Source organism: Flavobacterium sp. LS1P28, from assembly GCF_003970335.1.
Taxonomy (GTDB): domain Bacteria; phylum Bacteroidota; class Bacteroidia; order Flavobacteriales; family Flavobacteriaceae; genus Flavobacterium.
Genome location: NZ_RYDI01000007.1, coordinates 57672 through 115342, shown reverse-complemented (window position 1 = coordinate 115342; position 57671 = coordinate 57672). Strand labels below are relative to the sequence as shown.

Sequence of the window (57671 nt, the reverse complement as noted above, 5' to 3'; positions counted from 1 at the left end):
CATCGAGCAATCGGTGCCAGGGTTCGAGTCCCTGTCCCTCCGCTTTATTTTTTTTCGGGGTGTAGCGTAGCTCGGTTATCGCGCCTGCTTTGGGAGCAGGAGGCCGCAGGTTCGAATCCTGCCACCCCGACTAGTTTTTTACATGAGCAATGGAGGCATAGCTCAGCTGGATAGAGCACCTGCCTTCTAAGCAGGCGGTCGAAGGTTCGAATCCTTCTGCCTTCACAAAAACCCTTATAAACGTTTGATTTATAAGGGTTTTTTATTTCTAGTTGCCAGTTTAGTTGCCTTTTGTACATGTTGATAACTTTTTACTAGACAAAAAGCCCCGATAACATTTTAGTTTATCGGGGCTTTTTTGATTAATCTGTAAAATCAATTATTATTGCGTCGGGCGGTGTATCTTCTCGGCTGTTGTTTCTTATTACGCTCATTCCGCTATAATGTTTTTTTGATTTGGTAACCAAAAGATATGAAAAAAAGGGCTTACTGTTAAAAGTGGCCCTTTGTCTTGAATTTATTTAGTCGGTTAGTAGTGAAAAAAAATGGAAACTCAAAAAACGTACAACTGCCCAATGCATCCAGAAGTTACGTTGGATAAACCCGGAAAATGTCCCAAATGCGGAATGAATTTAGTGGAGAAAAAAGAGTAAAAATTCTATTAGCAACTAACGGTTCAAAATAAAGTAGTACCCACAAAAGTAGTTACAGGTTCACCAAAAAACACAATACTTTATGGAACTTAAGAATCCAAAAATGATGTGATGTTGCTCCTGGTGTTCCATCATTTCGCTTGAGTTTTTAATACCACATTAAACAGTATCTGTTGATTGGTTGACAGAAAAGATCACAATCTAAAAATCCGTAAAATTGATGCGCCATCATCAAAATTGGCTTAGAAGTTTTGGGGAGTTAAGATTTACTTAATATTTTTTTTAAAATTATTGGTAATCAATAAAATTTATTACTTTTACAATCTTGAAGAAAATAATTACCATATCATTCCTTTTTGTTTTTTTGTGTGCTAACACAGAGATGGGGCAATTATTGAAATTACCGAACTTACTACAACACTTTTCAAATCATCAAAAGGATTACAGTAACCAGAATATTTCATTACTTGATTTCATAGCAATTCATTACAATGATACTCAGCATCATTCTGATCAGGAAAAAGACAACCATCAAAGTTTACCTTTTAAGACTATTAACCAATCTGTTAATACAGCCCTTGCATTTGAAAACCAAACAGAGTTTTCCTTTCGCAAACCAAATACTATTTCTGTAAATAGTACTGTCCCGTTTCCTCCAGAATTTTACAATTCCGATGTTTTTGCATGCATCTGGCTTCCACCCAAATTGAGTTAAATTAATTTTTCAATGCTTAATTAATAATATTGTGAATATTTCTAATTAGGTATTAAAAAGTACTTTGCTATATACTTATAGCGAATGTTTCTTTGTATCAATTTCACTACTATTTTGTATTAAAAAATAAGTTTTTTAGTGAGTTAATGCATCTGAATAACTAGAATCCTTTTTTAGTCGCATACGCTATGAATTGACTTTTTAGTAATGTCGAAGACATGCTCAATTATTCTTAACACTACAACATCTATAATGAAAACAATTAAATCCATTGCAGTTGCGATACTGATAACTATTGCAGGCACAACAATTTCTAATGCACAAGTAAACGAAAATCAATCCAAAACGCCGCACGGTGGAATAATACAAGATTCAGGCGACTACAAAATTGAAAGGGTCGAAAGAGAAAACAATATTAGTTTTTACGTACTGAATGCGAAAGGAAAAACGGTTTCAAATAAAAAAATTACTGGCTTGGCTGTTTTTGAATTTTTTAATAAAACAAAAGCAACGAATCCAGTTTCTTTGGACACCAACAATGCTTTATTTGTACAAGTTCCTAAAGCAAGCATATATGCTTATTGTACCATCACATTACTTGTCAATGGAAAAACAATCTCTTCCAAATTTAAAAATAGCCAAGTTTCTGAACAAGATATTAATCATGGACACCAACATTAATTTTATTATTCTTTATAAACCCAATTAAAATTACAATTATGAAAAATTTTTTAATCGTAGCGACTATCGCAATCGGAATGTTAACTTCTTGCAACAACAAAGCAAATAACGAAACTGAAAACACTGAAAGTCAATCTACTGAAACAGTAGAACAAGTTCAAGTGGTCACAGATTCTACGGATCAAGTAGGTACGGACAGTATTAATCAAGTGGAGCAAGATAAAGTTGACGCGGCTCATGGTCACACGCATTAGTATAATTTAACAGGCTGCTTCTCTTGCGAAAATTTCAGGAGAGAAGTAGTTTTTAAAAGAAAAATAAAATTATGAATTCAAAAAAAATAATATTTCTTGTTATACTTTTTTTTGTCGGCATCACAGGCGTTTTTGCTCATGGTGTAGATGAGAATACGCAAACTTTTTTGTCAGGAAATGATGGCGTTGCTTTTGGCCCATTTCTCTATATTGGTGCAAAACACATGCTTACGGGTTACGATCATCTGCTTTTTTTAGTTGGCGTTATCTTTTTCCTTTATCGTCCGAAAGAAGTGCTACTTTATGTAAGTTTCTTTACAATTGGTCATAGCGCAACATTATTGTTTGGCGTTATGAGTACTATATCAATTAATTCGTATTTAATTGATGCCATTATTGCACTGTCAATAGTGTATAAAGGTTTTGATAATTTAGGTGGTTTCAAGAAATTTTTCGGAAGACAACCCAATACAAAAGCTGCTGTTTTGATTTTCGGATTATTTCATGGTTTCGGGCTTGCCAGCAAATTGCAAGATTTCAAATTTGAAAAAGAAGGATTGTTTACCAATCTGCTTGGATTCAATATTGGTGTCGAAATAGGTCAGTTCATAGCATTAACTTTTGTGCTAATCTTGATTACTTTATGGCGCAGACATTCCAGCTTTATGAAATTTTCAACAATAACAAATACGCTGCTTATGGCTGCTGGATTTGTATTAATAGGATATCAGTTAACGGGTTATTTTACATCTTAAAAATTAAAAAATGTCAGAAATAAATCATCAAATAGTAAATAAAAAACAAATTATCAAAGCAGTTATCTTCGCGTTACTACTTTCTGTACTAATTTTAGTAAGCGCAGTTTTACCTGCCGAATATGGAATGGATCCAATAGGAACAGGCAAACTGTTCGGGTTTAGTAAGCTTTATGTACCAGCGGATGCTGATGATGGATTAGCTACAATAACAAGAAAAACATTCCCATTAATTAAAATGGAAAAAGCAGGTTCTGGACCTGAAGTAGAAAGACCAATCGAAGCAAATAATCCTGCACCTGAAAAACAATATGCAGAAAGAGAAGACACGGTTGAAGTAATCGTACCGGCAGGAAAAGGAATTGAATATAAAATTTATATGCTGAAATATGGCAAAATGAAATACGAATGGACGACTAATAAAGGAATTGTTTATTTTGATTTTCACGGGGAAGTAAAACAAGCTAAAGAAACGAATGACGTTTATTTTGAAAGTTACACGCTTGCCTATTCCAATAATATGGTTGGAACTTTTTATGCTCCGTATGAAGGAAAACACGGTTGGTTTTTCAGAAATAATGAAAAGACAGCCATTACAGTTACAATAAAATTAAAAGGTCAGTATTCAATATAAGTAGTGAACATTCCTTAATATAACAAATTATGCTAAATAAAATTATTGAGTTTTCAATCAAAAACAAACTCATTATTGGACTGTTTATTTTAGCTCTCATCGGATATGGGAGTTATCAATTTACTAAATTACCAATTGATGCCGTTCCTGATATTACAGATAATCAAGTCCAGGTAATTACTTCAGCGCCATCACTGGGTGCGACCGATATTGAAAGACTGATTACTTTTCCAATAGAACAAGCCAATAGTAATATTCCTGGACTGAAAGAAATTCGTAGTTTTTCTCGTTTTGGTTTATCAGTGGTTACCATTGTTTTTAATGATGCAACCGATGTGTACTGGGCAAGACAGCAAGTAACAGAACGATTAAGTGCTGTTAAAGACCAAATTCCCACCGGTATTGGAGATCCAGTTCTTGCACCGGTGACAACAGGACTAGGCGAAATTTATCAATATGCGGTACGAACCAAACCCGGTTATGAAAAAAAATACGATATCACGGAGTTAAGAACCATTCAAGATTGGATTGTTCGCCGGCAGTTATTGAGCGTTGAAGGTGTGGCGGAAGTGAGCAGTTTTGGTGGAAAATTGAAACAATTTGAAATAGCCGTTGACCCAAATAAATTGCAATCCTATAATATCACTATTACAGATGTTTTCACTGCTTTAGAAAAAAACAATCAAAATACGGGTGGTGCTTACATTGAAAAAGGGCCTAAAGTTTTATACATCCGCAGTGAGGGATTAATTAATACTATCGAAAACATAAAAGATATTGCTATTAAAAACACTAATAGCGGTAGTCCTTTGTTTATTCGTGATGTAGCTGAAGTTCGCATTGGTAGTGCTATCCGTTACGGAGCAATGACATTTCACAAAAAAGAGGTTCAATCTGGTGAAGTTTCGGGTGCAGTAGTAATGATGTTAAAAGGAGCCAACAGTAATGTGGTTATTAAAAACATTAAGGATCGTATTGCACAAATTGAAAAAACATTACCCGAAGGTGTTATACTGGAACCTTTTCTAGACCGCACCAAAATGGTAAATAATTCTATTTCGACGGTCGAAAAAAATTTATTAGAAGGTGCATTAATAGTTCTCTTTGTTCTTATTTTCTTTTTAGGAAACATACGAGCAGGATTAATTGTGGCGTCAGTTATCCCTTTGGCAATGTTGATAGCGGTCATATTGATGAACATATTTGGGGTGAGCGGTAATTTAATGAGTTTAGGGGCATTAGATTTTGGATTGATTGTAGATGGTGCTGTTATTATTGTTGAAGCGTGTTTGTTTAGTTTGCACAGCAGGAAAACTGCTCAAATTTCACAACAAGAAATGGATAACACCGTACTAAAAACGTCAATAAAAATGCGTAATGTTTCCGTTTTTGGGGAATTGATTATATTGATCGTATACATTCCCATTTTTACGTTGCGCGGTATCGAAGGGAAAATGTTTTTACCAATGGCACAAACCATTGCATTTGCTCTGTTTGGCGCTTTTATATTGTCATTGACTTATGTTCCGATGATGACCGCTCTATTTTTAAATAAAAAAATATCCCACAAAAAAACTTTTTCAGATAGAATGATGGAAAAATTAGAAAATTTTTATCAACCCATTTTGAACAAAGCATTGGGAATTCCAAAAACAATTATTGCTGTAACATTAGGATTGTTTGTTTTAGCGCTGATTACACTTTCGTTTATGGGTGGTGAATTTATGCCCTCGTTAGAAGAAGGAGATTTTGCAGTAGAAACTAGGGTTTTGCCGGGAAGTAATTTGCAAACTTCAATGACAGCTATTTCACAAGGTGCAAAAATATTAATAGAAAAATTTCCCGAAGTGGAGAAAATTGTAGGCAAAACAGGAAGTAGCGAAGTGCCTACCGATCCAATGCCAATTGATGCAAGCGATATGATGATCATTTTAAAGAACAAAAGTGAATGGACTTCTGCCACAACTTTTGACGAATTATCAGCAAAAATGGCCAAGGAATTGGAAGCTGTTCCTGGAGTTTCCTTTGGTTTTCAATATCCGGTTCAAATGCGTTTTAATGAATTGATGACTGGTGCTAGGCAAGATGTGGTCTGTAAAATATTTGGAGAAAACTTAGATACGTTGGCGTTATACGCCAATAAATTAGGTAAAATTGTAAATACAGTTGAAGGAACTTCAGATCTTTATGTAGAAACCGTTACCGGAATGCCACAAGTAGTAATTGACTACAACAGAGCTTCCATTGCACAATACGGATTAAACATTCAGGATATTAATCGAGTTGTAAATACCGCATTTGCAGGACAAAGCACAGGGGTTGTTTATGAAGGTGAAAAACGATTTGATTTAGTAGTTCGCTTAGAAGGCGAAAAACGTCAGGATTTGGCAGATGTTCAAAATTTATTAATTCCAACGGCAACTGGTTTGCAAATTCCTTTATCTCAATTAGCTAAAGTTGAAATTATCGAAGGACCGAATCAAATACAAAGGGAAGATGCCAAACGTAGAATTGTAGTTGGATTTAATGTACGAGGCCGTGATGTACAAAGTATTGTAAAAGAACTGCAAGGTAAAGTCGAAGCTCAAATAAAATTTCCTGCGGGTTACTATCCTACGTATGGCGGTGCTTTTGAAAACTTAAACGAAGCCAAAAATCGTTTGATGATTGCGGTTCCAGTTTCATTACTATTAATATTTATTTTGCTCTATTTTGCGTTCAATTCCGTAAGACAAGGACTGTTGATTTATTCGGCAATTCCACTATCGGCAATTGGAGGTATTTTCTTTTTAGCATTGCGAGGAATGCCGTTTAGTATCAGTGCCGGAGTTGGTTTTATAGCCTTATTTGGTGTAGCGGTTCTGAATGGATTGGTGTTAATTGCAGAATTCAACAGCATTCGAAAATCGGGGGAAACCGATTTAAAAGCGATTGTTTTGCAAGGAACTAGAATACGATTACGCCCCGTTTTAATGACTGCATTTGTAGCATCATTAGGTTTTTTACCCATGGCATTGAGCAATGGTTCTGGTGCAGAAGTACAAAAACCATTGGCAACTGTTGTCATCGGAGGTCTGTTGGTTGCAACATTTTTAACTCTATTTGTTTTACCAATTTTATATATCATGTTTGAAAAAGGAATTAAATTACAACCCAAAAAGATAAAATCAATTACGACTATCCTGGTATTGGGATTGTTCTTTTCTTTTCAAAGTACCAATGCTCAGGAAAAAATTTCAATAGAGCGCGCGATTGAAACAGCTCTTTTAAACAATATCAAAATTAAAAATGAAAAACTGAATTCAGAGTACTTGCAAATAATGGAAAACACAGGTTATGATATTTCCAACACGGGAATTATAAGCGAATATGGTCAGTTTAACAGCACTGTAAATGATGTGAAAATTGGTGTTTCGCAAAGCATAAAATTCCCAACCGTTTATAAAAGACAGAAACAACTTTTAATAGAAGAAGCCAAAAAAGGACAATGGAACGAAGCTTTGCAAAGAAAGCAATTGACCAGACAGGTAACAATCGTGTTTTACGAAATGATGTATCTAAAAGAAAAGGAAAAGCTGTTGCTAAAAAGCGATAGTATATATTCTGATTTTTTAAGGATCTCAACGCTTCGGTTTGATAAAGGCGAAAGCAATATATTAGAAAAAGCAACCGCTGAAAACCAATCTGGACAAATAAAAATTCAACTTTTGGAATTACAAAGTGATTACAAAATAATTCAATCACAATTCAAGTATTTACTTAATACGGATAAAGACTTTGTCCCAGTTTCAAATAAATTTAAAATGGATTTCATCAAAAATTCAGATACAAATGCTATTAGCAATCAACCCAGTGTGAAATTATTTGAGCAAGAAGTGAATAGCAGTAAAGCAGAAGTTTCACTTGAAAAATCTAAAAAATTACCGGAATTAATTGGTGGTGTTTATTACCAGACTTTCAAAACAAATACTGTATTTCAAGACAGTAATAATGGTGTTTACGGACAATTAGGAGTGGCGCTTCCATTATTTAATACAGCAATAAATAACAGGAAAAAGGCTTTAGAGATAAATACGCAAATAGCCGAAAATAATTTAAATAATGAAAAACTAAAACTGGAAAGCAAGAATCAGGAATTAGTCCAGGAATATAAAAAACACAAAGAAACTATCGCCTATTACGAGAGTCAAGCTTTAAAAAATGTTGATTTAGTAACTAAAGCTGCTAATGATAAATTTATCAATGGTGACATTAATTATATGGAATGGGTAATGCTTATTAATCAAGGTACCGAAATTCAAAGCAGATACATCGAAGCAGTTAAAAAATTAAACACCGCTGTTATTGAAATCAATGCTTTAACTAATTAAAATAGTTTAATTATGAAAGGAGCATGATCGTAATTGGAGTCGCAAGCGCCAATGATGATATGCGAATTACATATGACTGGACTTGCTAACTTTACCCGCATAAAAAGTTAAGAATAAAAACCTTAATTTTAAATTATGAAAAAGAATCGAAAATTCACAAATACCAAAATAAAAATACTATCATGATTAAAAATACAATTATTACAATATTGGCAATAGTATTCCTTTCTTCTTGTGGAAACAAGAAAACGGAAAGCGAAACCGAAGCTAATCCAACTATCGAAAACACGACAACTCTTACCGATGCACAAATAAAAAATGCAGGTATTGAAACTGGAAAAATCACACAAAAACAAATTTCATCTACCTTAAAATTAAATGGTAAAATAGATGTGCCGCCTCAAAGCTTAGTTTCCATTAGTGTTCCAATGGGCGGTTATTTAAAATACACCAAATTGTTAGAAGGAATGCATGTTACCAAAGGGCAGGTTTTGTGCGTTGTAGAAGACCAACAATACATTCAACTGCAGGAAGATTACCTTTTGGCGAAAGCAAAAATTGGGTATGCAAAAGCCGAATTTGAAAGACAAAAAGAACTCAACCAAAGCAAAGCCAGCAGCGATAAAGTGTATCAACAAGCACAATCAGAATACAACTCACTATTTGTAATGGTGCAATCGTATGGCGAGAAATTAAAATTTGCGGGGATAAATCCGAATAATGTTTCAACAAAAAACATTTCAAAAAGCATCAATGTATACTCGCCAATAAGTGGTTATGTAGCTAAGGTCAATGTAAATATTGGCAAGTATGTAAACCCGAGCGATGTTTTATTCGAGATTGTAAATCCATCGGATATTCATTTGGCCTTAACCGTATTTGAAAAAGACATCAATAAATTGGCTATTGGTCAATCGGTATTGGCTTATACTAATACCAATCCCGAGAAAAAATATCCTTGCCAAATTATTTTGATAGGTAAAGATTTTTCAGAAAACCACAGCACTGAAATACACTGCCATTTTATAAATTATGATAAAACACTTTTACCGGGCATGTATATGAATGCCGAAATAGAATTAAAAAGTCAGCAATCAAATGTACTGCCATCTGATGCTATTGTAAATTATGAAAACAAGAATTATATTTTTGTTGCCAAACAAAACAAACAACTTGAAATGAAAGAAGTCACAATAGGAGCTACAGAAAATGAATTCACTGAAATTCTTTCAGACGATTTAAAAGACGAAAGAATTGTTATCAAAGGAGCTTATGCACTTTTAATGAAAATGAAAAATGTAGAAGAATAAAAAACATAAATTTACAGTAATGACAGAAAATAATTTTTAAAATCAATCACGCTGTCTGATGTAGCTGCATTAGTTGTCAGAATTTTATAAGTGAATAACTCAGTTAAATTTAGAAAAAACAATTTAATACCTAAATTCAAATTTCATTCAAAATTGAATTGTTAATTTGCAATATGAAAATTCTAATCATCGAAGACGAAATCGATATTGCGAACAGCATAAAAAGTTATCTAAAAACAAATGATATTCATTGCGAAACCGCAAGCACGTATCAAACGGCTTTAGACAAAATTATTATGTATGATTATGATTGTATTTTAGTAGATCTAATGCTTCCGGGTGGTGATGGATTTAGCATTTTGAAGAAATTGAAAATACTAAACAAATCAGAGGGGATTATTATAATTTCGGCTAAAGAAACGTTAGAGACCAAAATCGAGGGATTCAATCTTGGAGCAGATGATTATTTGACGAAACCCTTTCATCTTTCAGAGTTGTTGGTCAGAATTCAGGCCTTGGTTAGAAGAAAAAAATACGACGGAAACAATAAAATTGAATTCAATGAAATAGAAATTGATACTTTAGCAAAATCGGTAAAAATTGGAGAGAAGAAAATAGAATGCACCAAGAAAGAAATTGATTTATTATTGTTTTTAATTGGAAATAAAAACAAGGTTTTGTCTAAAAGTGCCATAGCTGAACACCTTTCAGGTGATATGGCGGACATGCTGGACAATCATGATTTTGTTTATGCCCACATCAAGAATTTGAAAAAAAAGCTAAACGATGCCGGAAGCAATGATTACATAAAATCAGTTTACGGAATTGGTTACAAATGGAACAATGAATAAAAAATTATTACATACTACTCTAAAATATTATGTTTTATTTTCTTTAATAGTGATGCTTTCAGCAGCGCCATTATTCTTTTATATAACTCAATTACTGTATCTACATGAAACAGATGAAGCCTTGCTACTTCAAAAAGAGGAATTCGAGTTATTGTATGCGCCGCAATTACAAGACAAGGATGTTGCAGTTTGGAATAAATGGAATAGGGATATAAAAATAGAGAAAGTTCAGAAAATAATTTCTAGAGACACACTATTCAGCAATAGTTATTATAATAATTTGGATAAAGAAAACGAACCCTATCGGGTGCTCAATGCTCCAGTTACAATTAATAATAAACACTACCTTTTTTCTGCCAGAATAAACCTAGTTGACAATAAGGATTTTATTGTCAGTATTTTAATGGTGTTTACCATCATTATTTTAATTCTTTTATTTGGATTATTTATCATTACTAAAAGGCTATCTCTTAGGCTTTGGAAACCATTTTATGACACTCTTGAGCAAATTGAGAAATTTGAAATCGATAAAAGTTCTCATCCAAAATTAGTTGTAAATACTATTGAGGAATTCAATCGACTCAATCAGGCAATAAATAAATTGATTGAAAAAAACACACGCATTTATAAAAGCCAAAAAGAATTTATTGAGAACGCGGCACACGAATTGCAAACACCAATTGCTATTTTTAAAGGAAAATTGGAAACATTATTGCAAAGAGACGATGTATCGGAAGAACAATTTGAAATACTGGATAAATTAAATGATACAACAACAAGGCTCAACCGATTAAATAAAAACCTGTTGCTTTTATCAAAAATAGAAAGCAAACAATATAACATTCCTGAAGAGGTTCTTTTGAATGAGGTTATCACAAATCAATTAGATTTTTTTAACGAACAGGCATTAGCAAAAAATATAAGCATCAACACAGATTTAGAAGCGGATACATTCGTTCAAACGAACATGTTTTTATCTGAAGTTTTGATCAGTAATTTGTTTCTGAATGCAATTAATCATAATGTGGCTAATGGAAGCATAAATGTTGTATTGCATAAGAATGCTTTAGTTTTTTCCAATACGGGTATATTAAAATCGCTCGAAACAGATAAATTATTTGAACGTTTTTCTAAAGTAAATCCATCCTCGAAAGGGAACGGTTTGGGTTTATCAATAATTAATAAAATTGTAGAGAACAACAATTGGGAAGTTATTTATAGTTACAAAGATAAGTTACACATTTTCGAAATTCAATTCTAAAATTCAATATTTCTTCAAACTCCAATCGCAATTTTGTCGTTTAAATAAAGAATAAAAATTAAGATATGCCAATAAAAACAATATTATTAGTATCATTTCTAATACTATCAATTTCAGATTTATTAGGACAAAACAAAGCGGTCACACTATCCGGAATTACAAAAGATAAAACATCAAAAGAGACTTTGCTTTATGTAAATGTACTCTTGAAAAACACAAAGGATAACGTTTTGATTACGGGAACTGTTACCAATGAAGAGGGTAGGTTTTCATTTTCGAATGTAGTTCCTGGAAATTACTTTCTAGAGTTTACACTTGATGGATACAAAACAAAAAACCAACCTATTTATGTAGGTTCACTTTCTGAATTTCTAGATGAGGGAAGCATTGAATTGGAAGATAATGCTACTATTTTAAATGAAGTTGTGGTCGTTTCAAAGGAAGAACTTATTAATCAGAAAATGGACAAAAAAACCTTCTCTGTGGCAGATAATATCAGTCAGAGTGGTGGTTCTGTTTTACAAACAATGCAAAATTTGCCTGGTGTTTCCGTGCAAGACGGGAAAGTACAAATTAGAGGCAATGATAAAGTCACCGTTTTAATTGACGGAAAACAAACCGCATTAACAGGGTTTGGAAACCAATCGGGCTTAGATAATATACCCGCATCTGCGATAGAAAAAATAGAAATCATTAACAATCCTTCTGCAAAATACGATGCCAACGGAAACGCTGGAATTATCAATATTATTTACAAGAAAAACAAAAAAGAGGGATTCAACGGAAAAGTGGGTTTTACCTCTGGATTGGGTGCGCTGTGGGAAAGAAAAGAAAATTTACCAACTATTCGTCCGCAATACTCATTAACACCAAAAATTAATCCGACGTTATCACTTAATTATCGTAAAAACAAAATCAATGCTTTTTTTCAGGGTGATTATCTTTATACAGAAACACTCAATAAAAATGAGTTTGTAATGCGAACCTACACTGATGGAACTATTATTAATCAACAAACCAAAAGAAATCGGAATACGCACTTTACTACTTTAAAAACTGGAATTGACTGGAATATTAATGACCGAAATTCATTAACCGTTTCTGGTCTGTTTGGAACCGAAAAAATCATTGACAATGGAGATCAGCCCTTTTTCAATGAAAATTATTCGGAACGATTGCGACTGTGGCAATTTTTGGAAGATGAATTAAAAACCACCGCTATAGCTACTGCGGCATACCAGCACAAGTTTAAAGAAGCAGGACGGTTATTAAATATTGGTTTAAATTATACTTTTCACAGAGAGGATGAAAAATATTTTTTTGACAATATTTTGCCAACCTACACCGGAAAAGATGCTTTCAAATTGTTATCAGAGGAGAAAGTAGCCGACTTTAATATTGATTATATCAAACCCTTAAAATACGGTAGATTTGAAACCGGTTTTAAATTCAGAAAAAGGGATATTCCAACTAATATGCAGTTCTTTCCCGGCGCAAATTCTCCCATAGATAGCGGTGCTGGCGGTCAAGCAACTTACAAAGAAATTATTCCGGCCGTGTACGGAAATTATATTTTTGAAAACAATAAAATTGAGGTAGAACTGGGTTTGCGAGTAGAATATGTCGATTTGCAATACAATATCAATCCGGATCATAATACCTATAAAAGTGACGGGTACAACTACACCCAACCTTTTCCAAATGTGCGATTGGCATACAAAATTGATGACAGCAATAAAATATCATTATTTTACAATCGTAGAGTAGACAGGCCAAATGAAGTCGATATTAGAATATTTCCAAAATACGATGATGCAGAAATAATAAAGGTTGGGAATCCTGCACTTCGTCCGCAGTTCACCAATTTGTTAGAACTGGGTTATAAAACGAACTTAAAAAAAGGATATTTCTATTCGGCAGTGTACCACCGTTTTGCAAATGCTACCATTACTCGAATAGCATCGACAGTTCCAGACAGCAATTTAATCTATGCTATTTTCCAAAATGCAAATAAAAGTTTCAATACAGGGATTGAAATGATCTTTTCACAAGAGATTGCAAAATGGTACTCGTTTAACTTCAACTTAATTGCGTATCACAATCAAATTAATGCTTTTGCTGTTGAAAATAAATATCCAATTCCCAATACTTTTTCGGCAGAGAAGCAAGACATTTTTTCTGGAAATATTAAATGGAACAATATCTTGCACTTATCCAAAAAAGTGGATGCTCAAGTAACCGCTATATATTTGGCGCCAGATATTATTCCGCAAGGAAAAATTGCTTCTCGATTTTCAATTGATTTAGGGATTAAAAAATCAGTCCAAAATGGCAAAGGAGAATTCTTTCTAAATGCAACCGACATTTTAAATACATTAGTAATCAGGAAACAAATTCAAGGTCTGAATTTTAATTATAACAGCACTGACTATAATGAAACACAGGTAGTTCGATTAGGTTATAATTATAAATTTTAACTCAAATAAGAAAATTACCGGAAATCCCGATTGTATTTTAGATAATGAGAATTTGTGCAACTACTTTAGAGAAACAGCTGAAAACTTACTTTTAATGGCATTAAATATTGGTTATGCGTTGGCTAACTAATTTTTGCTGTTAAGCCGTTAAAATGGTAAGTCAATAGATTCTGGATTAATAAAATCTTTGGTATACGGATTTTCAAGAAAGCTAAGTGGCGGCATTTGAAATTTAAGAATATCCTCTTTTTCAATACCGTAAACCTGCCAATAATTGGATAGCAATTGGGCATATATATCCTCATCCCAAAATCCGAAATGAGGTTGCTTACCAGCCGTTTCAACTTCTATAGCAATCCCATTGTCTTGGTTTTCAATTTTGTATTCAGGTTTGTACTGTAATATATAATCTGAATAATGAAACCTAGCGTACAACTCTTCAAACTGGATGGGATGTAAAACATGACCTTCCATTTTATCGAGAATCTCTTTTTGCTTCTCCCCAATTACGCCGTTATCTTGTAAACATGCAATAAAACCAAATTCATTGACTCCAAATGAGAACATTAAATTAACTGCATCGTTGCGATAGCTAAAAATATCGGCAGAATATTTAAGTGGAAATACGGCGATGCTCCATGGTTTTTTTCCAACGAAGGAAATCGGTTCTATTAAGGATTGTAGCATTAAATGGAAGTAACCAAAGCGTTTCCTGAGAGTGACGGAAATCTCAAAATCTTCACCTTGCCTTAGCAGCCTGTCTCTTTCATAAAGCATTTCGTAGTATAGCATACCATAGACCATTCTGCCTGTCCATTGAAAAAGCAACTCTTGATCGAGTGACGCCATGCCTTCAAAACCTTTTTTATACGCAGCCTCAACTTTTACATCCAGCTCCTCAAAAGCTGTTTTCACTTCGGAAGAACACGGTAATTTAAGATCTGAATAATTATAAGATTTGGTTTTATCCATCATCTCAATTCTTTCATTACCTAATTTAAAATGATCCATCAGCCATACTGGAAAAACGGTCATGTTTTCATTTGTCAAAGCTCCTGAAAGAAAGCAAAAATGTTCGTCAAAATTCAAATCCTTAAAAGGATTAAAAAGCGTATGTGTCATCAATATTCAGAAATATTAAGTTTTAATTTTTTTCCAAATGTAGCCATAAATTATTATTTTCTTTGCCTAATTTATATAGAATGAAAAATCTCAAATTTTGGACAGTACCGTAAAACCTTCGTTTAAATGCAGATTTTAACAATGTTGATTATTACGACCCAGAGTTTTCAGCCCAGCTTTTCCTAAAATAGGTAAGGCTGCAATATATCCATTTTGAAATCCAAATCCCACTCCTCTATATATATAGTTTATACCAAAAAATGGATGAATATTCAAATAAAGTAGCTATTCTTATGTTGCCTAAAAAACCAAATAAACTCATATTTATAGTCACGTAATATTATTATACTTTTTAGTATAAATTAATTTATACTTTTTAGTACATAATAAATAACTTCGTTTATCTTTGCAGAGAAGATTTAAATTTAATAGCTAAAATCATGAGCAAAGAAGCGTCCACAGAAACTCTTGAAGATTACACCAAGAGTGATTACAAATATGGATTTACCAGTAATATTGATACTGAACTTATTCCAAAAGGTTTAAATGAAGATACTATTCGATTAATATCTTTTAAAAAAGAGGAGCCGAAATGGCTACTTGACTGGCGTTTAGAAGCATTTAGGCATTGGGAGACCCTAACAGAACCCAAATGGCCGAATGTGAAATATCCACCAGTAAATTATCAGGACATCATTTATTATGCTGCTCCAAAACAAAAAAAAATACTCAACAGCTTGGATGAAGCAGATCCTGAATTATTGAAAACGTTTGAGAAATTAGGTATTTCAATAGGAGAACAAAAACGATTAACAGGTGTTGCCGTTGATATCGTAATTGACAGTGTATCTGTGATAACTACCTTCAAAGAAGAATTATCCAAATTAGGAATTATCTTTTGCTCGTTTGGTGATGCCGTAAAAGAACATCCTGAGCTAATAAAAAAATATTTAGGAATGGTTGTTCCTTCTACTGATAATTTTTATGCTGCACTTAATTCCGCCGTGTTCACAGATGGTTCGTTTTGTTACATTCCAAAAGGGGTTAGGTGTCCGATGGAACTTTCAACTTACTTCCGTATCAATGCCGAGGGATCAGGCCAATTTGAAAGAACATTAATTGTGGCCGAAGCAGGCAGTTATGTTAGCTATTTGGAAGGATGCACTGCTCCTACAAGAGATGAAAATCAATTGCATGCTGCAGTGGTTGAACTCATAGCGTTTGACGATGCTCAAATCAAATATTCCACTATCCAAAACTGGTATCCGGGAGATAAAGACGGAAAAGGAGGCATTTATAACTTCGTAACTAAAAGAGGATTGTGCGCAGGTGTAAGATCAAAAATCAGTTGGACACAAGTAGAAGCAGGTTCTTCCATTACTTGGAAATATCCAAGTTGCATTTTAAAAGGTGACTATTCAACGGGTGAGTTTTATTCTGTTGCAGTTACAAATAATTTACAACAAGCGGATACAGGAACTAAGATGTGGCATATTGGTAAAAACACCAGCAGTACTATTATTTCCAAAGGTATCTCAGCAGGTCAAAGCAATAACTCGTACAGAGGTTTGGTTAAAGTAGGAAAAAATGCGGAAAATGCTAAGAATTTTTCACAATGTGATTCCTTATTAATGGGAGATAAATGTGGTGCGCATACTTTCCCTTATCTCGAAATTGACAATGATACAGCTCAAATTGAACACGAAGCCACAACTTCTAAAGTAGGTGAAGATCAACTTTATTACTGTATGCAAAGAGGATTAAAAATGGAGGATGCCATTAATCTTATTGTTAATGGGTATTGCAAGGATGTGTTTAAAGAATTACCAATGGAATTTGCAGTGGAAGCACAAAAATTGCTTGCTGTAAGTTTAGAAGGTAGTGTTGGATAAAATAATTAAATAAAAAAAACAGAACTCATGTTAATAATAAAAAATTTACACGCAGAAATTGAAGGAAAAAAAATATTGAATGGTATTAACCTTCAAATAAATGCTGGCGAAGTACACGCTATAATGGGACCAAACGGTGGTGGTAAAAGTACGCTGGCACACGTTTTAGCAGGTCGAGAAGGGTATGAAATTACTGAGGGCAGTGTTACCTATATGGGAAAAGACCTCCTCGAATTATCAGTTGATGAACGTGCCAAGGAAGGTATATTTCAGGCATTTCAATATCCGATAGAAATACCAGGCGTAAGTACTGCAAACTTTCTTAAACATACTATTAATGCAGTTAGAAAACATCAGGAAAAGCCGGATTTGAGTGCAACGGAAATGCTAAAATATATTAAAGAGAAGGCGAAAATGGTGGAGATGGAAGATGGTTTTTTAAGCCGTTCTCTAAATCAAGGCTTTTCGGGCGGAGAAAAAAAACGCAATGAAATTTTACAAATGGCTGTATTAAAACCAAGACTTGCCGTGTTGGATGAAACTGATTCAGGGCTTGATATTGATGCGCTTAAAATAGTTGCCAATGGTGTTAATCAACTAAAAACAAAGGACAATGCTTTTATAGTAATTACACACTACCAACGTTTACTCGATTACATTATCCCTGATTTTGTGCATGTGTTATACAATGGACAAATCGTTAAATCGGGCGACAAAAATTTAGCATTACAGCTGGAAGAAAAGGGATACGACTGGATTAAAGAAGAAGTAGCAACATTAACAATATCTTAAAAAGATAAGCATGAAAATTCAAAATACACCAGATAAAAATGATAACAGGGGAAAGTTTATTGAACTATTCCGTCTTTATGAAAATTCATTAAATGGACAGAAAAATAATGTAATGCATAGTCTCCAGAAAGTTGCTATTCAACGATTTGGCAATAACGTAGATTTTCCAACCAGAAGAAATGAGGATTGGAAATATACCAATGTTGCCGAGTTACTTCAGCTAACATACCAGCAGCCAAAACTGGTTGACATTACAACAGAAGATATTAAGCCTTTTCTTTTTGAAGGGTTGGATGCATACCTGCTAGTTTTTGTGAACGGTAAATACAATAAATTACTTTCATCAAAAGATGAATTATCGCAAAAAATCATAGTGCAGGATATTCCTTCTAGTTTGAGAGAAGATAGGCTTACAAAAGAAACGGTTTCTGAATACCTGTCGAAATGGGCAATTAAAGAAATGAATTCCTTCGTTGTATTAAATACTGCCTTCGCTCACAATGGAATTTATATTTATGTGCCTGATGGATTAGTGCTGGATCGCCCTGTTCATATACTAAATATAGCACATACAGAAGAAGAGCCAACAGTTATCAGTCCGCAAAAAATAATCGTAGCCGGAGAAAATAGTAAATTAACGGTTATTGAAACGTATCATCATCTCACTAATTCCCAACAAACGTATTTCACGAATACGGTTACACAGTTGGTTCTAAAAAGAAATGCGATTGTTGATCATTATAGAATTCAAGATGAAGGTGAGAATGCATTTTTTATCAATAATACAGAAGTTGAGCAGCTGCGTGATAGTACCTACAGCTCTTATGTAGTTGATTTGGGCGGAAAATTAGTAAGGAACAACCTAAGCTCCATTTTAAAGGATAGTGGAACAATGACTAATTTTTATGGACTTTATGTTGGTATAAATAAGCAGCATATAGACAACCAAACTTTTATAGACCATGCGTATCCGAATTGTAACAGCAACGAATTGTACAAAGGAATTCTTGCAGATAAAGCTAAAGGAGTATTTAATGGTAAAATAATAGTACGACCCGATGCTCAAAAAACAAATGCTTTTCAGAAAAACCATAGCCTTGTATTATCAAAAACCGCCTCGATGAATAGCAAACCCCAGTTGGAAATTTTTGCGGATGATGTTAAATGCAGTCACGGGGCAACCATTGGACAATTAAATAAAGAGGCATTATATTATATGCGTTCCAGAGGCTTATCTGAAAAAGAAGCTATATCAGTTTTAAAACAAGCTTTTTTAACAGAAATAACGGAGTTAATTAAAATTGAACCTGTAAGGGAAAAAGTAGAACAGCTGCTTGTTGATAAATTTAAGCAATTTACGGAAACAAACAATTAACTATTAAATTGATAAATGACATGCCTGAAATAACTAAAGAGGATATTCTAAAAATACTGACTAACGTCGTTGAGCCTGACCTCAAGAGAAGTATTGTTGAATTAGGATTAGTGAATGATATTCATGTTGAAGGGAACATCATCAGCTTTATCGTTAAGATTAGCAGCCCTACTATGAATAGTAAAAAGATAGTAAAAGAGGCTTGTATGGATAGCCTTTTGCAAGCATTAGGTACGGATATTAAGGTGGATATAGATATGCAAGCCCTACCTGGTTTTAAGGATAGAGCTCCTGAACTTAGAACAATATTGCCTGGTGTTAAACATATTATTGCTATTGCCTCCGGGAAAGGTGGTGTAGGTAAATCTACCGTTTCCGCCAATCTTGCAGTGGGATTAAGCCAATTAGGTGCAAAAGTGGGCTTATTAGATGCCGATATTTATGGGCCATCAATGCCACTTATGTTTGACTTAGTGAATAGAAAGCCTGAAGTTTCAAATGATTCTGGTCGAAATCTAATAGAACCAATTGTATCTCATGGAGTAGGAGTTTTATCTATTGGTTTTTTTACGGAAGCATCGCAGGCACTTCCATGGCGTGGACCTATGGTTTCCAAAGCCCTTATTCAATTATTTCAGGATGCCGATTGGGGTAATTTAGATTATCTGCTTGTGGATCTTCCGCCAGGCACAGGTGATATTCATCTTACGCTGGTAGATAAAATTCCGCTTACAGGTACTATTGTAGTTAGTACACCACAAGAAGTAGCTTTGGCTGATGCCAGAAAAGGTATCGATATGTTCAGGATGCCAATGGTTAATGTTCCGGTGCTTGGATTGGTTGAAAATATGGCATACTATATACCGGAAGGTAATCCTGATAAAAAAGATTACATATTTGGAAAGGATGGTGCAAAAAAATTATCAGAAGAAATGAATGTTCCACTATTGGGTCAAATCCCTTTAATAACAAGAATACGGGAGGCAGGAGACATTGGAGTGCCTGCAGCATTAAATGAAAATACGATTGAAAGTAAAATATTTAAAGACTTAGCCCTAAAAGTAATGGAATGCGTAAAAGACATTAAAGCTGAAAGACTAACAACTAACAATTAAAAAATGGAAATAGCAGCTAAAATAGCATTGGAAATAAAAGTCATAGAGGTTCTAACAACCTGTTTTGACCCAGAAATACCTACCAATATTTATGATTTAGGATTGGTATATGGAATCAACATTGATGATGAAGCCAATGTGCATACCATAATGACACTAACCTCCCCTTCATGTCCGGTAGCGGGAACACTTCCTCCAGAAGTGGAAGAAAAGATTAGGAATATTCCTGGAGTTAGCAGCTCTAATGTAGAAGTAACTTGGGATCCCGCTTGGTCAAAAGACATGATGAGCGAGACGGCTAAATTTGAAACTGGAATGATGTAAATTAAACAATAACAAAATTAATCATTAAAAAAATGGAACAATCTAATTTAACCAAAATCACGCAACAACCCAGCTATGATGCCGTTTATGTTCAGCCCATGAGAGAGGAACTAACAACTGTAGGTTGCAAAGAATTATTAACCCCTGAAGATGTAGATAAGGCATTAGACAGAAATGATGACAAAACGATACTTGTTGTAATCAACTCTGTATGCGGTTGTTCGGCAGGTAGTGGACGACCAGGAGTAATGATGGCGTTGCAAAACAGTATTATCCCTGATGAGCTTTACACGCTGTTTGGTGGAATGGAAAAAGATGCAATTGACTGGTACAGGAATAAATATCTTGCAAATCATCACACCTCTTCACCCCACATTGCCCTTTTTAGAAATGGTGAGCCAGTTGCAATTTTTAAACGTTCCGATATTGACGGACATACAGCAGAAAGTATTGCCAGCCAATTGGTAGTTATTTTTAACAACGAATGCAGTAATACAGGGCCGTCAATTTCTGCAAAAGATTTTGAAAATATTACTCAAGGCAAATACGGTTGTTATACTGATTTAGGTAAGGATAAAAACTAAATAGTTTGTGTCTATTTAGTTTGTGTTTATGGTTTATAATAAATTTGCAATAGTAAGCTACTTTTTTATTTGCGAACTTTGTCTGTAATAGTAAATTAAATACACAAACTAATTAAATAATACAATTATGAAAATAACAGCTCAGGTAGAATATGGATTAAGAATAATGGTAAGGATAACCCGATGCACAGATGAGAAAGGACTAAGCATTCGTCAGCTAAGTGAAGCAGAAGGATTATCTATTAACTATGTTGCTAAATTAACCCGACTACTTCGCATAAAGGGATTAATTAACAGTACAAGAGGCCACATGGGCGGATATGTACTCGCAAAACCTGCTGCTTCCATAACAATAAATGATACATTGAAAGCTTTGGGTGGAAGGTTTTTCGATAAAAAATTCTGTGATAGTCATGCAGGAATACTTGCGTTATGCACTAATTCTGTAGATTGTTCCATCCGTTCGCTTTGGTCAATGATGCAGGCTACACTGGATAAATTACTAGATAAGGTAACTATGGCAGACATGATGAAAAATGAAAAAGATGTTTCTGGAGTGTTACAAAATATTATAGAAGGAAGCGCTAAATAAATTATTAAATTAAATCTTGATTACTAAAATTCATTACTATGGCAATAATGATAACAGAGGAGTGTATAAATTGTGGAGCATGCGAGCCTGAATGCCCCAATAATGCAATTTATGAAGGTGGTGATGAATGGAGATATGCAGACGGCACCGCACTCAAAGGCTTTTACACAGGACAAAATTCAGGTAATACCGTTGATGTTGATACTCCCAATACGCCTGTTTCTATGGATTTTTATTATATCGTAACTGATAAATGTACCGAGTGTGTCGGTTTTCATGATGAACCACAATGTGCCGCAGTTTGTCCGGTAGATTGCTGCGTAGATGATCCGGATTACAGAGAAACAATAGAAGAATTACTACACAAAAAAGAATTTATGCATCTTATATGATAACTGCACTTACAAAAATACAAATAGAAAAAACAGGTCAATTTAATGGACACGGAGGTGCTATTTACACATTAGAATTTGCTCATGAAGCTCATCTTTTTTACTCTGGCAGCAGTGATAACCTTGTGGTAGAATGGAATATGAAAGACCAGGAACAAAACAAAGTTGTTGCGAAATTACCTGCCAAAGCCATGGCATTGAAATATGTTCCCGATAGAAATATATTACTTATTGGTCAGTCATTAGGAGGTATTCATGTTATTGACTTAAAAGAAAATAAGGAAATAAAACTATTACAGCTTCATAAGGAATACATTTTTGATATCCAATATTTACCAGAAACAGAATGCTTTTGGGTTTTAGCTGGTGACGGTACACTTTCAGTTTGGTCAATCAATGATTTCTCATTGATAACAGCTCTAAAACTTTGTGATAAAAATATCCGTAGCATCGATTTTAATATTATTTTGAAAGAAGCAGCTATTGGATGCGGTGATGGGTCTATTCGAATTTTTGATTTTGAAACCTATGAAGAAAAGAAAATCCTTAAGGGGCATCTTGATGATTTTTCGGTAAATACAGTACGCTATCATCCAAACGGGAAATACCTTTTGTCTGGTTCTAGAGATGCCTATTTGAATGTATGGGATATTGAAAACGATTATGCGTTGATCCATCATATTCCCGCCCATAATTACGCTATTTACAGCATCGTTTTCAGTCCTGATAAAAAGTTTTTTGCTACGGGTAGCAGAGATAAAACAATTAAAATATGGGATGCAGAAAACTTTGAACTACCCTATCGAATAGATAAGTCTCAACACGGAGGCCATACCCATTCGGTAAATAAACTTTTATGGAGTGATTTTAATAATTATTTGATTTCAACCGGTGATGATAAAACTATCATGCTATGGGGAATTATAATACCAATGTAATAAAATAAAAAATTAATATTGGTTAAAATTTAGATTATGTCAGAAATAATTGAAGAAGAAAGTAAATATACTAAAAAGCCAGATTGGCTTCGTGTAAAACTACCCACAGGAAAAGAATATGCCGAAGTAAGACAAATAGTATCCGAACATAAACTACATACGATATGTGAAAGCGGCAGTTGTCCTAACATGGGCGAATGTTGGGGAAATGGAACGGCTACCTTTATGATATTGGGGAATACCTGTACAAGATCCTGCGGATTTTGTAATGTACATACTGGTAAACCTCTGCCTGCTGATCCGGAGGAACCTAAAATGGTAGCCGAATCTATTCGCCTAATGAAGTTGAAACATGCCGTAATAACTTCGGTTGATAGAGATGACTTGAAAGATGGTGGTTCTATGATATGGGAAGAAACCGTAAATGAAGTAAGAAAAGCATGCCCGGGAATTACCATGGAAACGCTTATTGGGGATTTTCAGGGTAAATGGGAAAATCTCCAACGAATTATTAATGCGCATCCCGAAATAGTTTCACATAATCTTGAAACCGTACGCAGATTAACGAAAGAAGTTAGGGTACAGGCAAAGTATGACAGAAGCCTAGAGGTTCTCAAAAGATTAAAGGAAGCAGGGATGAAAACTAAATCAGGTATCATGTTGGGTTTAGGTGAAACAGAAGAAGAAATATATGAAACTATGGACGACTTGAGAAGCGTTGGTGTTGATATATTAACTATTGGCCAGTATATGCAGCCTACTAAAAACCATTTACTCGTTATAGAATTTATTAAGCCAGAAATATTTGCAAAGTATAAAGAAATAGGCATGAACAAGGGTTTTCGTTTTGTTGAAAGCGGACCATTAATAAGATCATCTTATCATGCAGAAAGACACTTGTTTTAATAAATAAAATAGATTTAATATTTACGCTCACAAAAATAATTATGGCTAAAACAAAAATTACAGTAAACAATAATGGTTCCCTGAGAATAGAAAATGACTTTGAGATTGTAGATAAAAATGGGAATGTATATGATTTAGCAGGACGAGAGATGCTTTCACTTTGCCGTTGTGGTCTTTCTAAAAATAAACCTTTTTGTGATGGTACTCATAACGGACACTTTGAACATGAGGCTGTTGCATTTGGATTGCCTCCAAAAAAATAATATATTAAACAAACATCATGTTCGACGTTGCTATTAATTTGATAATTCTTTCCAAAAACTTCCTGCATTTTTGCATGAACATGTTGCGCTTACCCCATTAAAAGATCCTACTCTTATTCATGTAACGGTGTTAAAAAAAGAACTTGGTCTTGATTCACTTAGTGATTCCATTTTACAAAAATGGTTAAATGGCTAAATCAAGATTAGTAATGAGCAGAGAATTGCTACCCGTTATACCGGTCATCAATTTGGGAGCTATGCCGGACAGTTAGGCGATGGCAGGGCAATTTCCTAGTGCGAAATTTTAACTTCTGATGGAAAGCGATGGGAAATACAAACTAAAGGATCAGGCAAAACTTCTTTTTCCAGAATGGGAGATGGCAAAGCCGTAATTCGTTCATCAGTCAGAGAATATCTTTGCTTAGAAACCATGTACGGTTTAGGAATTCCTACCTCAAGAGTGATACTATGGCTTTCACTTTATGACCAAAGATTGAAAAGAGAATTATCTGACGAAATGAAACGCGTAAATCCAAAGTATGTATTAAGAAATTATATTGCTCAGGAAATAATTGAGGAGGTAGAAAAAGGAGGGAATGAAAAATTAAAAAAATGGTTAGAAATTTTGTATTCGCCATTTGCCGAACATCCAGAATATGAATCGTATTCAAAACCAACGCCTACAGAAAAGAAAATTATAGTGTTTCCTGTTCATCTTAAGTTCTTGCAAAAAAATAAAATAGTGTAAAATAATTTAAAACATAAAAACATGTCAGAACATAAAGTTTATTTAAACTGGAAAAACAAAGGAGATAATATACCCGATAAAACAATAATTAATGCAATGCACCACCGTGCTCACCGGGAATGTTTTATAGCCAATTCGGTTTTAACAGAGATAATTGTTGAACCGGTTTATTAAAGTAATTGAGCAAAGGTGAATTAATTTTAGATAAAAAATTAAAGTTTAATATGCTCAGCAAAAGGAACAAAACAGTATATATTGACAAACATGAAAAAGGAATTTATACAATAGCTATGGATACTACTACAAAACACAAAAATGATGTACCATCCCTAATCAGTGGTTATAGTCAATTAAATATATATGATTGGCTTGCCGATATACCATTGCCACCCAATCAACAAACATTCAACATTGTTGAAGTAAAATTTAAAGGAGGACGTAAAGATTTTTATTTGAAGCATGAAAATATATCTCTTAAACAAACAGATATAGTAGTTGTTGAAACCATTGGAGGACACGATACAGGTCATGTTTCATTAACAGGAGAACTGGTTAGGTTGCAATTAAAAAAACACAATATCCAGACGGAAGAAGTCATTAAAAAAATCTATAGAAAGGCAACATCAGCTGATATTGAAAAATGGAAAACAGCGAAGGGTTTGGAATCTGAAACGATGTATAAAGCCCGAATTTTAGCTAAAGATTTGGACTTGAAGATGAAAATATGTGATGTTGATTATCAAGGGGATAAGTCAAGTGCCACCTTCTATTATACCGCTGAAGGACGGGTAGATTTCCGGGAACTAATTCTGGTAATGGCTACAGCGTTTCATATCAAAATAGTAATGCGTCAGATTAGCCTGTTCGAGGAAGCCGCCCGTTTAGGTGGTATCGGTACTTGTGGAAGAGAGTTTTGTCATACTGCCTGGTTAACAGATTTTAATACTAGGGCTACATTATACGGCAGGAATAAAGATAAACAATGGACTGAATTCAAATGTTGCTTAATAGAAGATCGAGAAAACAACAAATCTTCTTTGAAGGACAATGATCTCAATAGAATTAAAACGCTTAAAGGTATCGCCAGCCGTCAAAAAACAGATATTGAAAAAAATATAATGTGGTTTAGTTACCCGAATGAAGATGATTTAATACCTATAAAAATCTCAAGGGTTAAAGAAATTCAAACACTAATTAAAGAAGGCATGATTCTGAAAGATTTAAAGGAAGAGATAGAAATCATAATTGAGGAACCGGCTATTGATAACTTCTTAGGTTATGTAAATGTTGTAGGTCAAGATAGTCTAACAAGATTCGAAAAAAAAAGAACAAATAAACATATAAAAAGGAATAAATGAAACTGCCAAAAAACTTAGAAAAAGTAATTCTTTTGGATGTTCATAAAATCCGAAAAGATTTCCCTATCCTTTCAAGGATGGTGAATAATAAGCCATTGATTTATTTTGATAACGGTGCTACTACACAGAAACCGCAACAAGTGATTGATTCCCTCATAAAATATTACACGGTGCAGAACGCTAACATTCACCGTGGAGTTCATCGAATGAGTCAGGATGTAACTGATGAATATGAGAATGCCCGAATTACTGTTCAAAAACATATAGGTGCTAAACAGGAACACGAAATAATTTTTACAAGCGGAACTACTGATAGCATCAACTTTATAGCCACTGCGTTTGGGAAAAAGTATGTGAATGCTGGCGACGAGATTGTTGTTAGTGAGATGGAGCATCACAGTAATATTCTCCCATGGCAACAGCTATGCGAAGAAAAAAATGCAGTACTTAAAGTTGTCCCAATCACTGATAGCGGAGAATTGTGTATGGACGAATATAAAAAACTACTTTCTGCAAAAACAAAACTGATCGCCATTACACACGTATCAAACACACTTGGTACGGTAAATCCCGTAAAAGAGATGATTGCTATCGCTCACTCGAAAAATATTCCTGTGCTTGTGGATGGAGCCCAATCAATCCCTCATATAAAAGTGGATGTGCAAGATTTAGATGCTGATTTTTATTGTTTTAGCGGGCACAAAGTTTATGCTCCCACAGGAGTAGGAATACTTTACGGAAAAGAAGAATGGCTTAATAAACTCCCGAATTATCAAGTAGGTGGCGGAACCATTAAAACAGTTTCATTCGATAAATCAGAATACGCAGAATCCCCTCTTCGATTTGAGGCAGGAACTCCGAATATCGAAGGAGGAATTGGTCTTGCAGTGGCACTGGACTACATCAACGTACTCGGTCTTGAAAATATTGCTACTTATGAACACGAACTGCTTGGGTATGCTACAGAAAAACTTTCAGCGATTGATAATTTGCGAATTATCGGCACGGCAAAAGAAAAAGCAAGTGTAATTTCGTTTGTTGTGGATGGGATCCATCCGCTTGACTTAGGCATGCTCCTGGATGCGCAGGGAATAGCAGTACGAACAGGGCACCACTGTACGCAACCACTAATGGCACATTATCAAATTCCGGGGACTGTGCGTGCAAGTTTTTCATTTTATAATACAAAGGAGGAAATAGATGTTTTTGCAAACGCAATTGTGAAATCAATTAAACGAATAAACCAAAAATGATAGAGATGAAAACAATAGAAAATATAGAGCAGGAACTCGTGGAAGAATTCTCGGAGTTTGAGGACCTGTTTGATAAATTCGGATACCTGATTGATTTAGGTAAAAATCTAAAACCATTAGACGTTTCATTGAAAACGGATAACTGTATGATAAAAGGATGCCAGGCACATGTGTGGTTATATAGTGAATTAAAAGATGGTAAAATTATTTTTTATGCAGATGCAAATGCCGATTATGCTAAAGGGCTTGTTGCCATGTTGATTCATGTACTTTCGGGGCATACACCTGATGAAATTATTAAAGCCCCGCTTAATTTTATTGAAAGGATAGGATTTAAAAGCATGCTTTCGATGAAACGTGCCGGAGGATTGGAGAGCATGATAAAGCAAATGAAACTTGATGCGGTGGTTTACAAAGCCAAGGATTGAGCTACTTTCTTAACCTAATAAAGAATTGAATTAAATCCTGAAATTATTGGAAACAAAAAGTTTTGTAGGAAGTATTGGTGTAGTATAATATTTTTCATCTTAGGGAAAAGGATAACCTTTTGTTGGAGTAGCTTTAGATACTTGGAATATGTGGACGGAATGACAAGATGGGGTAGGAGCTTCAAACCCAACATCAGGAACAACATACAATTTAGTGCAACAACCTTGGGTAAATAAAGGTTATTTATACAACATAACAAATAAATGTAATAACTATTGATAAAAAAGTGGAGAGCCAAACCCAGAATTTTGATTTGTTCTCTCCACCATCAGATACTAAATAAGGGCTTTGTTAATACCCTGCTGTCACTTGCTCACTATAGGTTTTATGAGGTACTGAGAGAGTTCTTCAAAACGTTGTTTTTTTATAGCATAGAACGGAAGGAGTTTTTGGTATTCCCTTACTTTATGGATTTCTTTTTGTTCATTTATTCTTATATCTTTCGGCAGTTTATCTAAAATATTATGATAAGCCCCAAGAAAGATTATACCCGTTTCATTTGGGCCGAGTGTTGCCGAAATCCTGCCAGCAATATACTCATCCCGTTGATTCAACAGTTTGGATCGGCTAATTTTAAACCTAATAATCCTGATCAGTTTCATGATTAATGGGCCGGAAGAGGGTATCAATTTTAGCATTTCCAATTCTTTTTTAACCATCGAAATATCCTCGGTTCGCACGATAATAGCTCCCCGTTTGACCAGTCTTGAAATAATTTCATAGTTCTTACTTCCTGCCTTTATGCTATCTTCCATGATTTTTATTGCGATCTCTCCATCCGCAACCATTCCATCCTGGTATATTTTTACAACTTTTCCGCCAAGCCCAATAGTATCACAATATTGGCTTATTATCTCCCAGTATTTGTTAACGGTATCAACATGTGTTTCCCAAAATTCTCTCCCAAATTCATCAATACCCTTCTGGGTTAGCTCGGCTGCCATGGATCCCATGTCGGCACTTGTATGAATGATGGGAACATATATTAGTGTCTTCATTGTGAAAGGTTTTTAGCTTTGATCTATACTCAACTCTTCACTAGCCAATTGGCATACGGTACTCAGAGTTTCCATAGCCTGTTCAATATCGGTAAAACTTCGGTTTTTAATCGCTGATTTCAACTCTTCAAGTGCATTTTCAATAGCAGCCTTTTTGTTACCTGGAATTGTATCCCCAAATTCCTTTAACTGTTTTTCCGTTTGGAAGATCTGAGTGTCGGCCTGATTGCCTTGAACCACCTTTTCTTTCGTCTCTCTATCCGAAACAGCGTGTTGCCTGGCTTCCTCCTTCATCCGGTGAATATCCTCATGCGAAAGTCCGGTAGAGGCCTCAATGCGAATCTGCTGCGATTTGTCAGTTAACTGATCTTTGGCAGTCACATGAAGAATGCCATTAGCATCAATATCAAAGGTAACTTCGATTTTAGGAATACCCCTATGGAATGGCGGAATTCCATCAAAATGAAACCTCCCGATGCTCTTGTTATCGTTAGCCATTGGCCGTTCTCCTTGTAATATGTGTATTTCTACAGAGGGTTGGCTATCAGCAGCCGTAGAAAAGACTTCTGATTGCTGAGTAGGAATGGTTGTATTGGCTTCGATCAGCCGTGTCATCACACCACCCCGGGTTTCGATACCTAATGAAAGCGGTGTAACATCAAGTAGCAATACATCTTTTACTTCGCCAGCAAGAACTCCACCCTGGATGGCAGCGCCAATAGCGACAACTTCATCTGGGTTAACACCTTTGGAAGGTTCTTTCTCGAAAAAGTCACGCACAATTTTTTGAACAGCAGGTATTCTGGTTGATCCGCCAACGAGGATGATTTCATCTAAATCGGAGACCTTCAATCGGGCATTCTTAAGTGCCTGCTGACAAGATAGAATAGTTGACTGCAACAGGTTATCAACCAACTGTTCAAATTTGGCACGGGTAAGCTTCTTTACCAAGTGCTTGGGTATGCCTTGAACCAGCATAATATAGGGTAGGTTAATTTCAGTTTCCATCAATCCAGACAATTCGATCTTTGCGTTTTCGGCCGCCTCTTTCAACCGCAGAAGTACCATAGAATCTCTAAGGAGATCTATACCTTCGTCTTTTCTGAATTCATCAACCAACCAGTCAATGATCAGCTGATTAAAATCATCGCCACCAAGGTGAGTGTTCCCGTTGGTAGATTTCACTTCAAAAATACCATTTCCGAGTTCGAGTATCGAAATATCGAAAGTTCCGCCACCAAGGTCATATACTGCAACCTTAATATCTGTATGCCTTTTATCCAATCCATAGGCAAGAGCTGCCGCCGTAGGTTCGTTAATAATACGTCTGACTGTAAACCCTGCAATCTCACCAGCCTCTTTGGTTGCCTGCCGCTGTGAATCGCTGAAATAGGCAGGAACGGTAATCACCGCCTCCTTGATCTCTTGTCCAAGGTAGTCTTCAGCTGTTTTTTTCATTTTCTGAAGAATCATAGCCGAAATCTCCTGAGCCGAATACAGTTCCCCGGAAATGTTTACACGGGGTGTATTATTTTCGCCTTTTGAAACCTGATATGGCAATCTGCTAATCTCTTTCTCAACCAGATCGTATGATTCACCAATAAACCGTTTAATGGAAAAAATCGTGTTTACTGGATTGCTAATGGCCTGACGTTTTGCCGGGTCACCAACTTTACGCTCACCACTGTCAGTAAATCCTACTACAGAAGGCGTTGTTCTGTTACCTTCACTGTTAAGGATTACGACCGGTTCATTACCTTCCATAACAGCTATACAGGAATTTGTGGTTCCTAAATCTATACCTAAAATTTTACTCATTATATTACATTAAATTGCCTAATGGGCCAAGATTGATGTTTAAATCCCTGTCGGTAAGATTAAAGTGCTTTTTCAGCTCTTCCATTTTTAGTTCAAGTTTCATAAGGGTTTCACCAAGCCGTTCAATCTCATCTTCAGTCAATGATCCCCCGTCAACTCTGCGCATAGCTTGCTTTTCAACCAGTTTACGAATGAGTTCAACCAGGGTTAGTACCAGTTTTGCCAAGCCGGAATCAGCATTGTCTGGGCCTAGCTTTAGCCTGGATTCTTCATTGTTTGTTAGTTTCCCGATCTCCTCCGAAAGCTCATCAAGCGATCCGGTATTAAACAGTATTTTATTTTCACTTATCATACCGATTATTTTATGGCGATTTCAACAAAATTATACGGAGGCCAAGGTCCAGTCAGGACAAAGTTAAGCCTTGGATATTGGTTTTGCAAATCCCCAATTACATGAATTAGTCCATCTTTCCGCTCCATGTCAAGTAAGAAAACGGCATCAATGATAGCTGTTGTTGTTATTGCCCTTTTTTTGAATTTATTGACGGTGTTTAACCGGAAAAGGTATCCAGTGATCATTTCAATGACCGAATTAACATAAGTTAGCATCAATTCCTCAAGCCTGTGCTCTTTAAGTTTTTTATCCAGATAATCCTTGTAAACTGAATTTTTGATTTCCGTCGCAGAATTCTCGGTTGTTTGGGTATCTGCCTCTGATTTTATCTTCAGTTCTGATTTTAATTTTTCGGAATCACAAAAAATCTTTAGCCCAAATTCATACTTATTTTCAACTTCCTGGAGATTTTGTTGAAATTCATGGTAGTTTCTTTCGAGCATTTTATTAATTAATTCGGCTGATTCCATTATTGAGCCATATCGCATGGGAAGAACTGTAAATTGTTGCGCAAGGTTTTCGATCACACCTGCATATTCAATAGCATTGGATCTATCTGCAATTAATTCAGCTCTTTTTACATCGCTTACTACAGCAGTAATTTCACCAAAAGAAACAGCACATAAGTCAGAACCAGAAATGCCCTTCATCCCAACCAGCAGAGCATTTAACTTCTCTGGATTTCTTTTTACGGATAATATGGAATAAATCATTTTTTTCATTTCTACAAAATTATTGGCTTTCCAGACTTTAACTGCTCCATGGTTTCAACAGAGCTTAGAAGCAATTTCACTCCTATATATACCAGGTCGATATCTGCTACTGAAATTATAATATCCCCACTGAGGATAACCCCTTTGTTCAATACTCTGTCAAGCAATTCAAGCATGGTAATGTCTTTAGACCGGTCGATTACATTATTGTGCATTATTGTTTTTCTTTAATGGAAATAAAACTAAATGGTGGCCAGGGACCGGTTGCTTCAATAATAAAGCCGGAATCCCCTTCTTTTTTTTTCAATGTTTCAACTGTACTTATAAAATCAGCAACTTTGTTTTTACTTACAAGAAAGGTGGTATTGAGGATCATGGTCTCTTCTCTTCCGGTAAACGCTTTCGGGAGTAGATTGTTGAGGCTGGTTGATTCGCTCAGTTTTTTAAATTCATCATAATATTTCTGTCCGTAGTTCTTACAAATCCTGTCCATCTCATTTTCGATTAGGTCAGTTTTTTTTCTTCCCAGCAAAAAGGCTTTCCCAGGCGAACTTTCCATAATCTGCTTTTCAAGCGCAGCAGCTTCCTCGCTTAATTCGTCAATTTGCTCGCACAGTGTTTTACGATCGCAATAAATTTTAATCGACCATTCTTCCTTTCCCTCGATATGATTGAAGCTTTCAATCAATGAGTCAGCATAATCAATAATGAAGGTTTTCAAACTGGCTTTAGTATGATAGATGGTGCCAAATTTAAAAGGAATCACAGTACTCTGTTCCATAATCATGCTGATTACCCTGATATGATTCCGTGCGTTTAATTCCGCCCACTGAATATCTGATAAATTCTTTTTGAAATTTTCTTCAGAGAATTCACTTTTGGAAACATATTTAACGATCACGTGAAAATCATCGAACATAAGTGATTCCACTGTACTATACCCCATGCCCGTTATAAGCCGGGGAGGAGTACGTGATATGCAATAAACATATATCAGATCATTTATCATGACAGAAATTTGTTAATTAATATATTCGTCAGTGCTATCTATTCCTTCCAAGGAACCATGCCGTTCGAAGGATGTAATTTCAAGATTTTCATCCAGTTTGACCGCATAGAAAAGCCGCACTTTTTTTGACGGAAGATCCATTGATTTTAGAAATGAATCGTCTTCATATACCTCTGCCACAGCATTCCAGATTTCTTTCACTTTTTCAATTTTTATGACCGTTACATCATAACTTTTGATGTTCTCTCTCAGGAACTTAATCACTACTTTTTTAACTTCAATAATGTTGCTCATATTTTTTACTCCTTATTTATCTTTCCTTATATTTTCCAGTAATTTCAACAATTCATCTTCTCTTCTGTCATATTCTTCTTCATCAATTTCATCCAATTCAAATTTCAACTGTAGTCGCATCAGTTTTTCTTTGACGGAGCCTTCATCCGACGTTTCCTTCTCAACAATCTCATTGATTTTATTAGCGATAAAAACTACTCCTTTTAGGGGTGCTAACAGTATGCTATCGATTAAAAACATATTATATTCCTTTAGTGTTTATTACAAGGGTGACAAAATTATAGAGAGGTAATGTTCCTACATATTTGAAGGTCATAAAGCGGCCAAATTTCTCCTCTAAATCATTCACAGCTTTATCAAATGCAGATTCAGCTAAGTTTTTAACAAGAAAGGCAACATTGATAATCATCATTTCTCCGTAGCTATCGTTTATTTTTACATCAACAGAAAGTGGATTTAAAATATCGAGAATGCTATTTTTGTAATTTTCCGTCTCCTTTTTGAGTGCTTCTGCTACCATTTCGCCTATTTTCATGCGCTGGTAATGGCTTTTATCGGCCGGAAGACTCATCAATTTTCCCCTGAGTAACCTAATTTCGTCATATTTTTCAATGATACTTTCATATATCACAGCTTCCTTTGTCAGTACTTTGAGACCCAGTTCTTTCTTGCCTTCCATTTTAGTAAGTAAGTCATCAAATTTTTTGTAATCTTTCTCAAGAATTCTCAGGATACCAGAGTCATCGTTATGTTCGGAAATAGTTGAAAACCGAACAGGAAGAACCGTAAATTGTTTCATAACCTCTTCAAGTACTCTTTCGTGAGTGATCATGTTTATTCTTCGGACTTCGTATTCGATGATCGGCGAATTACTGACGATAGCACTAATATCTTTAAAATTTATCCCATAAACCAGGTCCGTCCGTTTACCCATACCAATCGGACCATAGTCTAATGGATCTGAATGCCTGATAATCCCATAAATATATTTTCCTTCTTTCGGTATATCAACTTCTTTTTCCATAAAATCCTTCAGATATGTTGTTACTATTTTATTAATTAATCTGCGTCATCAGCGTTTTGTTTTTCTATTACAATTCCCATTTCTCTGGAAATATTTTCAGGTCAATAAAATTATAAATAGGTAAGGCAGCTGTATATACAAAATCACTTCGGTCCTCGTATCTGGCACCAAGGTCGGCCATTATGTGGTCAAATTCGATCTCCCTGCCACTATTCACCAAGAATGCAGTATTCATAAACATGGCATCACCATTTGTTTTGTTATGTTTATACTCGAATGCTGATCTGCGCAAAGCATCGATAATCGTTTCAGTTTCCTCTACTTTCTTTTCAATCAGTGCATCTGCTACTAGATTTCCGGCATCTGCAATTTCCATGTTCTTCCTTTCCTGATCATGTAGTTTTTCAATTTCGGTCATTATTTTTTGTAGCTCAACGTGTTCCTTGTCGATCTCTTTGTATATCATTCGCATGTTTTTCCATGTTCCTCTCACATTAAGCTCCACTTTATTTTCAAACTGTTTGAGCAATTCCATAAATTCGTTGTATCTCCGGTTAAGTAGATTTCGTATTTCGTTAGGAGTTGCCGCAATGGTGCCAAACCTAATGGGAAGTATGCTCTTAAATTCCTGCATCACCACTTCTATAACCTTTTGGTGTGCAAGCATGTTTTCTGGATTAGCCACTACCGTGTTAAGGGGATGATCACTCACCACCATACACAAGCCATCGAAACTGATAGTGGAGACTAGGTCGCCGCGTCCGCCTATTCCTATTGGACCCAGATTGATGTCGTAATCCGTTGCAATGATGCAATAAATATATTTCCCGTCACGTTGCATATTATTCCTTTATTTTTATCAAAATCAAATTTTCATTCACTTTTTGTTTTCCCTTAAAGGTTAAACTCTCTTTTGAAGATTGCCTTTCCGCTTCTGAATATTCGAGCAATGTATGATAGGCTTTATTAATCCTATTGAAATTTTCCTTATTATGATTATTCTGATTTGCATCGGGATGAAATTCTTTTGCTTTTTCCTGATATGCCCTTTTTATTTCAGAGTCAGAAGTTTCTATTGTTAAGCCAAGTTCTATTTTTGCCTGTGCCACATTCTCCTGATCTAATTCTTTAACTTCAATAGTATAAAAACTATAGCAGGGCAAGGGTCCAACCAATTTGAAGTTCAACAAGCCTTTGTATTCTTCATCAAGTTGGTCAATTATCTGTTCAAATTTTTCTTTTTTATTCCTGTTAATGAGAAAAGCAGAGTTGGCCACCATTTCGTCATTCATCACCTCATGTGATTTTATATCGAGACTGATTGATGACAGCGAATCCAAAATATTCGTTTCAACCTTTGTGTTTTTTTCTTTTACTTTTTCCTGAACTAGCATCCCTATTTTTATCTGGTCGATTTGTGAAAGCGTATCTGTCTTTTTTAGAATATCATCTCTTATTGCGATGATCTCGGGGTGGTTTCCAATCTCTATGAGGGTATTAGAAAAATCAGCCCAAGTAACCACTAAGTCAATTTCTGTCAGGGTTTCAATTTTATTTAGGGTATCAATAACTAAATCATGGCCATTTGCAAGTATTTTAATAACCTCTTCCTTTGAGTTTACAATCGTACCGAGCCGCATAGGGATAAGCATGTTGAATCCTTTCTCCATGAGTTCTTCTATGGTTTTTTGATGATGAACCAGCAAGTATCCCAAACTTTCCCTGTCTAAATAATCAATGTGTGCACTCTCCCTGTCGGAAACAATGGCAGATATATTTTGGAAGGGGATGGCATAAATCCCTGAATTTTCAAATGATTTAAATATATCCGTACTGTAAAAATTCGGCACTATTCCATAGATGTATATTCCTTTTGTTGTCATTTTATTAGTTTATTGGTTGATCGGTTTATTGGTTGATATTAACTAGTTTCCTTGACGTTTGCCAAACTTCCATATTTTCAAATGAATATTTCATAAACGCCTTAACTTATCAACCTTTCTATCAACCTTTTTTCGTTGAATTTTGTTGTAATACCAGCCCGATCGCTTCTTCGAAATGATTCTCCATGATGATGATTTCTCCGGTAACTTCCTTCGATTTTCCTTTGCTTTTATCAATCAATTCTCGAATAGCAAGCATGGCCGCTTTACGACAAATAAATTCGATATCTGATCCGGTGAGGCTTTCTGTTTTCAGGGCCAGTTTATTTAGGCTTACTTTTTTTCCAAGTGGTTTATTCCGGGTATGAATACCGAATATTTTTTCCCTTGTTTTTACATCTGGGAACGGCAATTCAAATATCAGATCGAACCGGCCACTTCTTAGCAAAGCTGGATCAATTAAATCGATTCTGTTGGTAGCGGCCAGCACAATCACTCCTTTCAGGTCTTCAATACCATCCATTTCGGTAAGGAACTGGCCAATCACTCTTTCGATTACCCCGGAACCTGAACCGTCACTACTGCGTCTGGGGGTTAGGCTATCTATTTCATCCAGAAACAAGATACAAGGCGATGCCTGTTTTGCCATCCTGAATAATTCTCTTACCCCTTTTTCCGATTCACCGATGTAGCGGCTTAAAATTTGTGGCCCTTTTACAGAGATAAAATTAACTCCGCTCTCGCTTGCCAGCGCTTTTGCCAGGTAGGTTTTACCTGTGCCAGGTTTCCCGTGAAGGATAATTCCCTTGGGAGGTTTGGTATCGGCTTTTTTAAACAGGTCGTCATATATCAGTGGCCACTCTACGGTTTCCTTTAAAGCCTCTTTTATTTCATCGAGGCCGCCAACATCATCCCATTTCACATTGGGTACCTCCACAAAAACCTCCCTTATGGCCGAAGGCTCTACTTCTTTCATTGCGTCAAAAAAGTTATCCATGGTTACTTCGAGCGACATCAAAAGTTCGTAAGGGATTTCGGCCATCTCGAAATCGATTTGTGGGAGTATTTTCCGCAAAGCAGTCATGGCGGCTTCCCTGGCTAAAGCTTCCAAATCAGCACCCACAAAACCATGGGTAATTTCTGCTAGTTTTTCCATATCTACATCCAGCGACAAAGGAATTCCCCTAGTATGGATGTGAAGAATTTCCAGCCTGCCTATTTTATCGGGAATAGAGATAGAAATTTCGCGATCAAAACGTCCCGGCCTTCTCAATGCCGGATCAATGGAATTAGGAATGTTGGTTGCGCCAATTACAATGACCTTCCCCCTTGATTCCAATCCGTCCATAAGTGATAATAGTTGGGCTACAACACGCTTTTCAACCTGTTTTTCGCCACCCATATCTTCCCGCTTGGGCGCAATAGCATCAATTTCATCAATAAAAATGATGGATGGTGCATGTGCCTGAGCCTCTTCAAAAATTTTCCTTATCCGGCCTTCACTTTCCCCATAAAATTTCCCCATGATCTCCGGACCGGAGATGTTGATAAAATAAGCATCTGTTTCATGAGCCACCGCTCTAACGATGAGCGTTTTCCCTGTTCCAGGTGGGCCATACAGGAATACACCTTTGGGAGCCTGAACACCAAGACGTTCAAAAATTTCAGGATACTTCAAGGGCAGTTCTATCATCTCCCGAATGCGCTGTACCTGATTTCCAAGTCCGCCGATGTCTTCGTACGAAACCTTACTTTTATTTTCCCCTTCTTGCTTGGTCAATTCAAGCTGAAACGTGGTATTTGGGTGTATCAGTACCACCCCATCAGGGTTGGTACCGGTTACGGTATAATTAACCGCACGGGAACCAAAAAGGGTGGCTCTCACTTTATCTCCTTTTGTTACCGAAAGACCATTGATGAGCGAACCAATATATTTTGCGTCATCGGCCTTAAATAAAGAACCAGAGTTTGTATCAGGTTTGAGTTTTATTTTTGAAGCCTGGCGGCAGGTAGTTTTAATGATCTTCACTTTTTCATCAATCCCAGCCTGAGCATTTTCTCTGGTAATGCCATCAATCTGAATAATACGTTTGTCCCTGTCTTCTGGAAAACAAGGCATAATCTTAACAGGCGTGGCACGTTTGCCTTCTATAACAATCACATCGCCACTTTCCAAACCCATCAACTTCATGTCTTTTGGGTCAATCCTAGCAATTGCCCTTCCAACATCCTTTACCGGGGCTTCTTTTACACGTAATATTATTTCGTCTTTCATTTTCGTTGATAAAAGGTTGGTGAAAAAGTTAATATGTTGGGTTATTTATTTGTTGATAGGTTTATTGATTTATAAGTTTATTTGCTCGATATTTACCAGTTTCATTGGCGTTTTCCAAACTTCAAAATTTTCAAAGGGACATTTCATAAACTCTTCAACCGCTTTATTAACTTGTCAATACTTGTCTCAATTTATCCAACGCTTCCAGTCCTTTAATTTCTTCAGCAAATTTTGGCACTTGAACTATATTTAAATTGCTAAACGTTTTTTTAATCTCTTGTAAATAAGGTAATTGATTAGCCTTTACTCTTTTGCAAAAATCACCATCATCCGAAACCATTACATTGTTCACGATAATCTGCCTCGCAATTATTCCGGATGCGCTAAGATCAGCAAGCAGTCTGTCTGTTTCCATGGTAGCCATCGCTTCGGGGATACATACAGGAATAAATTCACATTTGGTTTTATCCCGCAACAGGTTTTGGATTCTTTTTACTATTTTTTTCAGGCTGAATAACAATGCGTCCACCTCATCCTGTTGATAGGACCCCGAAAAACTGGTAACCATATAGCGGTATTTCCATCTCATTCTGGCTGCAACTTTTATCCAATCATCCAATAACTTTGGAGATGAAATCAATCGCAATGCATGCCCGGTGGGTGCTGTATCCACCACATATTTATCGTATCCACCTTCTTCAATAAAATCAATGATGGTTTTAAAACTCATCATCTCATCAATGCCGGGTATTGATAAGTCCAGCATTTCATCGATGTCCTCGCTGTCAAGATTTGTAGAGGTATCAAAAAGTTTTTTCAGCTCATTCCGGTGTTCTGTTTTAAAATTGGAAAGTGCTTTGTCGGCATCTACTTCAAGGGCCGACATGTTAGCTGTACCGTCAACATTTACTACTTTAAAACCAATTTCTTGTTCGAGACAATCCGATACGGAATGAGCCGGATCGGTAGATATAAGTAGCGTTTTAAAATTTTTAGATAATGCCAGGGCAGTAGCTATGGCACAAACACTTTTTCCAACACCACCTTTTCCTCCGAAAATAATGAGTTTTAAGTCCTTGTTTTCTAAGCACTCAAGTGCCATGATTTTATTTTTTAATATTGATTTCAAGGATACCGTTGATGAATTTGTGATTTAAATTTTCTTTAATGACTTTTACCGGAAGCAGTAATTCTTTTCGGTATGTTCGGCTTTTGCTGATCGCAGAAATTTCAAGAATGTCTTCCTTCAAGTCGATTATAAGGTCATTTTCCTCTATTCCAGGCATTTCGGCAATGACAACAATTTCATTCTCTTCATCAAAGATGTCTGTTATCGGTTCCCGCTCTTCATCTACTTTAGGCCCTTCGGGTGTTTTTTTTATGTTCCCGAAAGTTTCCACTTTTGGGGTACCACCACCTGCCGTGTTGATGGTAAAGCCATAAACGCCTTTCATGCCTTTTTTGATATGATCAAAATTGATCTCCCCTTCCTTACTTATTCCGGCCTTTTCTTCGAGCTTTCCCGCAAGGTCAACCAATTTTTCGATGCCTTTGAACAAACCGCCAAGCCCGAAAATTTCAAAATCAGCTTCGTCTCTTTTTCCTTTATTTTTATCGTTTTCCATTTTATTGATAATTTATTAGGTTCTGTAAATTATAATGGTTTACTAATAGCTTCAAGCTTTTCCAGACGAGCCTCTAAAGTTTCATGTTGTTGCATCAGCTCTTTTTCTCTAGCTTTAGTGGACAGGTAAGTATCTTCCTGCCACCAGTTGATACCCATCTCCATGGCCTTGTCAACTGAACAAACCAGTAGTCTGATTTTTATAGTAAGTAAATCAATATCAGCTATTTGTATCTTAATATCACCTGCTATTACAATCCCTTTATCGAGTACTCTTTCAAGAATATCAGCAAGGCCAGTCGCATTAATTGAATGGGTGGGTTGTGTTTGTGACATAATAAGCGTATTGTTTTTAATAGTCTATCGACATGGTTTTAAAATTCGGTTTCTCCTCATCTTTGTTTGTTTGATAGCTTTCTGTCCTATCTGGATTTTGGAGCAGTATAGATTGTCCATTATAAAACTCTTGAATTTCGTTTAGCCTAATTTGAATGATATTAAGTCTTCGCGAAATCAATATTTCTTCGCTTCGCAAACGAGTTCTTTCCTTTTCAAGCATATACATTTTTAAAAAATCAGAACCTTCATTATTTGAAATGGCTGATTTTTTTGTATTGTACATTGTTTTGATACTTCCAATCCCTTTTACTGCATTTGAAGTTGGCATAATATATTATATTAGTTGATGGGTAATTAGCAATTTTTTTCGATCAGTTCATTAACAATTAATCTAACCTTTTCCTGATTGGTTTTTGAGCCAACCCTGCTGGTTTCAGAAGTAAGTATATCCTGACATATTAATCTAAACATTTCGTTGTTTTTAGAAGGAGTTGCATTTATGGTTGCCAAAGTTTTTGCAATCATAATAGAGCCACGAACGGTTGGGTCAAATTCTGTTTTCCCAGATTCGCGTAAGCCTCTCACAATCTTTATGATTTTTTCAGCATCGTCCAATGTAAGGTTTGATTTAGCCCTGGTAATCTGTAACTCAGTTTCGTAATCAAAATGATCGAGATCCATGGTTACCATCCTGTCGCGCAATGCGTCCTGAGTCCGGTTAACACCCGCATATTCTTCAGGATTTGAAGTAAAGATGGCACGAAATTCTGGATGTACTTTCATATAATAATCCTCTTCTTTTCCTGCCGAGGTGCTCATCATTTTTTCCTGAAGGATGGGCAGTAATATATTATTTGCTTCGGCACGTGAGCGGGTAAATTCATCATAAATAAGTGTGAAACCATTTTTAACTGCTATTGTTAAACGATTATTCACCCATTTTTTTTCCATGTCTTCCTCAACTTTGTGAACACTATGTATAAATCTATCGTCTAATTTTTTAAATCTATATCCAGACTCGCTACCAACCAGATCGGATGTTTTATACTCCGCATCGCCATGAATAATGACTACTGGTCTTCCAATTTTACTTGCTAAATGCATAGCCACAGTTGTTTTTCCAGTTCCAGATGGGCCTCTAAAATGTACTGGAAATCCTGCTTTTATGTAGGTAAGACTACGCTCTGTAATATCTTTAATGTACGCTGTCTCAACAAAATCCGACATGGGCTTAGGTTCAAGGACCGTGTTAGTTTCATTGTTCATTATTTTATTCTCCATAATTTTCACCTTTATTATTTGATTAAAACTCCTGTTTAGGTAATTGTTCCAGAGTCAATTTCCAAATGTTCCTCGCCTCTTCAATGTCTTGTATCATTCTTGCCCTTGTTTTTACAAATTCTTCCTTGCGGGTATAATGCTTAGCCATGGCCTCTAATCTTTTCGTAAGACCTTTCCTTATTGTGTTGCTGGTATTGTTCATTATTAATTACCTTCATATCCTTTGCCTTTACAACGTGTACAAGGCAAGCCGTCATTTGATTTTCCTGTACCCTTACATTGCGAACATTTTGTATTGCTTTGGCAATAATTACTTCCCTTTCCACCACATACAATACAAGGGACTCTGGCTCCCAGCGGATTTTTACCTGTACCCGAACAAAAAACACAGGCTATTGCAGGATTCTCCACTTCAACCTGTCCAGTTCCTTTACAAACCTGACAACCCGACATTGGTGAGAGTAAATCATAAGGATCCTTTCCAAGACCATTACAAAATGTGCAACTGATTGTTTTTGACATGGTTTTTATATCAATTATAAATTAAAAATGCTGAGTTGAAGAAAATGCCCCACAACTCTTGCTCAGTACAGGATATTATTTTATCGGGAAGTAAATATTTTCAACTTTTTGAACTTTCCCCTCATCTAATAAATTTTTAGCTACAAACCCAAGCTTCATGCGTGTTTCTCCCAGTGGCTCTTCCATTTCTGAAATTCTTACACCTTGTGGATGGTTGTTGATATAATCCGTTACTTTCTCTTCCAAAGTTATTGGGATTACTGCTTTGGTTTCCACTTTTTGCTGAACTTCAACCTGAATTACCTTTACTTCTTTAACTGGAGTTTCTATTTTAACTTCTTTTTTTTCAATTTTTTTAGCTACTTCCTTAGGCTGAGCAACAACTTTATTTCGTAATTGAGTAAGAATTTCCGACATTTTTTTCCATGATGCTGATGCATCACCTCTGTCTTTCGCATAATCACCAAGTAGCGCTTTAATTGCTTTTTTAAGGTTTTTTACATCATTTTGGATCCCTTTCATTACTAAATCAAATTCCTTAAGCCTGGTTATTTCGCCGTTAGAAAGCAAATTATGAGTATATGTGAAAATCCTTAAAATCTCTCCATTTATACCTTTCATAAGGATGGAAAATTCTTCAAGCCTGTCCGTTTCGCTTTTCTCAAGCAAACTATGGGTATATGTAAAAATATCTGAAACTTCTGTATTTATGTTTTTCATAAGACTAGCAAATTCCTTGAGCCTTTCTGTTTCGTTAGTTTCAAGCAAATTATCCGTGTAAGTAAAAATCTCTGAAATCTTATTGTTGATACTTTTCATAAGAGCAACAAATTCTTTCATTCTATTTTTTTCACCCTCATTTAACCCTGCTCTTAGAGCTGTTGCCATATTCTTATTTTCTTTACTAATTTTTTTCAAGGAAATATCTGAATCTTTTAACCGTTTTTGTTCGTCCTTTTCAAGTTTTACTCTTAAAGCTACAGCATTGGCATTTAAAGCCACTGACATCTCTTGATGATCCTTTTGAAATCCATCAAGGGTTTTTTGTACTTCAATTACAAGCTCTTCATTTTCCTTGTTTCTTTTTTTGAATGAAGCAAGTATGTCTTCGCTTAAATTTTTCATTTCTGATGATAGTCTCATTTTTTATTTTTTAATTATTAATGAATATTTAATTCCCTATGGTTATTTACCCTATTGGATACTTGACATAAGGCCTTGATTCTCTTTAATTATTTGATCTTTAACTTTTTTTATATCCTTTACCAGAATATTATCGCCTTTTTTAAGTAAGTTTTCAAGGCATTCTATCATACTGTTATGTATTTTCTGAAAATTCAAGAATGTTTTCATTACCTTTTCCTTTCTCATTTCCTGTAGTTTGGGGATTTGAGAAAGCTGCTCTTTGATGATGCTTATTCTTTCCAGCGCATCTGGTGAGGTAATGTCTTTAAGACCTAACAGACCATTCTTAAGCGATTGGGCAGTTTCTTTCTGGGTTTCAACAAAATTCAAAAACTGGCTTTCGGCTTCGCTTCTCTTTTCATCGATTATATCAAAAATACACGACATTATTGTATTGTAATCTTTTTTTCGCAGGGAGCCATTTTTTGCCAGAGTTTCGCTAAGTCTGGAATTTAATATCTCTATTTCCTTTGTAAGTTCGTTTAGAGAATTATTGACATTCCCGAACAAGGAATAAGATGATTCTGTAATATTTTCGGATGATTGAAAGACAGTTTGAATTTTTTGAATCCGGCTTTCATAAGATGTTATAATATTGTCGAAAAAACCATCTATATTTAATTCAGGTTGAGTATTCATTGTGGTTGAATAGGTTGATGAAAAATAGGGATTGATGAGTTTGAAATAGAAATTCTTGGTAAATCATGCTTCCGAGCATTAATCCGTAAGGATGATTTAGCAAGAACACCTATTTTTTAACTACAAATGCCTAAGCGGCTTTAGCAGTTAATCCAATTGCTTCTGCATACTTTAAGTATGTTTCAACTGAGGCAACAACGATTCTTGCTTCAATAGCAAGTAACTCAATACCTACCAACGAAACTCTTACCCAGGCATCAACTACAACACCCTTGTCCAAGATACGATCAATAACCTCTACGAGGCTAGATGATCCAATTGTTTTTTCTACTGCCATTTTTTATTAAATTAAGTTATTAATAAAACCGTGCTTTACAAATTAGAGAGACGGCTTACCTCTTGTTCTGAGCGTATTACAAGTAGTGTGCCGAAAAGTAAGTAAACAGGAATATTGCATTGTATTATACAGTACAGTATGCTGTAATTAAGGTATATAGGTGTTTATATAAGTAATAGGAACGATATATTGTTGCATATTATAATGTCAAACCTTCAGTAAAGACTGGGGTTGAGTTAAAAACAAACAAGACATTATTTCAATATCATTAATTAATTGTGATTTTTTATAAAAAAAATAAATTATATTAATATATTTTTTACGAAAAGATTAGTAAAAATGGATAATAATTGAAATTATCGCACACATGTGCGGAAATGGGAGAACTTCATTTGGTAGGCAGGCTCTCAACAAATGGTTAAGTGCAATTAACTTCGTCAGTTACATTATCCACAAAAAGGTTAACGAATTCAACTTACAAAACGGATAGGTAAATTTGTAAGTCCGAGACTTCCTGAGTCAAGGAGCATTCCTAATCCGACCGTCCTTCCCGAATCTGATAATAACATTGACCCTTCCCAGACCTGATCTGAGATCTCCTGAATAGAACGATACTTTTTATATCAGAAGTATTGTTGGTTATCGTTTTTTACTCTTCGTTTTTATTAACAGATATATTGTACTTTTTCATTTTTCGCAAGAGAGCATCGCGGGTAATTCCCAGCATATCAGCTGCAGCCGTCTGATTGCATTTACAATTTTGTAGAGCTTTACGTACCATTTTAATTTCGTGGGTTCTCAGATTGACTGAATCAGAATGAGCTTCCGATGAGGATATTTTTTGCGATTTTACAGGGAAGTCATTTATCCCGAGCAGGTTGCCTTTGCAAAGAATGAGGGCCCTTTCGGTCATATTTCTCAATTCTCTGACATTTCCAGGAAAATCATATTTTAGGAGCGCATCAAAAACCTCTTTGGAGATATGAATGTTTGGTTTTTTAAATTTCGTTGCATAGTCATCAACATAATGGATCAACAGAGGTTTGATATCTTCTGGCCTTTCCCTAAGGGGCGGAATATGTATATGCAGTGTATTGAGCCGGTGAAGCAGATCGAGCCTGAATTTTTTTTGCTCCACTTTTTTATAAATATCATGATTGGTGGCAGAAATAATCCGGAAGTCAGTATGTATCGGGTTTGTATCCCCCACCCGGGTGATTACCTTTTCTTCCGTGGCACGCAGAATTTTCGCCTGTAGATTTAATGGCATATCTGCGATTTCGTCAAGAAATAGGGTACCGCCGTTACACACTTCAAAGTAACCCATTTTATCGGAGATGGCACCGGTAAACGATCCCTTTTTATGGCCAAAAAATTCGCTTTCCAAAAGTGATTCTGTAATGGCACTACTATTAACGGCACAAAAAACAGGATCCTTCTTTTCGCTCGAATAATGTATGATTCTGGCAATATTTTCTTTTCCGGTTCCACTTTCGCCGGTTATCAGCACATTAGCATCGGGATAATTTGCGGCGATGATGGCTTGTTCAAATACATTCAAAATCTGTGGGCTGACTCCGATAAACTGTCGGTTGATTTTATCTTCGAGGGTTTTGGATATTAATGAGTTCTTTTCTTCCATCTGCTTCAGCCTTCGTTGCATCTGAAGATATTTTCGGGTACGCTCAATCGCAATCTGAATGTCAATAAACCGGAAAGGTTTGCGCAAATAATCGAATGCCCCAAATCGCATGGCTTTGATCACCGTATCCATATCGCCATGAGCCGAAATGACGATGACTTCCATCTCAGCGTATTGGATTTTTACCTCTTTCAGAATATCAAGGCCATTCACACCAGGCAACCGCACGTCAAGGATTAAAAGATCAATTTTATTATTTTTTAATACTTTTTTCCCTTCTGCGGCTGTGTTGGCCTCATAAAATTCAAAGTCTGAATCCAGAAAAAAACCAATCAATTCTTCTGTGAATTGCTTCTCATCATCAATGATCAAGATTTTTATTTTCTCTTTTTTTTCCATTTTTACTTTTTCTTTTGAGTATCCAAAACTAGTTTTATTTTCGTTCCATAAAAATGATCGCTCGTTATGTCTATGGTTCCGTTCATTTCCTTGATTATCTGATAACAGATTGATAATCCAACTCCGGTTCCCTTTCCTTCATCTTTTGTAGTATAAAAAGGAAGTAAAATATTATTGATATCGTCATTTCCAATGCCAATACCATTATCTGTAACTTCTACGATTAGAAATTGATTCTGCTGATACGTTCTGATCCCAATGAGTGTTTCAAAATAATCTTCCTGTATGCTTTGCTTTTCTTCTATTGCATCTTTGGCATTGGCCAGCAGATTAATAATAACCTGCTCAAATTTGTAGGTATTGCCAACTATATGAGGAATTTGTTTATCAAGTTGGAGGTTCAGGTTGATTCCAAGGTGTTTCAACTGTTCTATTGATATAGTAACGGCATTTTCGATGCTTGAATTAATATCGAAAGCTGTCAATATGTAATCGCTGTCGTTTCTTGAAAATGCCCTGATATGATCTATAATGTTCCTGATCCGGATTATATTTTCAAAAATTTTGCTTGATTTATTTTCAAGGAATTCAATGTTGATAGTTTCGGTTTTGGCAGACTCAAATAAAATCTTATCCATTACCATAGAAATGATATTTAATGGCTGGTTGATCTCATGTGCAATACCTGTGGCCATTTCTCCAAGGTTGGCCATCCGGTCGGCATGAAGTTGTTTTGCCTCTATCTTCTTACGTTGTGAAATATCACGGATGATGATCATGAATGATAAGGACACCCCATCCGGGTCCTGTATTAAAGTGACACTCGTTTCACCGGCAAATAACGATTGATTTAGCTTTCTAATTTTTAATTCAATATTTTGTGATAGTCCTTCATTCATTGTCTTTTCAATGATTTTTCTTATCGTATTTTTTTCATCAAATGGAATGAATCGGAAAATTTTTTTGCCTACCAAATCATCTTTGGTATCGGTGCCAAATAATTCAAGCCCGATTTCAGAAACCTCAGTAATGACTCCTTTCATATTGATTAATAAAATACCATCGGGAGATGCATTTAGCAAGGTTTTGTATTTTCCTTCGCTTACTTCCAGCGCCTGCTTGGCCTGTATGTGATTGGTAATGTCATGGACAACAGTAAAACGGCATTTTTTATTCCGGATATATACATTATCTGCCGATAACAGCACATGCTTCACATCTCCATTCTTCGCTATCAGATTTGCTTCCAGGTTAGATATTTTTTGATTGGTATCTATCTTCAGGTATAGGGTATTTAGACTTTCAAGTGTTAAAATACCAAATTCCACAGGTGCTTTACCTATGACTTCATTTTTATCAAATCCGAGCAAATTGCAAAATGCGTCATTCACTTCAATATATTCTCCTGTAACCAAATCGCTTAAACTACAAGCAGATGGATTGAGATAAAATTTTTTTAAAAATTTTTTTTCTGATAGTTTCATTTGAGATATATCTTTAGCTGACTCTGAAAATGATCCGTTTACCATGCCAAACACTCTGTGATACCTTAGTTTCCACAAAAAATTGTATGCCGGACTTTACAATAAATGGTACAGAACAAAAATCTGGCGCTCCGTTTAATATTTCACAAGCAATTCCGTCTATTTCATCGCAGCGTTTGGGCGGATGAATCATGAGAACTAATTGTATTAAAAGTTCTTTTCTTACATAGCCGTGTCTCGTCCTGAAAAAAATTACACTTATTGATTAAAAATCCTACTGCAAATCTATACATTTAAATTAATCCTGAATATCGTTTATACTATTTATTCGACTTTACTCAATAACAAATTGGATAATGATAAAAATTTAGGCATCTGTAAAAGCTTCTGAAATGAAGAATTAAACCAGCTGAATATTTATCAAGTTATAGTGCTTGATAAAAAATATTGATTTGCTCGGATGTTTTTCCTTTTAAACTGCGTTTAAAGCGAATCATACTATTTACAATCATTTACTTAAATTAATGTTTGTCAAGTGGAATTTTTTTTAATAGGTATTTGATTATTAATATTTTGCACTATAATATTACATATAAAATACATCAAAAAAAAATATTTTTGATGTATTGCATTAAAATGCTTCAAAACACATAATCTTAAAAAAGCAGAATCGTTTTTAACAAAAAGCAGTTTTTCAGCATTTGTTTTATTGGTTTTTAGAAACAGTGAGTTCGATTTTTTATACATGAAGAATCCTTCTTTTGAAGCAAAAAAAGATTTGGAAAATTAAATTAGAAATGGGAATCGGTTATTTGAATTTTAATTCCCATGAAAGTACTAGAGAATAAATCCAAAAGAAATTTCCTTGGTCAAATATTATTTCTTGGTGTGTAACCGCTAATTGTGTTCCCCAGGCATTTTGCTTATTAGATGAGGTAAAATAATACCCAAGATTAATTCTTTGGGCTTCTAAGGCGACAAATTTAGCTGCATTTTCATCAATAGCGAACTGATTAATTTCCGGAGAGAAACCCATACTAACGGCTACTCCTAAATAATTATCAGCGTCACTTCGGTATTTTCTATAGGTAAAAGTCCCGGATATACTGGTTCCTGTTACTCCGGGAGTAAAGTAAGGACGGAAAGATAAATAACTGTTTCCGGTATACCAGCCCAGAGATCCAGTATAAATATTGGTGGTAGTATTGTATTTCAAGGTGCGGAATCCTAGGGAAATTTCAAAGCTTTTAGGTAGTGATTTAAATAATTCAGCACCATATTTTATATCTGGAAACAAAAAAGTACTGGCGATGCCAAAATTCACATAGGCATATAGTCCTTTTGTAATTTTTGGGTATAAATCTACTTCATATTGCACTCCATTTTCGTTGAATCTCCTGTTGAAATTTACTCTTCCTATGATGCTTCCGTATTTCGTTTGCCGCCTGTACATTAGCGCATGGTATTGCATTGGATCAAAAACATCGGAATAAAGGTCTACGGAGGAAGTTATTCCTATGGCATTTTGGCTCAAGCCATTGTTTAAATTCGCCTTGTAGTCTTTGGCTTTCTGATCCTCCGGATTTGTATCTAATAGGAGCTGAATCGTGCTTAATGCTTCTAATGTATTATTGCTGTTTTCTTGTGCGCTCGCCTTCAAATACAATAGTTCAGTGTCTTTTGGAAATATTTTTAAAGCATTATTTGTCATTTCTAATGCGGCAAATGGCAAATCTCCCCACAATTCATTTTTTATGGCAGCTATCCAGGTAGTTTTATTCTCAATGTCTTTTTCGAGGACATAATTAAATTCTTTTCTTGCTTTTTTATAGTCGCCGTCCCAAGAATAGGTTGTCGCTAAAAAAGAGCGGATATCATGGTAATTAGGATATGTTGTCAAAATGAATAACAAGGTGTCTTGTGCCTGCTTGCGTTGTTGATTAAAAGCTAAATTGCGAGCAATTTCAAAAGAAGCATCAGGATCTCCCTCAAATTTAGTTTCTTGTGCGGACATTTGAAAGCCGCCAAAAAACAGGGCTAGAAAAAGTAGTTTTAGCATTATTTTTGAAATCATTTTTTCAGATTTTTTTTAAAATTAGAGTATTCTTTATTTTTAGGATATAGTATCAATAGGCTATCAATCAGTGTGTTTGAATTTTTTAGATTGTGAATTCTATAGTATGCTTGTGCCAGTTTATAACCCAATTCTGCATCATTTATTTGATTACCCAATGCTAGCTTGCCAATTGCGACCCCTTTATTGTTTTGCCCTAACCACCAATACACATCCATCAGTGCTAAATAGGCATCGCTATAAAAAGGGGTTCTGTTGATAACTTCCAATAATTCTTTTTCGGCGTTTTTATAATCGCCATCCCAAGCTAACGTTCGGCCTTTGAGTGTTCTTACTTCGCCATAATTAGGAAGTTCATTCAAGATGTAATCACATAATAATCGGGCTTTTTCACGCTCTTTTGTAAATGCTAATTCTCTGGCTAAAAAGAAAACCTGATCACGATTCAATCCTTTTGTTAATTTTTTAATGGTCAAAAATTCTTCAGCAGTAAACGTATAAGCAGGTTTCTTAAAGCTTGTAGCAGCCTTTGTGATTTTATTCTTTGTAGTTAAATAAGCATTTAATTTTTTGAAATCAGTAAAAAAATTGCTTATCGTTTCAGTCATGTCGTTGTTTGCTTCACTAAGATTTAAATTTTCATCAATCTTAAATACAGTCCCATCAGAATAGAAATAGTCCTTATAAATATAATCATTGATGCTTCCTTTGTATCGCATCAGCGGAATGCTATGGATATTTCTGAATTCTCGCACGGTGTCGAGTCCCTGACCAAGCCAGGTCGTTTTTTCTAATGGATTAAATTCATAATTATTTGTCAAAAAAGAAATTAAACTTGGCGTAACATCGCTATGGGAAGAAATAGATTTGAATGTTGCCGTTTTCTTCAACATGGGGCTGTAAATGTAAAAAGGAACATGAAAACGGGATAAATTATCTTTTTGAGGAACTGGAATTAACCTGTGATCCCCCGTAATAATAAAAATGGTGTTTGCATACTCGGGTCTTTTAGCATAGGCTTGCATGAAATTCTGTATCGCATTGTCTGTGTACAACAAACACGCAAAAATATCTTTGTAATCGTTCCATTTGTCTTTTTCAAAATATGATTTGGTTTCTAAAATGCGTTCTACTTTTTCTAAATACGCTTTTTTAGAAGGAAAATTAAAGGGTTCGTGATTGGTAAGCGTCATGATGATATCCAGGCGAGGTTGTTTAGTATCTTTTAATTCAGATAATGTTTTACGAAAAATCTCCGCATCAGGATAGCCCCAGGAAAAACCGCCTGCATTTTTCTTTGTTTTTGTATATCCTGGGCCAAATTTATCGATATCTACAATTTTATCGATACCATTGTATTCCAGGAAATTACTTTTTTTGTCAAAACTGGAGTCATCACCACAAAAATAATTGGTAGTGTATCCATTTGATTTCAAAATACTGATTAGTGAATTGTGCTTGGGTAAGGGATTCAATTCCATAAAGCCATTTTTTCCAAACGGCAACGAACCTATTAATGAAGGGAGTGCGCCAAATGTTCGACCTGCATTGCTCACGAAATTCTCCCAGTAAAGCGATTTTGATACCAAGGCGTCAAGGTAAGGCGTGAAACCTTTATAATCGCCATTGTTAGTAAAATCGCTACCAAGTCCTTCAACAATTATAAAAACCACATTTGGTTTCTCTTTTTGAATGTTAAAAAACGAAGCCAGGACATCTTTAGTTTCTTCAGAGGCTCGTTCTAATGGGTATTCTTTCTTAAAAGAGAAGTCGCCTTGAGACGCTAAAGCGATGTCATTTTTAGCTCTTAGAATATCACTCAACAAAAAATTTAATTTGTTTTGAGAAGCAGTTTTATTGCTATTGGCAATTAATAAATTCAAACTTCCAAAAAAGAATACCACTAAAAGTAAAATTTTTGTGTTGATTTTATGTCCAAATAAATGGAACAACCAGTTCAGTCCCCAATACATTGCAGGTATAACTACAAAAGGTAAAAATGTCAGCAAGGATAAGGATAAAGATGCAGAAACAGTGGTGTACATATCACTCAATGAATAACCTAGAAGGTCTGCTCCAAGATTGATATGAGTGGTAAGGCTGTATCCCGTTAATCCAACTTGGATGAGTACGATACTGGAGAATAGTATTCTGATAACCAGTATTCCAATAGTATTTTTTATATATTCTAATCCTAAATACAGTGGGAAAAATAATACTCCGAGGAGTATTCCCGTAAAAAAATCATTCAATACTTTATAAATAAATGACAGTAATTCAAAATTTTTGAATACATCAATGAAACTCAACAGACAAAATATAAGGATCAACGAAACCGTAGCGTAAATATATTCTAAACTTTTTTTATAAGTAAATTTCGTTTTCATTTGCGTTTAATTAGATGCTTTAGTCATTCCTTTTCGGGTCATTTCTCCCCATTTTTTCTTTTTATTAAAATAGTAATCGCTATTCCCTTGAATTGCTGCATATAAAATAAAGGGATGATTGACAAATGGTTCTAAAAAAGCAATTAGCAATAAGTGAACGCCTGTTCCTTTCTTTTTATACTGATGATAGGTGAGTTCTTCTGTAATTAAGGATATTAAAGAAAAGAAAACGGTAAATAAATAGGCTAAAAGTAAAAAGGCAAGAGAATAATCCCAGCGTACTTGATTAAACACAATAAGAATTCCAAAATAGAGCAGACCTGCCACTTCTATGATAGGAGCCATTCTTTCGAAAAAAAACCAATAGGGATAACTCAGCATTCCCAGCGCCTTGTATTTTGGATTAAATCCAACTTTTCGATGTCTTCTCAAAGTTTCAATAGTTCCGCGAGTCCATCTGTTTCTTTGTGAAATAAATGTTTTATAATTATCAGGTGCTTCCGTCCAACACAGCGGATCAGGAATATAGGCAACTTTGTATTTTTTTTTCTGTTCTTCCATGTAGCCTCTCATTCGTACTACAAGTTCCATGTCTTCTCCTACCGTACGGATGTCATAACCGCCTACCCTGATCGCAATTTTTTTGTCAAACAAGCCAAAAGCGCCGGAAATCACTAACAACCCATTAAGTCTGCTCCAGGCCATTCTTCCTAATAAAAAAGCACGAATGTATTCTAGGATCTGGCCTTGCTCTAGTAATTTTTTAGGAAAATTGATATCTTGCAACTTGCCTTCTTTGACAATGCAGGAATTCGAAATTCTAATGACTCCTCCAGCAGCAATAACTCTTCTGTCAGTAGTTTCAAGAAAGGGTTTAATCATTTTTTGGAGTGAATCTTCAAGCAATAAACAATCGACGTCTATGCAGGCAACATACTTACTGTTGCTTATATTAAGGCCCATATTCAAAGCATCTGCTTTTCCTCCGTTTTCTTTGTCAACAACAATTAATTTTTCAAATGCAGGATTTGTTGATTTGTAAATTCCTTTTCTGAGCGGTCTGGTTGGGATTTGTTCGTTAATAAGCAAGGATACGGGCACTAGTTCATACACCAGAATGAGTTTTTCTAAACTGTCATCTTTGCTACCGTCATTTACTATAATTACATCATAATTTACGTAGTGGTTTGACAATAAAGAGCGTACGTTTTCAACGATATTTAAACTTTCATTATAGGCTGGAGCTATAATTGAAATGGAAGGGGAGCTATTTGAAGATAATATTTCTATGTAATTCACAAAACTGTTTTTTCGTTTGTATTCTATTGTTTCTACAGCAGAAATGGCGGCAAGTATGAGATAAGACACTATAGCCGTCATGCTATAAATAAAAAACAAATAATGGATTGTTTCAAATATAATTTGTTCAGTACTGTTTCCCATACTTAATTGTTTTCAATAAAATTAACAATTTTCAAAAATTGTGGATCAGAAGATTCTAATTTAAGCAGATTGAATTTTTCGGTATTAAGGATTTTTAAAATTTTTAATGAGGAAACCTTAATTTCAAAAATTGTATAATGTATGTATTGCATCAGAAACAATTCGTCACTGGTTTCATATAAATTTTCCATCATTTTAAAAAAAGCAATTTGTTCCTCCGGACTGCGTTGCTCTATATTGATTTTCAAAATTTCTTTGGCTTCTGAGGCATTTAAATAACTCAATACTTGAATGGACTCTAGTCTTATTTTTTTATTAATGTGGTACAACAAATGGATTAGTTCCTCTTTTGCTTCAAACTGATTGTACGTTTTTGCTAGTTTCAAAGAAAATATGACTACTGAATCATTAGGGGAACCCAACCAGGATTTAATATTAGAGATATTCTGATTTTCCAGTCTTTGTAGGACTTCTAATAATTGAATCTGATCCCATTCAGACAGTTGTGTTTCTAAAATGTCTAAAAAATTCAGTCCTTCAAAATAAAATAAATTGACCATATACAATTGCATTTCTTTTCGAACCTCTCTTCGGGGATGGTTTATGTGAACAATCACTTCATCATGTGCTTCCTTTACCTTAAATTGCTTTAATTCCCGGATTACTTTGGCAATAATATACCATTTTTTATGCTTTAATTGCGATAAAGTGTAGTTGATAAGACCAGTTTGAAAATAGAGTTTTTGAATAGATTCATCAATTTCTCCTGAAACCTCATTTTTTAACTTTAGCAAAACAGCAATTAAAATTTTCCGTTTGAATAGATCCGTTAGAGAGTCTTTTAATTCATCTATTATCACTTGCTGTTCCGGACTGATCTCTTGTTCTTCATCTCCAGAATATAGATATCGGATTAGAAGCGTTTCATATTTGCTTTCATATTCAGCCGTAATCCGTTCTTTTTTTCTCAGATGGCTTCTCAAATATTTCAAGTATAGTATTAGAGGAAGAAGAATAAGAATAAAAAGACCACTTATCATCCATGCCACTTGAATGATAAGTGGTGACCCATTGAAATAGTCAAGTAAGTAATAATTTGTATTCATATAGCAACCCCAGGGTTCTTTATAGGGACTTGTTAGCGCAATAATCTTTTTACTCTAATCACTAGTTCGTTAGGACTTAAAGGCTTACTCATAAAATCAGTAGCGCCTAAATCAAATGCTTTAAGAACAATTTCCTCTTGTCCCGCCGATGAAAAAACGATGATTGGGATTTGTAGGTTCAATTTATTTCTTACATAGCTGATAACTTCTAAACCACTAATAAAAGGCATCATGATATCAGTCAAAATTAAGTCAGGATTGTGTTCTTCTATTATTTCAAGTGCTTCTTTTCCATTTACAGCTGTCAGGATTTTATAGCCCTCTTTTTCCAATCGAAACTTTAATAATAATAAAAAAATAGAATTATCTTCAGCCAAGACGATTTTTTTCAAATCACTCATTGTCTACTGCTTTTAATTTTGGGAATAAAGTACGGTTTTTGTCTTTTATTTTTAAGGGGAAAAACAGTATAAGTTCGTCCATTTTATTTAGTTTTTGTACTGTTATAAATTTTTGTTTCATGGATTATATTTGGAAAATCTAAATTAAAATTATTATTAATATTTAATTAAGTAATGAGATTAAAATAATGTTGTATTTGTTTTTAACTCAACCTCAGTCTTTATTATAGGTTTGACATTATAATACGCAACAATATATCGTTCCTATTACTTATATACGCAATCGCATATTGAATAGTTTTTATTTTTAATGAATTAGTTTCTTGAGGTCGGTATCTAACCGCATATTATTTCTTTATGACAAATATTATCTGCCTTTCTCCAAACCACCAACAACGGATTCATCTACATTTATAATCCCTTTCATGGAAAATTTTTACTTGATTTCATTGCTTCTCGAACTTTTTACATAAACATTCTTGCTATTTTTTTTTGAACTCCAAATTGAACACCCATTTGAGATGCAGAAAGACTTTTTGTGGTTGTAGCCATTTCAAAGCAAATGAAAAATGCTTTTCTTAATCCAAATTTTACTTTATGGAATAGCGTATTAGCCATAGTTTATTCAGTATCATTACAAATGTTTTAGGTTCTTGTATAGTCTTTGCGAATTTGACTTTTAGTATGACTACAGTTTCTACAAACATACTTCTCTGAGCATTTTATTTTTAAAAGGTATTATCTACAAATTTAATCACTATTAAAGCGTTCAGCAAACTCTATAAGGTTTTGACCTTTGGGAATTACCATTTTATCGGTCTTTTATAGACTTTAAATATATGAAATTTAATACTGACCTCAATACTTTTTTATCCAAACAAATTTTTTGTTTTTTTTAAAGTCAAAATTTTTGGTTTGGAGCCATCATTTTAATCGAAAAGAAGACAAAAGAATAGGTGGCTTTCAAGATCCAATAAATAGAATTTTAAAAACACAATTGTAAAGGATAAATATTTTAAGCGAAGATACGCAAGTAGGTTTTCATCAAGTTTAAGTTCGATTTTTCTAAGGCTATTTATGACAGATGAAATTTTCGGGTTATTTTAATGTAAACTATTTTACACCATAGAAAAAAAATCCCCTAAAATTAAATTAACTTTTACCCCTGCTAAAATCCCTCGAAAACCCCCAGTCCAAACAAAGCAAAATCATATTTAACAGGATCTATACCATCTAATTTACGAAGGTTTGTATCTAATTCAGACAAGGCTTTTCCATCATTTTGTTTGCGTGTCAAGAGACCTAATTTTCGGGCTACATTACCGGAATGTACATCCAAGGGACAAGATAATGAAGCGGGTGAAATGCTTTTCCAGATTCCTAAATCGACTCCTTTATTATCTTGACGAATCATCCACCTGAGGTACATGTTAATTCTCTTTGCTGCTGAATTGTTCAGCGGATCGGAGATGTGCTTTTGGGTCCTGTGCGGATGCGGAATTTCAAAAAATATTTTCTTGAATTCATGGATGCTTTTTTGCATCGAATGAGTTTCCTGATGTTTGCTGAAAACCGCTTCTAAACCACCATGATTGGCATAAACGTGCTGCAAACTTCTGATGAAACTAGCAAAATCCTGTCCGTTGAAAGTGCGGTGTACAAACAATTCCAATTGTTCCAAATCATTTTCTGTATGTGACATGACAAAATCATACGGTGCATTTCCCATTAAATCCATCATGCGATGTGAATTTTTGATAATCATCTTACGGTTTCCCCAAGCAATGGTAGCGCTGAGAAAACCGGCAATTTCAATGTCTTCTTTTTGTGAAAACAAATGCGGGATTTGTACCGGATCACTTTCTATGAAATCGAGTGTGTTGTATTGTAGGACTTTTTCGTCGAGGAAATCTTTAAGTTCTGATGGATTCATTATAGAGGATGACTTTGGATACTAATTTGTTTTAGGAAGTACAGCTAGTTCTTTCAAGGTATAGCCCAGATAGAAACGGCATCCTTTTTATTTTTTCTTTAAAAATAAAAAGATAGAGTGTATAGCTGGAAATAGCTCCTAATTACTAATCAAACCGTCTACCATTATTAGTTTTCTGTCGGCCATATTGGCTAATTCCTCGTTGTGTGTTACAATTACAAACGTTTGTCCCAATTCATCACGCAGTTTGAAAAATAATTGATGTAGGTTTTCAGCAGAAGCCGTGTCTAGATTCCCGGAAGGCTCATCAGCAAAAATGATAGCAGGTTTATTAATAAGCGCTCTGGCCACCGCCACACGTTG

58 protein-coding genes, 3 tRNA genes and 2 pseudogenes (2 of these 63 cut by a window edge) are annotated in these 57671 nt (G+C 35.1%); 29 read left to right on the top strand and 34 right to left on the bottom strand.

Annotation, left to right across the window (positions count from 1 at the left end):
* The 13 genes from EKL97_RS07800 to EKL97_RS07740 form a co-directional block, all read left to right on the top strand.
* Positions 1–42, top strand: a tRNA-Ser gene (locus EKL97_RS07800); it begins 42 nt to the left of the window's first position.
* A 13-nt stretch (positions 43–55) separates the two neighbouring features.
* Positions 56–130 (top strand) — tRNA-Pro (locus EKL97_RS07795).
* Between the two features lie 21 nt (positions 131–151).
* Positions 152–225 (top strand) — tRNA-Arg (locus EKL97_RS07790).
* A gap of 320 nt (positions 226–545) precedes the next feature.
* A complete protein-coding gene (locus tag EKL97_RS15985) occupies positions 546–653 on the top strand; it encodes a heavy metal-binding domain-containing protein (RefSeq protein WP_255416335.1) in 108 nt (35 codons plus the stop codon).
* 967 nt (positions 654–1620) lie between these two features.
* On the top strand, positions 1621–2049 hold the full coding sequence (locus EKL97_RS07780; protein WP_126568598.1) for a hypothetical protein: 429 nt from the start codon (positions 1621–1623) through the stop codon (positions 2047–2049).
* Between the two features lie 38 nt (positions 2050–2087).
* Entirely contained in the window at positions 2088–2303 is a 216-nt protein-coding gene (locus tag EKL97_RS07775) for a hypothetical protein (protein ID WP_126515421.1), read from the top strand.
* A 71-nt stretch (positions 2304–2374) separates the two neighbouring features.
* The gene (locus EKL97_RS07770) at positions 2375–3058 is read left to right on the top strand and encodes a HupE/UreJ family protein (protein ID WP_126462428.1); all 684 of its coding nucleotides are present in this window, start codon (positions 2375–2377) and stop codon (positions 3056–3058) included.
* 10 nt (positions 3059–3068) lie between these two features.
* The gene (locus EKL97_RS07765; protein WP_126568597.1) at positions 3069–3692 is read left to right on the top strand and encodes a hypothetical protein; all 624 of its coding nucleotides are present in this window, start codon (positions 3069–3071) and stop codon (positions 3690–3692) included.
* Between the two features lie 29 nt (positions 3693–3721).
* Positions 3722–8062, top strand: coding sequence for a CusA/CzcA family heavy metal efflux RND transporter (locus EKL97_RS07760; RefSeq protein ID WP_126568596.1), 4341 nt, complete (start codon positions 3722–3724; stop codon positions 8060–8062).
* Positions 8063–8244: 182 nt separating this feature from the next.
* Positions 8245–9372 (top strand): efflux RND transporter periplasmic adaptor subunit, encoded by a 1128-nt coding sequence (locus EKL97_RS07755; protein WP_126568595.1) that lies wholly within the window; start codon positions 8245–8247, stop codon positions 9370–9372.
* A gap of 173 nt (positions 9373–9545) precedes the next feature.
* Positions 9546–10223 (top strand): response regulator transcription factor, encoded by a 678-nt coding sequence (locus EKL97_RS07750; RefSeq protein ID WP_126456009.1) that lies wholly within the window; start codon positions 9546–9548, stop codon positions 10221–10223.
* Complete coding sequence (locus EKL97_RS07745; RefSeq protein WP_126462413.1) at positions 10216–11484, top strand: sensor histidine kinase; 1269 nt, start codon at positions 10216–10218, stop codon at positions 11482–11484. Before EKL97_RS07750 ends, EKL97_RS07745 begins: the two co-directional genes overlap by 8 nt.
* A 65-nt stretch (positions 11485–11549) precedes the next feature.
* Positions 11550–13961 (top strand): outer membrane beta-barrel protein, encoded by a 2412-nt coding sequence (locus EKL97_RS07740; protein ID WP_126568594.1) that lies wholly within the window; start codon positions 11550–11552, stop codon positions 13959–13961.
* Positions 13962–14108: 147 nt separating this feature from the next.
* On the opposite strand, the gene EKL97_RS07735 is transcribed toward EKL97_RS07740, so the two are convergent.
* A complete protein-coding gene (locus EKL97_RS07735) occupies positions 14109–15083 on the bottom strand; it encodes a hypothetical protein (RefSeq protein ID WP_126561983.1) in 975 nt (324 codons plus the stop codon).
* Between the two features lie 440 nt (positions 15084–15523).
* On the opposite strand from EKL97_RS07735, the gene sufB reads away from it, so the two are divergent.
* The 16 genes and pseudogenes from sufB to EKL97_RS07655 all read left to right on the top strand — a co-directional run bounded on the left by sufB (position 15524) and on the right by EKL97_RS07655 (position 28043).
* Positions 15524–16975, top strand: coding sequence for a Fe-S cluster assembly protein SufB (sufB, locus tag EKL97_RS07730; RefSeq protein ID WP_126568593.1), 1452 nt, complete (start codon positions 15524–15526; stop codon positions 16973–16975).
* A 27-nt stretch (positions 16976–17002) separates the two neighbouring features.
* A complete protein-coding gene (gene sufC, locus EKL97_RS07725) occupies positions 17003–17767 on the top strand; it encodes a Fe-S cluster assembly ATPase SufC (protein ID WP_126568592.1) in 765 nt (254 codons plus the stop codon).
* Between the two features lie 10 nt (positions 17768–17777).
* Entirely contained in the window at positions 17778–19142 is a 1365-nt protein-coding gene (gene sufD / locus EKL97_RS07720) for a Fe-S cluster assembly protein SufD (RefSeq protein ID WP_126568591.1), read from the top strand.
* A gap of 20 nt (positions 19143–19162) precedes the next feature.
* A complete protein-coding gene (locus EKL97_RS07715) occupies positions 19163–20257 on the top strand; it encodes an Mrp/NBP35 family ATP-binding protein (protein ID WP_126568590.1) in 1095 nt (364 codons plus the stop codon).
* Positions 20258–20260: 3 nt separating this feature from the next.
* Positions 20261–20581 (top strand): iron-sulfur cluster assembly protein, encoded by a 321-nt coding sequence (locus tag EKL97_RS07710; protein WP_126462392.1) that lies wholly within the window; start codon positions 20261–20263, stop codon positions 20579–20581.
* Positions 20582–20613: 32 nt separating this feature from the next.
* Positions 20614–21165: a BrxA/BrxB family bacilliredoxin gene (locus tag EKL97_RS07705; RefSeq protein WP_126568589.1), complete on the top strand. Its 552-nt coding sequence runs from the start codon at positions 20614–20616 to the stop codon at positions 21163–21165.
* A gap of 127 nt (positions 21166–21292) precedes the next feature.
* A complete protein-coding gene (locus EKL97_RS07700; protein WP_126462386.1) occupies positions 21293–21757 on the top strand; it encodes an RrF2 family transcriptional regulator in 465 nt (154 codons plus the stop codon).
* 38 nt (positions 21758–21795) lie between these two features.
* Positions 21796–22149: a 4Fe-4S binding protein gene (locus EKL97_RS07695; protein ID WP_126462383.1), complete on the top strand. Its 354-nt coding sequence runs from the start codon at positions 21796–21798 to the stop codon at positions 22147–22149.
* Positions 22146–23087: a WD40 repeat domain-containing protein gene (locus EKL97_RS07690; RefSeq protein WP_126568588.1), complete on the top strand. Its 942-nt coding sequence runs from the start codon at positions 22146–22148 to the stop codon at positions 23085–23087. The genes EKL97_RS07695 and EKL97_RS07690 overlap by 4 nt, the downstream gene beginning before the upstream one ends.
* Positions 23088–23123: 36 nt before the next feature.
* On the top strand, positions 23124–23993 hold the full coding sequence (gene lipA / locus EKL97_RS07685; RefSeq protein ID WP_126462377.1) for a lipoyl synthase: 870 nt from the start codon (positions 23124–23126) through the stop codon (positions 23991–23993).
* Between the two features lie 41 nt (positions 23994–24034).
* The gene (locus EKL97_RS07680; protein WP_126568587.1) at positions 24035–24256 is read left to right on the top strand and encodes a CDGSH iron-sulfur domain-containing protein; all 222 of its coding nucleotides are present in this window, start codon (positions 24035–24037) and stop codon (positions 24254–24256) included.
* Between the two features lie 196 nt (positions 24257–24452).
* A pseudogene (locus EKL97_RS07675) lies at positions 24453–25004 on the top strand (protein adenylyltransferase SelO family protein).
* A gap of 21 nt (positions 25005–25025) precedes the next feature.
* A complete protein-coding gene (locus EKL97_RS15675; RefSeq protein ID WP_197037242.1) occupies positions 25026–25178 on the top strand; it encodes a hypothetical protein in 153 nt (50 codons plus the stop codon).
* 5 nt (positions 25179–25183) lie between these two features.
* The gene (locus EKL97_RS07665) at positions 25184–26362 is read left to right on the top strand and encodes a stage 0 sporulation family protein (RefSeq protein ID WP_126462372.1); all 1179 of its coding nucleotides are present in this window, start codon (positions 25184–25186) and stop codon (positions 26360–26362) included.
* Positions 26359–27615 (top strand): cysteine desulfurase, encoded by a 1257-nt coding sequence (locus tag EKL97_RS07660; protein WP_317125156.1) that lies wholly within the window; start codon positions 26359–26361, stop codon positions 27613–27615. Before EKL97_RS07665 ends, EKL97_RS07660 begins: the two co-directional genes overlap by 4 nt.
* Before the next feature lie 5 nt (positions 27616–27620).
* The gene (locus EKL97_RS07655) at positions 27621–28043 is read left to right on the top strand and encodes a SufE family protein (protein ID WP_126462366.1); all 423 of its coding nucleotides are present in this window, start codon (positions 27621–27623) and stop codon (positions 28041–28043) included.
* 366 nt (positions 28044–28409) lie between these two features.
* Here EKL97_RS07655 and EKL97_RS07650 read toward each other — a convergent pair whose 3' ends face one another.
* From EKL97_RS07650 to EKL97_RS07500, 33 genes and pseudogenes are all read right to left on the bottom strand, one after another.
* Positions 28410–29102 carry a hypothetical protein gene (locus EKL97_RS07650; protein WP_231507435.1) on the bottom strand — a complete coding sequence of 231 codons (693 nt, stop codon included), beginning with the start codon at positions 29100–29102 and terminating at the stop codon, positions 28410–28412.
* A 12-nt stretch (positions 29103–29114) separates the two neighbouring features.
* Positions 29115–30920: a molecular chaperone DnaK gene (gene dnaK, locus EKL97_RS07645; protein WP_126568586.1), complete on the bottom strand. Its 1806-nt coding sequence runs from the start codon at positions 30918–30920 to the stop codon at positions 29115–29117.
* A 4-nt stretch (positions 30921–30924) separates the two neighbouring features.
* The gene (locus tag EKL97_RS07640; RefSeq protein WP_231507434.1) at positions 30925–31272 is read right to left on the bottom strand and encodes a gas vesicle protein K; all 348 of its coding nucleotides are present in this window, start codon (positions 31270–31272) and stop codon (positions 30925–30927) included.
* A gap of 5 nt (positions 31273–31277) precedes the next feature.
* Positions 31278–32036 (bottom strand): GvpL/GvpF family gas vesicle protein, encoded by a 759-nt coding sequence (locus EKL97_RS07635; protein ID WP_126462360.1) that lies wholly within the window; start codon positions 32034–32036, stop codon positions 31278–31280.
* Between the two features lie 2 nt (positions 32037–32038).
* Complete coding sequence (locus EKL97_RS07630) at positions 32039–32203, bottom strand: gas vesicle protein (RefSeq protein ID WP_233588564.1); 165 nt, start codon at positions 32201–32203, stop codon at positions 32039–32041.
* Between the two features lie 38 nt (positions 32204–32241).
* Positions 32242–33036, bottom strand: a complete 795-nt coding sequence (locus EKL97_RS07625) for a GvpL/GvpF family gas vesicle protein (RefSeq protein ID WP_126564007.1) — start codon at positions 33034–33036, stop codon at positions 32242–32244.
* Between the two features lie 12 nt (positions 33037–33048).
* Positions 33049–33330, bottom strand: a complete 282-nt coding sequence (locus EKL97_RS07620) for a gas vesicle protein GvpO (protein WP_126462352.1) — start codon at positions 33328–33330, stop codon at positions 33049–33051.
* A 12-nt stretch (positions 33331–33342) separates the two neighbouring features.
* The gene (locus EKL97_RS07615) at positions 33343–33570 is read right to left on the bottom strand and encodes a gas vesicle protein GvpG (RefSeq protein WP_126462349.1); all 228 of its coding nucleotides are present in this window, start codon (positions 33568–33570) and stop codon (positions 33343–33345) included.
* A gap of 1 nt (position 33571) precedes the next feature.
* Positions 33572–34354 (bottom strand): GvpL/GvpF family gas vesicle protein, encoded by a 783-nt coding sequence (locus EKL97_RS07610; RefSeq protein ID WP_126554227.1) that lies wholly within the window; start codon positions 34352–34354, stop codon positions 33572–33574.
* Positions 34355–34421: 67 nt separating this feature from the next.
* Positions 34422–35195: a GvpL/GvpF family gas vesicle protein gene (locus EKL97_RS07605; RefSeq protein ID WP_126462343.1), complete on the bottom strand. Its 774-nt coding sequence runs from the start codon at positions 35193–35195 to the stop codon at positions 34422–34424.
* Position 35196: 1 nt separating this feature from the next.
* Positions 35197–36237 carry a GvpL/GvpF family gas vesicle protein gene (locus EKL97_RS07600; RefSeq protein WP_126568584.1) on the bottom strand — a complete coding sequence of 347 codons (1041 nt, stop codon included), beginning with the start codon at positions 36235–36237 and terminating at the stop codon, positions 35197–35199.
* A gap of 121 nt (positions 36238–36358) precedes the next feature.
* Entirely contained in the window at positions 36359–38512 is a 2154-nt protein-coding gene (locus EKL97_RS07595; protein ID WP_126561993.1) for a CDC48 family AAA ATPase, read from the bottom strand.
* 166 nt (positions 38513–38678) lie between these two features.
* Positions 38679–39614: an ArsA family ATPase gene (locus EKL97_RS07590; RefSeq protein WP_126462333.1), complete on the bottom strand. Its 936-nt coding sequence runs from the start codon at positions 39612–39614 to the stop codon at positions 38679–38681.
* Between the two features lie 4 nt (positions 39615–39618).
* On the bottom strand, positions 39619–40137 hold the full coding sequence (locus EKL97_RS07585) for an Hsp20/alpha crystallin family protein (protein ID WP_126568583.1): 519 nt from the start codon (positions 40135–40137) through the stop codon (positions 39619–39621).
* A 29-nt stretch (positions 40138–40166) separates the two neighbouring features.
* Positions 40167–40472: a gas vesicle protein gene (locus EKL97_RS07580; protein WP_126462327.1), complete on the bottom strand. Its 306-nt coding sequence runs from the start codon at positions 40470–40472 to the stop codon at positions 40167–40169.
* A 16-nt stretch (positions 40473–40488) separates the two neighbouring features.
* Positions 40489–40803: a hypothetical protein gene (locus EKL97_RS07575; RefSeq protein WP_126462325.1), complete on the bottom strand. Its 315-nt coding sequence runs from the start codon at positions 40801–40803 to the stop codon at positions 40489–40491.
* Positions 40804–40829: 26 nt separating this feature from the next.
* On the bottom strand, positions 40830–41756 hold the full coding sequence (gene gvpN / locus EKL97_RS07570) for a gas vesicle protein GvpN (RefSeq protein ID WP_233579299.1): 927 nt from the start codon (positions 41754–41756) through the stop codon (positions 40830–40832).
* Positions 41757–41778: 22 nt separating this feature from the next.
* Positions 41779–41904 carry a hypothetical protein gene (locus EKL97_RS15980; RefSeq protein WP_255416334.1) on the bottom strand — a complete coding sequence of 42 codons (126 nt, stop codon included), beginning with the start codon at positions 41902–41904 and terminating at the stop codon, positions 41779–41781.
* 56 nt (positions 41905–41960) lie between these two features.
* Positions 41961–42278, bottom strand: coding sequence for a hypothetical protein (locus EKL97_RS15565; RefSeq protein WP_158614853.1), 318 nt, complete (start codon positions 42276–42278; stop codon positions 41961–41963).
* 75 nt (positions 42279–42353) lie between these two features.
* On the bottom strand, positions 42354–43421 hold the full coding sequence (locus tag EKL97_RS07560) for a hypothetical protein (protein ID WP_126568582.1): 1068 nt from the start codon (positions 43419–43421) through the stop codon (positions 42354–42356).
* A 51-nt stretch (positions 43422–43472) separates the two neighbouring features.
* The gene (locus EKL97_RS07555) at positions 43473–44102 is read right to left on the bottom strand and encodes a hypothetical protein (RefSeq protein ID WP_126462319.1); all 630 of its coding nucleotides are present in this window, start codon (positions 44100–44102) and stop codon (positions 43473–43475) included.
* Positions 44103–44232: 130 nt separating this feature from the next.
* Positions 44233–44439, bottom strand: a complete 207-nt coding sequence (gene gvpA / locus EKL97_RS07550; RefSeq protein WP_126462316.1) for a gas vesicle structural protein GvpA — start codon at positions 44437–44439, stop codon at positions 44233–44235.
* Between the two features lie 649 nt (positions 44440–45088).
* Positions 45089–46480 (bottom strand): sigma-54-dependent transcriptional regulator, encoded by a 1392-nt coding sequence (locus EKL97_RS07545; protein ID WP_126462309.1) that lies wholly within the window; start codon positions 46478–46480, stop codon positions 45089–45091.
* A gap of 2 nt (positions 46481–46482) precedes the next feature.
* A complete protein-coding gene (locus EKL97_RS07540; RefSeq protein ID WP_158614920.1) occupies positions 46483–47964 on the bottom strand; it encodes a PAS domain S-box protein in 1482 nt (493 codons plus the stop codon).
* 808 nt (positions 47965–48772) lie between these two features.
* Complete coding sequence (locus EKL97_RS07535) at positions 48773–50038, bottom strand: YaiO family outer membrane beta-barrel protein (RefSeq protein ID WP_126462303.1); 1266 nt, start codon at positions 50036–50038, stop codon at positions 48773–48775.
* Positions 50035–52425, bottom strand: a complete 2391-nt coding sequence (locus EKL97_RS07530; RefSeq protein ID WP_126568581.1) for an LTA synthase family protein — start codon at positions 52423–52425, stop codon at positions 50035–50037. Before EKL97_RS07530 ends, EKL97_RS07535 begins: the two co-directional genes overlap by 4 nt.
* Before the next feature lie 6 nt (positions 52426–52431).
* On the bottom strand, positions 52432–53868 hold the full coding sequence (locus tag EKL97_RS07525) for a glycosyltransferase family 2 protein (RefSeq protein WP_126462297.1): 1437 nt from the start codon (positions 53866–53868) through the stop codon (positions 52432–52434).
* 2 nt (positions 53869–53870) lie between these two features.
* Entirely contained in the window at positions 53871–54974 is a 1104-nt protein-coding gene (locus tag EKL97_RS07520; RefSeq protein ID WP_126568580.1) for a hypothetical protein, read from the bottom strand.
* A 32-nt stretch (positions 54975–55006) separates the two neighbouring features.
* Complete coding sequence (locus tag EKL97_RS07515) at positions 55007–55375, bottom strand: response regulator transcription factor (protein WP_126462291.1); 369 nt, start codon at positions 55373–55375, stop codon at positions 55007–55009.
* A complete protein-coding gene (locus tag EKL97_RS15975) occupies positions 55368–55496 on the bottom strand; it encodes a hypothetical protein (protein WP_255416239.1) in 129 nt (42 codons plus the stop codon). Before EKL97_RS15975 ends, EKL97_RS07515 begins: the two co-directional genes overlap by 8 nt.
* Before the next feature lie 249 nt (positions 55497–55745).
* Positions 55746–56125, bottom strand: a pseudogene (locus tag EKL97_RS07510) (IS1595 family transposase); the annotation flags it as partial.
* A gap of 418 nt (positions 56126–56543) precedes the next feature.
* Positions 56544–57308: a TIGR02757 family protein gene (locus tag EKL97_RS07505; protein ID WP_126568579.1), complete on the bottom strand. Its 765-nt coding sequence runs from the start codon at positions 57306–57308 to the stop codon at positions 56544–56546.
* Between the two features lie 138 nt (positions 57309–57446).
* On the bottom strand, positions 57447–57671 hold the 3' portion of the coding sequence (locus tag EKL97_RS07500; protein WP_126454557.1) for an ABC transporter ATP-binding protein. Its footprint extends 438 nt past the window's final position; 225 of the gene's 663 nt are visible here — the last part of the coding sequence; its start codon lies beyond the right edge, outside the window — the gene reads right to left on this strand; its stop codon occupies positions 57447–57449.

Coding starts and splice junctions, on each gene's coding strand:
- EKL97_RS07515 (WP_126462291.1), bottom strand. CDS start 55,375: ATGAGTGATTTGAAAAAAATCGTCTTGGCTGAAGATAATTCTATTTTT.
- EKL97_RS07540 (WP_158614920.1), bottom strand. CDS start 47,964: ATGAAACTATCAGAAAAAAAATTTTTAAAAAAATTTTATCTCAATCCA.
- gvpA (WP_126462316.1), bottom strand. CDS start 44,439: ATGGCAGTAGAAAAAACAATTGGATCATCTAGCCTCGTAGAGGTTATT.
- EKL97_RS07705 (WP_126568589.1), top strand. CDS start 20,614: ATGGAACAATCTAATTTAACCAAAATCACGCAACAACCCAGCTATGAT.
- EKL97_RS07625 (WP_126564007.1), bottom strand. CDS start 33,036: ATGATAAATGATCTGATATATGTTTATTGCATATCACGTACTCCTCCC.
- EKL97_RS07505 (WP_126568579.1), bottom strand. CDS start 57,308: ATGAATCCATCAGAACTTAAAGATTTCCTCGACGAAAAAGTCCTACAA.
- EKL97_RS07620 (WP_126462352.1), bottom strand. CDS start 33,330: ATGAGCAACATTATTGAAGTTAAAAAAGTAGTGATTAAGTTCCTGAGA.
- EKL97_RS07635 (WP_126462360.1), bottom strand. CDS start 32,036: ATGAAAAAAATGATTTATTCCATATTATCCGTAAAAAGAAATCCAGAG.
- dnaK (WP_126568586.1), bottom strand. CDS start 30,920: ATGAGTAAAATTTTAGGTATAGATTTAGGAACCACAAATTCCTGTATA.
- EKL97_RS15980 (WP_255416334.1), bottom strand. CDS start 41,904: ATGGCTAAGCATTATACCCGCAAGGAAGAATTTGTAAAAACAAGGGCA.
- EKL97_RS07655 (WP_126462366.1), top strand. CDS start 27,621: ATGAAAACAATAGAAAATATAGAGCAGGAACTCGTGGAAGAATTCTCG.
- EKL97_RS07555 (WP_126462319.1), bottom strand. CDS start 44,102: ATGAATACTCAACCTGAATTAAATATAGATGGTTTTTTCGACAATATT.
- EKL97_RS07760 (WP_126568596.1), top strand. CDS start 3,722: ATGCTAAATAAAATTATTGAGTTTTCAATCAAAAACAAACTCATTATT.
- EKL97_RS07585 (WP_126568583.1), bottom strand. CDS start 40,137: ATGGAAAACGATAAAAATAAAGGAAAAAGAGACGAAGCTGATTTTGAA.
- EKL97_RS07525 (WP_126462297.1), bottom strand. CDS start 53,868: ATGGGAAACAGTACTGAACAAATTATATTTGAAACAATCCATTATTTG.
- EKL97_RS15985 (WP_255416335.1), top strand. CDS start 546: ATGGAAACTCAAAAAACGTACAACTGCCCAATGCATCCAGAAGTTACG.
- EKL97_RS07610 (WP_126554227.1), bottom strand. CDS start 34,354: ATGGAAAAAGAAGTTGATATACCGAAAGAAGGAAAATATATTTATGGG.
- EKL97_RS07520 (WP_126568580.1), bottom strand. CDS start 54,974: ATGAATACAAATTATTACTTACTTGACTATTTCAATGGGTCACCACTT.
- EKL97_RS07750 (WP_126456009.1), top strand. CDS start 9,546: ATGAAAATTCTAATCATCGAAGACGAAATCGATATTGCGAACAGCATA.
- EKL97_RS07590 (WP_126462333.1), bottom strand. CDS start 39,614: ATGGCACTTGAGTGCTTAGAAAACAAGGACTTAAAACTCATTATTTTC.
- EKL97_RS07580 (WP_126462327.1), bottom strand. CDS start 40,472: ATGTCACAAACACAACCCACCCATTCAATTAATGCGACTGGCCTTGCT.
- gvpN (WP_233579299.1), bottom strand. CDS start 41,756: ATGGAGAATAAAATAATGAACAATGAAACTAACACGGTCCTTGAACCT.
- sufD (WP_126568591.1), top strand. CDS start 17,778: ATGAAAATTCAAAATACACCAGATAAAAATGATAACAGGGGAAAGTTT.
- EKL97_RS07775 (WP_126515421.1), top strand. CDS start 2,088: ATGAAAAATTTTTTAATCGTAGCGACTATCGCAATCGGAATGTTAACT.
- EKL97_RS07545 (WP_126462309.1), bottom strand. CDS start 46,480: ATGGAAAAAAAAGAGAAAATAAAAATCTTGATCATTGATGATGAGAAG.
- EKL97_RS07530 (WP_126568581.1), bottom strand. CDS start 52,425: ATGAAAACGAAATTTACTTATAAAAAAAGTTTAGAATATATTTACGCT.
- EKL97_RS07770 (WP_126462428.1), top strand. CDS start 2,375: ATGAATTCAAAAAAAATAATATTTCTTGTTATACTTTTTTTTGTCGGC.
- EKL97_RS07575 (WP_126462325.1), bottom strand. CDS start 40,803: ATGCCAACTTCAAATGCAGTAAAAGGGATTGGAAGTATCAAAACAATG.
- EKL97_RS07735 (WP_126561983.1), bottom strand. CDS start 15,083: ATGACACATACGCTTTTTAATCCTTTTAAGGATTTGAATTTTGACGAA.
- lipA (WP_126462377.1), top strand. CDS start 23,124: ATGTCAGAAATAATTGAAGAAGAAAGTAAATATACTAAAAAGCCAGAT.
- EKL97_RS07630 (WP_233588564.1), bottom strand. CDS start 32,203: ATGCTTGAATTGCTTGACAGAGTATTGAACAAAGGGGTTATCCTCAGT.
- EKL97_RS07700 (WP_126462386.1), top strand. CDS start 21,293: ATGAAAATAACAGCTCAGGTAGAATATGGATTAAGAATAATGGTAAGG.
- EKL97_RS07660 (WP_317125156.1), top strand. CDS start 26,359: ATGAAACTGCCAAAAAACTTAGAAAAAGTAATTCTTTTGGATGTTCAT.
- EKL97_RS07780 (WP_126568598.1), top strand. CDS start 1,621: ATGAAAACAATTAAATCCATTGCAGTTGCGATACTGATAACTATTGCA.
- sufC (WP_126568592.1), top strand. CDS start 17,003: ATGTTAATAATAAAAAATTTACACGCAGAAATTGAAGGAAAAAAAATA.
- sufB (WP_126568593.1), top strand. CDS start 15,524: ATGAGCAAAGAAGCGTCCACAGAAACTCTTGAAGATTACACCAAGAGT.
- EKL97_RS07650 (WP_231507435.1), bottom strand. CDS start 29,102: ATGAAGACACTAATATATGTTCCCATCATTCATACAAGTGCCGACATG.
- EKL97_RS15565 (WP_158614853.1), bottom strand. CDS start 42,278: ATGTCAAAAACAATCAGTTGCACATTTTGTAATGGTCTTGGAAAGGAT.
- EKL97_RS07715 (WP_126568590.1), top strand. CDS start 19,163: ATGCCTGAAATAACTAAAGAGGATATTCTAAAAATACTGACTAACGTC.
- EKL97_RS07615 (WP_126462349.1), bottom strand. CDS start 33,570: ATGTTTTTAATCGATAGCATACTGTTAGCACCCCTAAAAGGAGTAGTT.
- EKL97_RS07605 (WP_126462343.1), bottom strand. CDS start 35,195: ATGCAACGTGACGGGAAATATATTTATTGCATCATTGCAACGGATTAC.
- EKL97_RS07640 (WP_231507434.1), bottom strand. CDS start 31,272: ATGATAAGTGAAAATAAAATACTGTTTAATACCGGATCGCTTGATGAG.
- EKL97_RS07765 (WP_126568597.1), top strand. CDS start 3,069: ATGTCAGAAATAAATCATCAAATAGTAAATAAAAAACAAATTATCAAA.
- EKL97_RS07695 (WP_126462383.1), top strand. CDS start 21,796: ATGGCAATAATGATAACAGAGGAGTGTATAAATTGTGGAGCATGCGAG.
- EKL97_RS15975 (WP_255416239.1), bottom strand. CDS start 55,496: ATGAAACAAAAATTTATAACAGTACAAAAACTAAATAAAATGGACGAA.
- EKL97_RS07535 (WP_126462303.1), bottom strand. CDS start 50,038: ATGATTTCAAAAATAATGCTAAAACTACTTTTTCTAGCCCTGTTTTTT.
- EKL97_RS07595 (WP_126561993.1), bottom strand. CDS start 38,512: ATGAAAGACGAAATAATATTACGTGTAAAAGAAGCCCCGGTAAAGGAT.
- EKL97_RS07690 (WP_126568588.1), top strand. CDS start 22,146: ATGATAACTGCACTTACAAAAATACAAATAGAAAAAACAGGTCAATTT.
- EKL97_RS15675 (WP_197037242.1), top strand. CDS start 25,026: ATGTCAGAACATAAAGTTTATTTAAACTGGAAAAACAAAGGAGATAAT.
- EKL97_RS07740 (WP_126568594.1), top strand. CDS start 11,550: ATGCCAATAAAAACAATATTATTAGTATCATTTCTAATACTATCAATT.
- EKL97_RS07710 (WP_126462392.1), top strand. CDS start 20,261: ATGGAAATAGCAGCTAAAATAGCATTGGAAATAAAAGTCATAGAGGTT.
- EKL97_RS07560 (WP_126568582.1), bottom strand. CDS start 43,421: ATGAGACTATCATCAGAAATGAAAAATTTAAGCGAAGACATACTTGCT.
- EKL97_RS07680 (WP_126568587.1), top strand. CDS start 24,035: ATGGCTAAAACAAAAATTACAGTAAACAATAATGGTTCCCTGAGAATA.
- EKL97_RS07600 (WP_126568584.1), bottom strand. CDS start 36,237: ATGACAACAAAAGGAATATACATCTATGGAATAGTGCCGAATTTTTAC.
- EKL97_RS07745 (WP_126462413.1), top strand. CDS start 10,216: ATGAATAAAAAATTATTACATACTACTCTAAAATATTATGTTTTATTT.
- EKL97_RS07755 (WP_126568595.1), top strand. CDS start 8,245: ATGATTAAAAATACAATTATTACAATATTGGCAATAGTATTCCTTTCT.